Source organism: Moraxella sp. CTOTU48268 (assembly GCF_032069585.1).
Classification (GTDB): Bacteria; Pseudomonadota; Gammaproteobacteria; order Pseudomonadales; family Moraxellaceae; genus Faucicola; species Faucicola cinerea.
In genome coordinates this window covers 1-43,102 of sequence record NZ_DAMALV010000020.1, presented here as the reverse complement: position 1 = coordinate 43,102, position 43,102 = coordinate 1, and the positions used below count along the sequence as shown (strand labels likewise).

34 protein-coding genes are annotated in these 43,102 nt (G+C 42.8%); 21 read left to right on the top strand and 13 right to left on the bottom strand.

Annotation, left to right across the window (positions count from 1 at the left end; translation table 11 throughout):
* The 4 genes from RT143_RS08105 to leuA form a co-directional block, all read right to left on the bottom strand.
* On the bottom strand, positions 1-722 hold a 722-nt coding region (locus RT143_RS08105), incomplete at its 3' end, for an AAA family ATPase (protein WP_313092330.1).
* Positions 723-855: 133 nt separating this feature from the next.
* Positions 856-1,311 carry a resolvase gene (locus RT143_RS08100; RefSeq protein WP_313012850.1) on the bottom strand — a complete coding sequence of 152 codons (456 nt, stop codon included), beginning with the start codon at positions 1,309-1,311 and terminating at the stop codon, positions 856-858.
* A 66-nt stretch (positions 1,312-1,377) separates the two neighbouring features.
* A complete protein-coding gene (locus tag RT143_RS08095; RefSeq protein ID WP_099833788.1) occupies positions 1,378-1,698 on the bottom strand; it encodes a YcgL domain-containing protein in 321 nt (106 codons plus the stop codon).
* Positions 1,699-1,887: 189 nt separating this feature from the next.
* Positions 1,888-3,618 (bottom strand): 2-isopropylmalate synthase, encoded by a 1,731-nt coding sequence (gene leuA / locus RT143_RS08090; RefSeq protein WP_219298792.1) that lies wholly within the window; start codon positions 3,616-3,618, stop codon positions 1,888-1,890.
* Between the two features lie 164 nt (positions 3,619-3,782).
* Here leuA and RT143_RS08085 point away from each other — a divergent pair, with 164 nt between their 5' ends.
* Complete coding sequence (locus tag RT143_RS08085) at positions 3,783-4,241, top strand: Lrp/AsnC family transcriptional regulator (protein ID WP_313092329.1); 459 nt, start codon at positions 3,783-3,785, stop codon at positions 4,239-4,241.
* 124 nt (positions 4,242-4,365) lie between these two features.
* On the opposite strand, the gene RT143_RS08080 is transcribed toward RT143_RS08085, so the two are convergent.
* Positions 4,366-5,823, bottom strand: coding sequence for an alanine/glycine:cation symporter family protein (locus RT143_RS08080; RefSeq protein WP_313092333.1), 1,458 nt, complete (start codon positions 5,821-5,823; stop codon positions 4,366-4,368).
* Positions 5,824-5,984: 161 nt separating this feature from the next.
* Positions 5,985-6,794 carry a hypothetical protein gene (locus RT143_RS08075; RefSeq protein WP_313092327.1) on the bottom strand — a complete coding sequence of 270 codons (810 nt, stop codon included), beginning with the start codon at positions 6,792-6,794 and terminating at the stop codon, positions 5,985-5,987.
* A 476-nt stretch (positions 6,795-7,270) separates the two neighbouring features.
* On the opposite strand from RT143_RS08075, the gene ahcY reads away from it, so the two are divergent.
* Positions 7,271-8,659: an adenosylhomocysteinase gene (gene ahcY / locus RT143_RS08070; protein WP_309593007.1), complete on the top strand. Its 1,389-nt coding sequence runs from the start codon at positions 7,271-7,273 to the stop codon at positions 8,657-8,659.
* Between the two features lie 168 nt (positions 8,660-8,827).
* Positions 8,828-9,670, top strand: a complete 843-nt coding sequence (gene metF / locus RT143_RS08065; RefSeq protein WP_159676904.1) for a methylenetetrahydrofolate reductase [NAD(P)H] — start codon at positions 8,828-8,830, stop codon at positions 9,668-9,670.
* 225 nt (positions 9,671-9,895) lie between these two features.
* On the opposite strand, the gene dld is transcribed toward metF, so the two are convergent.
* From dld to mdh, 3 genes are all read right to left on the bottom strand, one after another.
* Positions 9,896-11,599: a D-lactate dehydrogenase gene (gene dld / locus RT143_RS08060; RefSeq protein WP_313092325.1), complete on the bottom strand. Its 1,704-nt coding sequence runs from the start codon at positions 11,597-11,599 to the stop codon at positions 9,896-9,898.
* 37 nt (positions 11,600-11,636) lie between these two features.
* On the bottom strand, positions 11,637-11,936 hold the full coding sequence (locus RT143_RS08055) for a hypothetical protein (RefSeq protein WP_313092324.1): 300 nt from the start codon (positions 11,934-11,936) through the stop codon (positions 11,637-11,639).
* A gap of 133 nt (positions 11,937-12,069) precedes the next feature.
* On the bottom strand, positions 12,070-13,242 hold the full coding sequence (gene mdh / locus RT143_RS08050; protein WP_099833782.1) for an iron-dependent methanol dehydrogenase: 1,173 nt from the start codon (positions 13,240-13,242) through the stop codon (positions 12,070-12,072).
* A gap of 538 nt (positions 13,243-13,780) precedes the next feature.
* Here mdh and lldP point away from each other — a divergent pair.
* From lldP to lldD, 3 genes are all read left to right on the top strand, one after another.
* The gene (gene lldP, locus RT143_RS08045; protein WP_313092321.1) at positions 13,781-15,487 is read left to right on the top strand and encodes an L-lactate permease; all 1,707 of its coding nucleotides are present in this window, start codon (positions 13,781-13,783) and stop codon (positions 15,485-15,487) included.
* A gap of 13 nt (positions 15,488-15,500) precedes the next feature.
* Positions 15,501-16,274, top strand: coding sequence for an FCD domain-containing protein (locus tag RT143_RS08040; protein WP_313092319.1), 774 nt, complete (start codon positions 15,501-15,503; stop codon positions 16,272-16,274).
* 110 nt (positions 16,275-16,384) lie between these two features.
* Entirely contained in the window at positions 16,385-17,533 is a 1,149-nt protein-coding gene (lldD, locus tag RT143_RS08035) for an FMN-dependent L-lactate dehydrogenase LldD (RefSeq protein ID WP_138019086.1), read from the top strand.
* 264 nt (positions 17,534-17,797) lie between these two features.
* Here lldD and exaC read toward each other — a convergent pair whose 3' ends face one another.
* The gene (gene exaC / locus RT143_RS08030) at positions 17,798-19,309 is read right to left on the bottom strand and encodes an acetaldehyde dehydrogenase ExaC (RefSeq protein ID WP_313092318.1); all 1,512 of its coding nucleotides are present in this window, start codon (positions 19,307-19,309) and stop codon (positions 17,798-17,800) included.
* A gap of 197 nt (positions 19,310-19,506) precedes the next feature.
* On the opposite strand from exaC, the gene RT143_RS08025 reads away from it, so the two are divergent.
* The 7 genes from RT143_RS08025 to RT143_RS07995 all read left to right on the top strand — a co-directional run bounded on the left by RT143_RS08025 (position 19,507) and on the right by RT143_RS07995 (position 31,085).
* Positions 19,507-20,682, top strand: a complete 1,176-nt coding sequence (locus tag RT143_RS08025; RefSeq protein WP_313092317.1) for a sigma-54-dependent transcriptional regulator family protein — start codon at positions 19,507-19,509, stop codon at positions 20,680-20,682.
* A 597-nt stretch (positions 20,683-21,279) separates the two neighbouring features.
* A complete protein-coding gene (locus tag RT143_RS08020; RefSeq protein ID WP_409519704.1) occupies positions 21,280-22,590 on the top strand; it encodes a CitMHS family transporter in 1,311 nt (436 codons plus the stop codon).
* A 222-nt stretch (positions 22,591-22,812) separates the two neighbouring features.
* Complete coding sequence (gene bioA, locus RT143_RS08015; protein ID WP_313092315.1) at positions 22,813-24,204, top strand: adenosylmethionine--8-amino-7-oxononanoate transaminase; 1,392 nt, start codon at positions 22,813-22,815, stop codon at positions 24,202-24,204.
* 275 nt (positions 24,205-24,479) lie between these two features.
* Positions 24,480-25,364, top strand: a complete 885-nt coding sequence (locus RT143_RS08010; protein ID WP_313092314.1) for a 16S rRNA (uracil(1498)-N(3))-methyltransferase — start codon at positions 24,480-24,482, stop codon at positions 25,362-25,364.
* Positions 25,365-25,366: 2 nt separating this feature from the next.
* Complete coding sequence (locus RT143_RS08005) at positions 25,367-27,211, top strand: putative bifunctional diguanylate cyclase/phosphodiesterase (RefSeq protein WP_313092313.1); 1,845 nt, start codon at positions 25,367-25,369, stop codon at positions 27,209-27,211.
* Between the two features lie 148 nt (positions 27,212-27,359).
* Positions 27,360-29,156: an acyl-CoA dehydrogenase C-terminal domain-containing protein gene (locus tag RT143_RS08000; protein WP_313092331.1), complete on the top strand. Its 1,797-nt coding sequence runs from the start codon at positions 27,360-27,362 to the stop codon at positions 29,154-29,156.
* 144 nt (positions 29,157-29,300) lie between these two features.
* Positions 29,301-31,085, top strand: coding sequence for an acyl-CoA dehydrogenase C-terminal domain-containing protein (locus RT143_RS07995; protein WP_313092312.1), 1,785 nt, complete (start codon positions 29,301-29,303; stop codon positions 31,083-31,085).
* A 59-nt stretch (positions 31,086-31,144) separates the two neighbouring features.
* Here the strand turns inward: RT143_RS07995 and RT143_RS07990 are convergent, their stop codons facing one another.
* From RT143_RS07990 to clpB, 3 genes are all read right to left on the bottom strand, one after another.
* Positions 31,145-31,387 (bottom strand): hypothetical protein, encoded by a 243-nt coding sequence (locus RT143_RS07990; RefSeq protein ID WP_313092311.1) that lies wholly within the window; start codon positions 31,385-31,387, stop codon positions 31,145-31,147.
* A gap of 200 nt (positions 31,388-31,587) precedes the next feature.
* A complete protein-coding gene (dcd, locus tag RT143_RS07985; RefSeq protein ID WP_007116249.1) occupies positions 31,588-32,163 on the bottom strand; it encodes a dCTP deaminase in 576 nt (191 codons plus the stop codon).
* Between the two features lie 107 nt (positions 32,164-32,270).
* A complete protein-coding gene (clpB, locus tag RT143_RS07980) occupies positions 32,271-34,868 on the bottom strand; it encodes an ATP-dependent chaperone ClpB (protein WP_313092310.1) in 2,598 nt (865 codons plus the stop codon).
* Positions 34,869-35,534: 666 nt separating this feature from the next.
* Between clpB and RT143_RS07975 the strand changes: the two genes are divergently transcribed.
* The 8 genes from RT143_RS07975 to RT143_RS07940 all read left to right on the top strand — a co-directional run bounded on the left by RT143_RS07975 (position 35,535) and on the right by RT143_RS07940 (position 42,854).
* Complete coding sequence (locus tag RT143_RS07975) at positions 35,535-36,698, top strand: zinc-dependent alcohol dehydrogenase (protein WP_312384567.1); 1,164 nt, start codon at positions 35,535-35,537, stop codon at positions 36,696-36,698.
* 58 nt (positions 36,699-36,756) lie between these two features.
* Positions 36,757-37,590: a trehalose-phosphatase gene (gene otsB / locus RT143_RS07970; protein ID WP_313092308.1), complete on the top strand. Its 834-nt coding sequence runs from the start codon at positions 36,757-36,759 to the stop codon at positions 37,588-37,590.
* Entirely contained in the window at positions 37,578-38,993 is a 1,416-nt protein-coding gene (locus RT143_RS07965; RefSeq protein WP_313092306.1) for an alpha,alpha-trehalose-phosphate synthase (UDP-forming), read from the top strand. Before otsB ends, RT143_RS07965 begins: the two co-directional genes overlap by 13 nt.
* A 90-nt stretch (positions 38,994-39,083) precedes the next feature.
* Positions 39,084-40,181: an acyl-CoA dehydrogenase gene (locus RT143_RS07960; protein WP_313092305.1), complete on the top strand. Its 1,098-nt coding sequence runs from the start codon at positions 39,084-39,086 to the stop codon at positions 40,179-40,181.
* Positions 40,169-40,990, top strand: coding sequence for a PIG-L deacetylase family protein (locus tag RT143_RS07955; RefSeq protein ID WP_313092303.1), 822 nt, complete (start codon positions 40,169-40,171; stop codon positions 40,988-40,990). Before RT143_RS07960 ends, RT143_RS07955 begins: the two co-directional genes overlap by 13 nt.
* Entirely contained in the window at positions 40,983-41,585 is a 603-nt protein-coding gene (locus RT143_RS07950; protein ID WP_313092302.1) for a class I SAM-dependent DNA methyltransferase, read from the top strand. Before RT143_RS07955 ends, RT143_RS07950 begins: the two co-directional genes overlap by 8 nt.
* A 14-nt stretch (positions 41,586-41,599) precedes the next feature.
* Positions 41,600-42,319 (top strand): glycosyltransferase family 2 protein, encoded by a 720-nt coding sequence (locus RT143_RS07945; RefSeq protein WP_313092300.1) that lies wholly within the window; start codon positions 41,600-41,602, stop codon positions 42,317-42,319.
* Positions 42,320-42,641: 322 nt separating this feature from the next.
* Positions 42,642-42,854: a cold-shock protein gene (locus RT143_RS07940; RefSeq protein WP_050324216.1), complete on the top strand. Its 213-nt coding sequence runs from the start codon at positions 42,642-42,644 to the stop codon at positions 42,852-42,854.
* The last annotated feature ends 248 nt before the right edge of the window (positions 42,855-43,102 follow it).

Sequence of the window (43,102 nt, the reverse complement as noted above, 5' to 3'; positions counted from 1 at the left end):
TCAGAGGTGGATGGCGGTTTTTTTAAGCCTTTGACTTCTCGCAGACCGTAGAACACCTTGAGCGCTTCATCCACCAATTCTGCTTGTAGATTGGGGAAATGCACATCCACAATTTCACGCATGGTTGCTTGGTCAGGAAAATCAATATAATGAAAAAAGCAACGACGCAAGAAGGCATCAGGCAGTTCTTTTTCATTGTTTGACGTGATAATAACGACAGGACGATGATCGGCGGTAATCGTTTCGCCGGTTTCATACACATAAAACGACATTTTATCAAGCTCATGCAGCAAGTCGTTGGGGAACTCAATATCCGCTTTGTCAATCTCATCAATGAGCAGTACCACGCGCTCAGGACTGGTAAATGCCTGCCATAGCTTGCCTGCCTTGATATAGTTGGCAATATCATACACGCGGTCATCGCCCAGTTGGCTATCCCGCAGGCGTGATACCGCATCGTACTCATACAAGCCCTGTTCGGCTTTGGTGGTAGATTTGATGTGCCAAGTTAACAGTGGCATACCTAAACTTTTTGCCACTTCTTCAGCCAGTAGCGTTTTACCCGTGCCAGGTTCCCCTTTGATGAGTAACGGTTTTTGCAATCGAATCGCAGCATTGACGGCAAGCTTTAGGTTGTCAGTGGCAATATAACTATCGGTGCTTGCAAAACTGCTTTGGGTGACGCTATCGTCGATAGCATTAGTTGGCTGATGTTCAGACATAAAAAAACCTATGATAATCGTCAAAAATGAGTTTCAGACTATCATAAGTTTTAGGGAAAGTTAAGCTATAAGTAAAAGGTTAAGCTGTAAAAGATTAAACCGTCATCGCTTGTTGGCTTATCACCATCATAGCTTAGCGGCTAGGCTGGCTGATATTGGCGTTATTTAACGCATGTTTTTTGTTGGTTTTATCGATACCCATTCGAATAATTTGCCAAATAAAACCCAAAATACAGCCCACTGTAATCACAACCATAATTGGTAGCAACCCATTAAAGATAATTGCTGGATCTTTGAGTAAAATCCCATACACCACTGAAATACTCGCCGGTGCGATATCAGGCGGGGTACCAAGGGAAGTGGTTGGCGTGAGCAAAATCGCAAATAGAATAATCCAACTCAAACCTGCAAGCGTTTTTGGCAAAATCCGTACCACTAAAATCCAAAGCAGTAACACGATAATGGAAAACCCCACATAGGCATATAGGGGTAATTTGTCTGGCGGCACACCTTGAACCAACTGCGCCCACCAAATGATGATTTCGCCTAGCACATTGCCGATTTGGTCGAGTGATAAAAATGCAAACATAATTTTGCCTTGCCAAAAATAGATAGCTTATTTTAGCATGATTCAACTCATTTGGTTAAAATTTTGCTACTGCCACTTGTTCTGCTGCGCTTCTGCCATATTCAATTTTGCTTGACGTAACAGTACGTCTTCAGGCGGCATCTGCACAAAATATCCTTGGCTTTGTAATTTTTCTAACACTTCTGCTTTATTGACTCGTGCAAGCTTTGGCGTATTCGCCAAATCCAAATGCATCACAAATGTTTCGCGTCCAATCGCTTGGCGAAAATCCTTGGGCAACACTGACAACCAGTCACGAATCTCGTCCGTGTCATTGGGATAATTTGGACGAGCAATGTACACATACAGGTCATCTTTTTTGCTAAATTTATAAATATCGCAATGCATCATACAACTCTATTATTACTGTAAATTTAAAGTGCCTCTATCATACCATAAAATAGTATGTCTGGAATTGCACCCCTTTTGCTATTAGCTTGGGTATGTTACATGTTAGCCCATAAAAAAAGAGCAACTAGGGCAATTGCTCTTTTGGTGGTAAAAGCTACTGATAAATTTGCGCTTTATAAAAGCTAATTAATGATGCTCAGTATCGGCAATCTGCGCTTGTGCCAACGCAGACAATGCGGCTTTTAACATCGCTGATACGGTACTTGAGCAAGTGCCGATACCTGAATAAATCTCACCTTCAATATTCAACTGTAAGTAAGCAACGGCATTGGCATCACTGTTATTTTGGGTGAGCGGGCTTTGACTTTCAACCGTTAATGCATGCTCTGCATAGTTGATAACGTGAATATTTTTGTTCAATTTGGCAGAGATGGCATTGATAAAGGCAGACAACGGACCATTGCCATTACCAACAACGTCTATGATGTCATCTCCCATGCGTACAGAGCCTGAAAAGCTCACTGAGCCAGCGGTGTTTTTGATTTCATAATCTTGCAACGCCAAAGTAGATTGGTTTAAATAGGTGTCTTCAAACACGCTAATGACATCATCTGATGTCAATTCTGTCTGACGGCTTTCGGCTTCTTGTTGAATGACGCGGCTAAAGTCAATTTGCGTCCAGCGCGGCAAATGAAAGCCAAAGTCACGTTGCAAGATATAAGCAACACCGCCTTTCCCTGACTGGCTATTGATACGTACAACATCCTGATAGCCGCGTCCGATATGAGCAGGGTCAATCGGCAAGTATGCCACATCCCATAAGCCTTGGGTAGCTTCGGCATTTTTCTCGTTATAATCTAGCGATTTTTTGATGGCATCTTGGTGCGAGCCACTAAAAGCGGTAAATACCAACTCGCCCACATAAGGATGGCGTGGATGAATCGGCAACTGATTGCACTCACTTACCACTTGGGCGATTTCGCTCATGTTACTAAAATCAAGCTGTGGGTCTACGCCTTGGCTGTACATATTCATCGCCATAACCATAATGTCCATGTTGCCTGTGCGCTCGCCATTGCCAAAAAGCGTGCCTTCAATCCGGTCAGCCCCTGCCATCAAACCTAACTCACTGGCAGCCACGGCACAGCCACGGTCATTGTGAGTGTGAAGGCTCACAATCACATGCTCACGCATGGGTAAGTTTTGGCAAAAATATTCAATCTGATCGGCATAAATATTGGGCGTTGAGCTCTCTACTGTCGATGGCAAGTTAAAGATTACCTTCTGACCTAAGTCAGGGCGCCAAACTTTACACACCTCATCACAGATTTTGACCGAAAAATCGACCTCGGTTTGTGAGAAACTTTCAGGGGAATATTCAAAAATCCATTCGGTTTCAGGGTATTCTTTCGCCAAATCACGCAACAATGTCGCGCCTTCAACCGCAATCGCAATAATGTCATCATAATCTTTTTGATACACTTTTTCGCGCTGCACTTTTGAGGTTGAGTTATACACGTGGACGATGGCACGTTTGGCACCCTTCAACGACTCAAAGGTACGGCGAATCAAATGTTCGCGTGCCTGCACCAATACTTGCAAGGTCACATCGTCGGGTACGTGTCCGCCTTCGATTAATTTGCGGGTAAAGTCATACTCAACTTGCGCCGCTGATGGAAAACCAATCTCAATTTCTTTAAACCCCACTTGCACCAACAAGTCAAAGAAGCGCATTTTTTGTTCAATGCTCATCGGCTCAATCAAGGCTTGGTTACCATCTCGCAAATCCACCGACGTCCATATGGGCGCTTTGGTGATGGTTTTATCGGGCCAAGTACGCTGGGTCATTTTTGGTGCAAACGCAAAGGGTTGGTATTTTTTATGATTAAAAGCCGTATTCTTGGGTTGTATTGACATGCTAATGCTCCACATTTAATTTTACTTAAAATTTTATGATAAAATTATACCCATTTTTTTGTAGTTGAAGTAACCAAATTTTGCTATAAAATACATAGAATTTGATATTTGTGGCTACTATAATTATATTATGTAGTTAAAATCACTAATATTAAGAATTTATCATGGCTTCATTAGATAAAATAGACAGACAAATTTTAGCGCTATTACGAGAAAATGCACGCATGAGTAACCTTGAATTGGCAGAAAGCGTAAACTTAAGCCCTACTCCCTGTACGCGCAGAGTCAAACAATTAGAGGATTCAGGTGTTATCACGGGTTATAGTGTCACCACTGACCCTAGAAAATTAGGTTATCAACTGTCAGTTTATATTGCCATTAGCATGGATAAACATACAGCAGAACGCTTTAGCAACTTTGAAAAAAAACTACGAGAATTTCCTGAAGTGGTCAGCTGTAGTATTGTGACAGGGCGCAGTGAAGACTATCTTATCAAAGCTTTGGTTAAAGATATGGCGCATTATGAGGAATTTTTATTACATCGTCTAAACCGTATTGAAGGTATCGCACAAGTGCATACCAGTTTTGAATTACGGCAAGTGTTTGAAAAGTCAATCATCTGATTGGGTGTTAAAGGCTGTTTTAAAAACCTATAAAGAAACGCATTATTTGTTGGTCTCGCTTATGTTACCCAGCCAAACAATAAAAAAGCCATTGATAACCAACGGCTTTTTTATTGTCTAATCGTTATTTTTCCCAAATTCCCGATGTGATTTTGGCTTTCATGGCGGGGTATTTATTGATGTTAAAAACAGGATGCTTAACACCTGATTTGATTTGAGCAGAATAATCTTTTGCCAAAATAAACACATATTTTGACAACAGGACGATACTGACAAGATTAATGTACGCCATAATCGCCATCATCAAATCACCCATATCCCACACCATAGGCACTTCAGCCACAGAACCAAAATACACAAAGGCAAGCACTAAAATACGAAATATATTTAAAATCATTGGATGATTCTTAAGATATTGCACATTGGTTTCGGCATAGGCGTAGTTGCCAATAATACTCGAAAAAGCGAACATGAACAGCACTACTGCTAGGAAAATTTGTGCCCATGAACCCACATGACTTTCTAACGCCGCTTGTGTCAATTGAATCCCTGTTAAATCAGCGGTGGGTAATTTTGATAATAAAATAATAAACGCAGTACAAGAGCAGACAATAATGGTATCCACAAAAACGCCCAAACTTTGAATAAGGCCTTGTGTGGCGGGATGAGGCACATCCGCAGCAGCAGCGGCATTGGGGGCAGAGCCTTGACCTGCTTCGTTAGAGTACAAACCCCGCTTAATCCCAAGCATCATCGACTGCGATACCAAACCGCCTAACGCCCCACCCGCTGCCGCATTAAAAGTAAAGGCATCGGTCAGAATCAAATTAAATACCTGCGGAATCATGGTGATATTGGTCACAATAATATACAACGCCATTAGCAGATACACCCCTGCCATCACAGGTACTAGCATTTCTGAAATGGTGGCAACCCGTTTTATCCCACCAAAAATAATCGGTGCAGAAATGATAACCAACAATAGCGCTACCACATGTTTACCAGTCCCCCATGAAGTACAGGTATTATCGCCCGTACAGCCAACCGCCGATTGTACGGCTTGGGCGATAGTATTGGCTTGAATGGCATTATATACCAAGCCAAAGCACAAAATCAGACTCACGGCAAACGCCACACCTAGCCAACCTTGCCCTAAACCCTGACGGATATAGTAAGCAGGTCCACCCCGAAAATGCCCATTGGCATCTCGCACCTTAAATAATTGTGCCAATGACGACTCAGCAAACGCCGATGCCATCCCAATCAAGGCAATAAACCACATCCAAAATACCGCACCCGGTCCACCAACACTTACTGCAATAGCAACCCCTGCGATATTCCCTGTACCGACACGACTCGCCAGTCCTGTCATAAACGCTTGAAACGATGAGATACTCTCACTATGCTCGTGATGTTCGGTGCTTCGGCTAGCCAGCAAATTCTTGACACTATGTCCAAATAAACGAAATTGAACAAACCCTGTCATGACGGTAAAAAACACACCAATACAAATCAAAATCCACACCAACCAATCCCACATTGGTGAACTAACAAGATTGACACTACAATGAATGCTATCCATCACGTTTGCTTGCGCCAAGCAAGCTAAATCTTTGTTATACATCAATAAATCTCGCCTCAAAAATTGATAGCGGATAGTATCAATAAAGCAAACTTTTGGCAATCATTAAACAAAAAAAACGACACCAAAAGTGTCGTTTTTCTAAAGCTTATGCTAACAAATTAGAAACGGTAAGTTGCACCGATTTTAGCGATTGGGTACCATTTTGAATAATTTGAATCATCCAAATCTTGTTGTAAGTCAGATTTTAAACGATCATTGTCAAATTTTGTAATTTCATCACCATTGGCATCTAGAACTCGTGTGTTAGCATCAGTTACTTTTAAGCCACCAGTATAAGCCGCACCGATTTCACCAAATACACCAAAGTTATTAGTGATATTAGGACGGAAACCAATAGTTAAGTATGGGTTCATGGTGTTTTTGTTTTCAGCTGACGCTTCAATGTTACCATAGTAAGAGTTACCATTGATTTTAACTTGTTTGGTTTCAGTCGCTTGTTTTTTCAAAGTGATTTCATTGTCACCAAAAATGGTACCAACACCCACAGTAAACCAATTTCCAGCTGGACGTAAATTCACACCAATATACGGATTGCTTGAATCTGTTTCTAAATCATATTCAACATCTTCAATTTCGATGGTGTCTTTTAAATCACCAATATCACCGCCAGCCCAACCAGCTACAAGCTCAGTCTTATCGTTTAGCGCCCAACCAAGATTGGCACCATAACCTAAAGTACCTACTTCGGCACTGATAGCGGCAGGATGTGTTACCGTATCAAAAAACGTTCTAGTACCAGTAACGACTTGAGTTGTCGTATTTTGTACCACACCTGCGTTTGGATCGTAGGTAGTAGTAGATACGGCAACAGGCTGTGCAACAACTTGTTGATCAACCACTACATTTTGAGCAAAAGCAGAAGTTGCAATTAAAGCAGCAGGAATAGCAGCTAATTTCAAAACTTTCATATAAATCTCCTAAGGACAGGATAAGGTAAATTTACCATTTCTCTTAAAAATCTAAAAGACTTTCAAGCGATGAATGACATATAAAGAAAAAGTAAATTAGTTGACATATTTTGTTACGTTTCTCTTAGGTATATTAAAACGTAATTTTTCAGCAATGTCTTTTAATTTTGTATAACTTTTCTATATATTTATGTAATTACATAGGATGAAGTGTAATATTTTATCAAAAATGTTGCTTTTTTAAAAGACTTAAGTTGATGTTGCAATTAAGAGAATGACTTTTATGTTAATTTTTTTTACAATACGCCTATCGAGAGATGCTGCAGCTTAAGGTTGGCTTAATTTATATTTGCTTGCCTGCGCTAGGCTCGTTTTTTGTATTTTAACCAAAATAAATCCAAAATAAATAACGGCATCTGCGTTTTTACTTTAACTTTTTTTACCGGTTTTAAGGAGTGGACGCAGTGTCCCTGTCTATCAATTCTACTGATTCAAATTTTTCTGATTATAAAGTTGCCGATATTAGCCTTGCCGACTACGGTCGCAAAGAAATCAAACTGGCTGAAACTGAAATGCCTGCTTTGATGGGCTTACGCCAACGCTACCAAGCCGAGCAGCCTTTAAAAGGTGCCAAGATTGTGGGCTGTATCCACATGACCATCCAAACAGCGGTATTGATTGAAACGCTCGTGGCGCTGGGTGCAGAAGTACGCTGGACTTCTTGTAATATTTTTTCAACCCAAGACCATGCCGCTGCCGCCATCGCAGCAGCCGGTATTCCTGTTTTTGCTTGGAAAGGTGAAACTGAGGAAGAATACGAATGGTGTCTTCGCCAGCAGATTTTTGAAGGCGGTGAAGCCACAGGCAAGCTGTGGGATGCCAATATTATTTTAGATGATGGCGGCGACTTGACGGCGCTGATTCATAACGACTACCCGCAAATGCTCGACAACATTCACGGTATCTCAGAAGAGACAACAACAGGGGTACATCGTCTAATTGAAATGTTAAATGCAGGCACCTTAAAAGTACCCGCGATTAATGTCAATGACGCAGTGACCAAATCAAAAAATGATAACAAATATGGCTGTCGTCATAGCCTAAACGATGCCATCAAACGTGGTACCGATATGCTGTTAGCGGGTCGTCGTGCACTTGTTATCGGTTATGGCGATGTGGGTAAAGGTTCTGCTCAAAGCTTACGTCAAGAAGGCATGGTAGTACGAGTGACGGAAGCCGATCCGATTTGTGGTATGCAAGCTTGTATGGATGGCTATGAATTGGTCTCGCCATTTGTGGAAGGTGACCCTGCCAAAGGCGTCAACAATACCCTCATGCAAGATACTGACTTGGTGGTCACTACCACTGGTAACTACCATGTCTGTAATAGCGATATGTTAAAAGCCTTAAAAGCCACGGCAGTGGTTTGTAATATTGGTCACTTTGATACCGAGATTGATACCCAGTTCATGCGTGACAACTGGAAATGGGTGGAAGTGAAGCCTCAAGTACACCAAGTCTATCGATCAGAAGATGAAAACGATTACTTGCTTTTATTGTCTGAAGGTCGTTTGGTCAATTTGGGCAATGCCACAGGTCACCCATCACGTATTATGGATGGCTCTTTTGCCAACCAAGTATTGGCACAAATGCATTTATTTAAAGAAAAATTTGCTGATTTGCCGGCGGACAAAAAAGCGGACAATTTATATGTCAAAGTATTGCCAAAAAAACTCGATGAAGAAGTGGCAGCAGCTATGGTCGCAGGCTTTAACGGGGTACTGACTAAATTGACGCAGCAGCAAGCCGATTATATCGGTGTGCCAGTTGAAGGTCCGTTCAAACCTGATAGCTATAAATACTAATAGCTAGAAATACTATTTGTTAAAGGTTCAATCAAAGTCATGCCTCGGTGCATGACTTTTTTTATGCCGTTTAACTCAATATTTATGCCAAAAAATTCAATTTTTTTACTGTTATACCCGTTATAATGGTGCTATTTTTTTAGCATTTTGGATACTTTCATGACCACCATGACAACGCCGTTTTCTTTTGAGTTTTTCCCCACCAAGACCGATGACGGTCAAACCAAATTATTGACAACCTTTGATGAATTAAATGCTTTAAAACCTCAATATTTTAGCGTCACGTATGGCGCAGGTGGGTCAACCCGTGAGCGCACCTTAGGCATTGTTAAGGCACTGAGTGAAAAAAGTGACACGCCCATTACCCCGCATTTATCCTGCATTGGCGATGATAAAGCCAAAATTGGCGAGTTATTGGATTATTATAAATCGTTAGGCATTAATCGCTTGGTGGCGTTGCGCGGTGATTTGCCATCAGGTATGGTAGGTCTTGGCGAGCTGCCGTTTGCTGTCGATTTGGTTAAATACATACGTGAGCATAGCGGTGATTATTTTCGTATCAAAGTCGCTGCTTATCCAGAAATGCACCCGCAAGCCAAAAGCTTTGATGCTGATATCCAAAACTTGCTCAATAAATACCACGCCGGCGCGACTGAAGCGATTACCCAGTTTTTCTACAACGCTGACAGCTATCTATATCTGCGTGATGCCCTTGCCAAAAAAGGGGTGACACAAGATGAGTTCCCGATTATCGCAGGCATTATGCCCATCACCAATGCGTCAAATTTGATTCGATTTGCCGATGGCTGTGGGGCAGATATTCCACGTTTCATCCGTAAACAGCTTGCTGACTATGGCGATGATAAAAAAGCCATTCGTCAATTTGGGTTTGAAGTGGTGGTCAACCTATGTGAGCGTTTGATTGCCGAAGGCGTACCGTCAATGCATTTTTACAGCATGAACCAAGTCAGCCCAAATAAACAACTGATTGAAGCGCTCGGTTTGGTTTAATTGCGTATAGAAATTACGCACTATCTGACAGCAAAAAAAATGAGCATGGCGATGTTAAACTGTCTGTTCAACATCGTAAAATTGGGGCATCGCAAAATAACGCTTATCTTAAAAAGCTTATCTGGAACAGTTTATCTTGAGCAGCTACTGTTCGGTAAAATTTTATGATGCGATTGCCCTGATGGTCGGATGCTTACCTAATTATGCTTGCCTAGTTAAATGTCGTCATACGTTAGGTTTGCGCCAATATTTTAACTTTGAAGTGTGACCAATCCCCACATTAAAGGTGTTGGTAGGATCTAGCTTTCGATAAAAATTGGCTAATGCTGGCTTAGCAACATATAAATGACCCACATTGTGTTCTGCGGGATATTCTGCTCTACGCTCGTCTAGCAGCTGCCACATCTGATGTTCAATATCCAGTGGATTAGTGCCTTTTTTGACAATGTAATCTTGGTGAAATACATGACAAAAAAAATGCCCATAATATAATTTATGTAACATATGTTGTTCGAGATCTGCGGGGATTTTTTCTACCCATTCTCTATCGTTACGTCGTAACGCAATATCCAATGCCACAATATCCTCAACCTCTGCTCGGTGGGTATCACGATATCGTATCGCCGCCCCGGCAACAGCAAAACGGTGTAAGAAAGCTTTGCGACCTTCTTCCTCCGTACAGGCAAAATACGAGCCAGTAGAATGAACGGCAAAATACTCATTTAAAAACTGCTGTGTCTGTTCTGCGCTTTGCTCATCTACTCGTAGAATCAAATGATGCTCAAAACGCTGATGAAACGCTAGCATGCGCCGCGGTAAATGACTGGGTAAGAAAAAGGTGATAGCTTGTAAAATTTGATCAGTCAGACCCCGTATTTTTATTTTCTCCAACCACCCGTCAATGCGATCTTTGAGGGCTAATGCTCTGGGTATATTCACCGTGCCAAAACGTTCAATAAACAAGAAGGTGTCTTTGCCATACTTTGCACCAATACTAAAAGCATCACGATGAATATATTCCCCAGCAATCGGCAAGCTGGGTAACGATGTCAGCAAATAACGACGTATCGCCGTTAAGTCATCATGGTCATTTGAGCCGATATAAAAAACCTTACTTTCAACTTTTTCAAAGGTGTCGAGTCGCACCGCAAACACACAGACTTTACCCGCTGAACCCGATGCTGCATATAATCGTGTCGGATCGGCATTGAATCTAGCAGGGCTGTCTGCATCGACTTGCTTAACGTCATGGGCATAACGATTGTCTGATGCCAGCTGAGTGGTTTGCGTGGTTATCTGACCGGTTTCATAGTCTTGTTTTTGCAGTCTGGTGAGTATCTCTTCGGCCGTGTTGCCTAAATCAATACCTAGATGATTAATCAATTCTAACTTACCCGATTCATTGACACGGGCATACAACGCCATTTCAGTATAAGCAGGTCCACGACGTACCAGTGCGCCACCTGAGTTGTTACACACCCCACCTAAAACTGAAGCGCCAATACATGATGACCCAATCACAGAATGCGGTTCACGATTATAAGGTTTTAAAGTACGTTCAAGATTATCCAAAGTTGCGCCTGGTAAACACACCACTTGTTTGCCATCTAAAATCACTTGGATGCCTTGTAGGCGCCGAGTACTCATAATGATGACTGGACGATCGTAGTCATCACCATAAGGAGTAGAGCCGCCTGTCAGTCCTGTATTGGCAGCTTGCATAATTACCACACAATCTGCCTCAATAATTGTTTGTAGTGCCTGCCACTGCTCAAGTAAAGTACCTGGACATACCACAGCCAACACTTTTCCCTCACCAAAACGTATGCCTTGTCGATAATGACGGGTATCTTGTTCATCGATGAGTACATAAGACTTCCCTACGATTTTCGTTAATTTATCGAGTGTTGGCTTATACTGTTTTAACATGATAAATATCCTTATTGATTAAATGAGTCATGAGGCTTTATTGGCGATTATATTGACTTGTTGATAGTTGAACCGGTCTGGTTTTATCAAAGGTAGGATTGTGTTCGATAGTATGGCTGCGCATGGCGTTAAGATGGTCAAGTGTGCGTTTACCATCGGTGGCTCGATTGTAGATGCGGTTATCGCTGATTTGTGCTATTAGATTTTTTATTAGGAGATTTTTTGCTACCAGATTTTGTGCTAGATGAGGCTTGGCATAGTGGCTAAGTATGTAGCTTTCTTGGGTTACCCGTAAACATTGGCAGTGGTCTAAGCGAGTGATGAGTTTTTGTTTCATCCCTTTATGCTACTATATTTTAATCAATTTACGCAAAAATTTATGCGCTTTGTATCAGCGCTCAATGTAAAAGGAGACTATTGAAGTCCCCTTTTTTACTGGTGTGAGTATGTTTTAGTTTGATGTTACATGGTTACATGGCAGCTGCGAAGATTGCTACGACTTGTTCATGATTTGCCTTGCGTGGGTTGGTGAGCATACAAGCATCGTTTTGGGCATTGGTTGCCATGATGGCAAGGTCTTCTTGTTTAACACCAAGCTCAGTGAGTCCTGTAGGAATACCTACCGATTGGGATAGCTCACGAATTGCATTGATGCCTGCTTTACCTGCTTCTGCTCGAGTCATGTCTTTGATGTCAATGCCCATAAATTGTGCAATATCTGCATAACGCTCAGGTGTTGAGATAAGGTTAAATTCACAGACGTGCGGTAACAAAATCGCATTACAAACACCATGTGGCAGATTGTAGAATCCACCTAACTGGTGCGCCATTGCATGTACATAACCTAGCGAGGCATTATTAAACGCCATGCCTGCTAAGTATTGAGCATAGCTCATAGCCTCACGCGCTTCAATGTTTTCGCCATTCGCTACAGCTTGACGCAGCCATTGTTGAATCATTCGAATGGCTTTTTCAGCACAAGCATCTGTAATCGGATTTGCAGCAGTCGATACATACGCCTCTACCGCATGGGTTAACGCATCCATACCTGTTGCCGCAGTTAAAGATGCAGGTTTAGCAGTCATCAGTCGAGGGTCATCAATAGCAATGAGTGGGGTACAACGCCAATCTACAATCGCCATTTTGACGTGGGTATCGGTATTGGTGATAATACAAAAACGTGTCATCTCTGATGCCGTGCCTGCCGTGGTATTGATAGCAATCAATGGCGTCATTGGCACTTTACTTTTATCAATACCTTCATAGTCACGGATATGACCACCGCCTGCGGTCACTAGACCAATCCCTTTTGCACAGTCATGTGACGAACCACCACCCAATGAGATGATAAAATCACAGCCGTTATCCTGATAAGCTGTGACGCCATCGTGGACATTTTTGTCAGTTGGATTTGGCTCTGCGCCTGCAAATACGTAGCTATCAATACCTTGTTCGCTTAAATGTTTAATGATAATGTCTGGAACACCTGCTTTGTTCAGCCCTTGGTCAGTTACAATAAGCGCTTTTTTAGCACCTAGGTCTTTGGCTTTTGAGCCTACTTCTTTGACACAGCCAGGTCCAAATAATGATACGCAGGGAATAAAAAAGCCACTGGTTTGATCGGAGATTTGCTTATAAGCCATGATTAAATTCCTTTTAATCTTTTATGGTTAAGGGTATATAGTAATTTTATTCGTACGCCTAGTTTTTTGTCATCATTACAACTAGATAAGATGTACTAATATATTTTTATAAAATATATTCTTATAAAATCACTATGACTTGATTTTAGTTCAGTCATCCAATGCGCTCTACCTACTATTAACCTACCTTAGTCAAAAAGTTACTCGAGTTGATGTTTTTTGAAAAAATAAAGCACGCTACTTGCCTCCCTCATGGCTTATGCTGTCAACCTTACAGCAAGACACTGCATAGCTTCCATCACGCAGCCTGACAGCAAAACCTTGAATCTCTACTGACTCCAATACGAAGCTTTCTTGTATCCGTTCACACAAAATTCATATTACTATTAAAATTGGTATTACCAATTTACAAAAAACCTGATAAATATCGCTGTTTTTTTGAAATTTAATTGAATTAAAGTGTAATATTCTTTATTATTTCACCAATTAATGACACTTCGACTATTTTGGTAATACCAATTATTTCACGGAGGAAATAATGATGCAACATTGGCAACAAATTTATGATCCCATGGGTAATATTTGGCTTTCAAGTGCCATTGCCCTTATCCCAATTATCTTCTTTTTTCTAGCCTTGGCGGTATTTCGTTTAAAAGGTAGTGTCGCAGGCACCATTACCGTTATTTTGGCGTTGCTTGTTGCTTTATTTTTATATCAAATGCCGGTGACATTAGCGCTATCATCCGCGATTTATGGATTCTTCTACGGACTTTGGCCCATCGCCTGGATTATTATCGGTGCGGTATTTTTATATAAAGTCACGGTAAAAACAGGGCAATTTGATATTATCCGCTCCAGTATTTTATCGCTGACCGAAGACCAACGCTTACAGATGTTATTGGTCGGGTTTGCCTTTGGTACTTTTTTGGAAGGCGCAGCAGGCTTTGGTGCGCCCGTGGCTATCACGGCGGCGTTATTGGTAGGATTAGGGTTTAAGCCTTTATATGCGGCTGGACTTTGCCTCATCGTCAATACTGCCCCTGTTGCCTTTGGTGCGATGGGAATTCCAATCATTGTGGCAGGACAAGTGTCTGGGGTAGAAACCCATGCCATCAGCCAAATGGTCGGACGTCAGTTGCCTTTTATTGTGCCGATTGTGTTAGTGTGGATTATGGCGATTATGGACGGGTGGCGCGGGGTTCGTGAAACCTTTCCAGCGATTGTGGTCGGTGGTGGGTCATTTGCCATTGCGCAGTTTTTGACCTCAAATTATATTGGACCTGAGTTGCCTGATATTACCGCTGCTATTGCCTCGTTAATTAGTTTGACGTTGCTATTTAAAGTGTGGCAGCCCAAGCATGTGTTCCGTTTTGAAAATCAAGTCGATAGCAAAAATCAGATGGGTGATACCACAAGCGTATCAGCACCGTTGCCAACTACCCATTACTCGCCCGCTCAAATCATCAAAGCTTGGATGCCGTTTGCCATTTTGACAGCGATGGTGTCGTTATGGAGTATTAAGCCGTTTAAAGATTTGTTTGTCAAAGGCAAAGATGGTCATCCTGATGGAGCGTTGGTCGATATGGTGATGAGTATCAATGTGCCGTATTTGCACAATACGGTACAAAAACTACCCCCAGTCGTCACCAAGATTACCGACTATGCGGCCATTTATAAATTTGATTGGTTCTCGGCAACAGGTACTGCGATCGTGCTCGCGGCGATTATCTCCATCGTGATGCTAAAAATGCGTCCTAAAGAAGCGTTATCGACGTTTGGCGAGACCGTTAAAGAACTACGCACCCCGATTTATTCTATTGGTATGGTGTTAGCGTTTGCGTTTATCGCCAATTATTCGGGGTTGTCTGCTACATTAGCGTTAGCATTGGCACACACGGGCAAAGCTTTTACCTTCTTTTCACCATTTTTGGGTTGGTTAGGGGTATTTTTGACAGGCTCAGACACGTCAGCCAATGCGTTATTTGCCGCCCTTCAAGCCACCACCGCTCAGCAAATTGGTGTGCCTGAGGTGTTGTTAGTGGCAGCCAATACTTCGGGTGGGGTGACCGGTAAAATGATTTCTCCCCAATCCATTGCCATTGCCTGTGCCGCCACAGGTTTGGTGGGTAAAGAGTCGGATTTGTTCAGATTTACCGTCAAACATAGTATTATTTTTACCATTATGATGGGCGCGCTCATTACGCTACAAGCGTATGTTGTGCCTTGGATGATTCCACACGGATAATGATGGGTAAGGTATGAAGGTCGCAACGCAGGTTATTGAACAATTAATTTCGCTAATAGACCGTGAAGGGCTAAAAAATGGCGATAGATTGCCTGCCGAGCGCCATTTGTGTGAGCGATTAGGCGTATCTCGTACCGCACTGCGTGAAGCGATACAGCAGATGAATAGTGTCGGTATTACCGAAAGTCGTATTGGGTCGGGAACGTTTGTCAAAGATGTGCAAAAAATTAAACAGAACCAACCCCTTGTGGCGCTGTCTGATAATCTGATATTACAGACCCTAACCCCCTTATTGGATGCTGATCCCCTGTATCGCCTAGATGTGCAAGAAGCAAGAATTGTACTAGAAGGCGGTACAGCCTGGTACGCTGCCCAAAGAGCCAGCAAACAAGACATTGAAAAAATCCGCTTTTACTACGAGCAGTTAGCAAACAGTCAGGCACATGGCGACACCGAACAAGCCGCTATTGCCGATGCCAATTTTCATTTAGCGATTGCTGAAGCTTCCCAAAATGCGGTATTGTTGCAGATGATGAAAAATGTTTTTCATCTACTGCGACATAACGTGGTATTAGCTCGGCGAAAAATTTACACGGAGCATTATGGCTTTGAAACCTTACATACGCAGCACATGGCGATGATGAATGCGATTATTGCGCGTGATAGTGAATTAGCTCGCAAAGCCGTGGGTGAGCATATTGAGTTTGTGATAAAACAGGTTGCCAAGATTGATGAGGCAACGGCTCGCAGACAGCGAGTTTCCCGGGTGGCCACTGATGCTTTTTAATACAGATGCCTGTTAATGCAGGCGCATTTTATAAACGTATTTTAGTGTAAACAGTTTTGAGTGCCAGTGGCTATTTTTACCATTAATAACATAGTTAAGATAGGGATATTATGATTATTTCTTCTGCCAATGATTACCGAGAAGCGGCTCGCCGCCGTCTTCCCCCCTTTTTATTCCACTACATTGATGGTGGGGCGTATGCAGAATACACCCTAAAACGTAATGTTGAAGACTTATCAAGTATTGCCTTACGTCAGCGGGTATTAAAAGACATGACGCAGCTTGATTTATCCACTGAGATTTTTGGTGAACAGCTGTCTTTGCCTGTGGCGCTCTCGCCGGTGGGTTTGACAGGGATGTATGCTCGCCGTGGTGAAGTCCAAGCAGCCATGGCTGCTGACAAAAAAGGTATTCCATTTACCATGTCAACGGTATCAGTCTGCCCTATCGAAGAAGTCACCCCAAAAATCAATCGCCCTATGTGGTTTCAGCTGTATGTGTTGCGTGACCGTAAGTTTATGCAAAATGTGCTGGAGCGTGCCAAAGCGGCAGGCTGCTCAACGCTGGTGTTTACCGTCGATATGCCTGTACCTGGGGCGAGATATCGCGATGCGCACTCTGGCATGAGTGGACCCAATGCCGCCATGCGTCGCTATCTACAAGCGTGCACCCATCCGCACTGGGCAATGAACGTGGGATTGCTAGGAAGACCCCATGACTTGGGTAATGTTTCTAAATATCTTGGTAAAGCGATTGGCTTAGAGGATTATATCGGTTGGCTCGGTAATAACTTTGATCCCTCGATTTCTTGGAAAGACTTAGAATGGATTCGTGATTTTTGGGATGGCGCTATGGTCATCAAAGGTATTCTTGACCCACAAGACGCCAAAGATGCAGTACGTTTTGGTGCTGATGGTATCGTGGTTTCCAATCATGGTGGGCGTCAGCTTGATGGGGTGATGTCAACCGCCACTGCCCTACCCAAAATTGCCGATGCTGTTAAAGGTGATATCAAAATCTTGGTCGATTCGGGTATCCGTAATGGCTTAGATGTGGTGAGAATGTTGGCATTGGGAGCGGATTTATGTATGTTAGGACGTGCATTTATCTATGCGTTAGCCGCCGATGGTGAGGCCGGGGTAACCAATTTACTCAACTTGATAGACAAAGAAATGCGCGTGGCAATGACATTGACCAGTGCAAACCGAATTCAAGATATCAATCGAGACTGTTTAGTAGATTTTAGTACTTTGACTTGATAGGCTGACAGTAAATAGTCAACTTTAGCGTCTTTTTGGGATTTTTTATTTTGGTAAATGCTAAGATTTTATGGCTAAACTACAAGTTTTTTAAACTAAGTACGCCACTAAGTACATTAAATTTATAAACTTCATGGCGCAATAACCGCTTATTGTGAGTGGTTGATTGAGCAAGTGTGAATTAATTAAATATTGACACTTTTTATTTTCGATAAAAAAACCGCTCTAGGAGAGCGGTTTTTGTTGTTTATGACCTATCAAATTCTAGAAGAAGCCCATCGGTTTTTCAGAATAGCTGACCAGTAAATTTTTGGTATTTTGGTAATGCTCTAGCATCATTTTGTGGTTTTCACGCCCAATGCCTGATTTCTTGTAACCACCAAATGCAGCATGGGCTGGATAAATGTGGTAACAGTTTGTCCATACTCGCCCAGCTTGAATAGCACGCCCTGCACGGTAAGCAGTATTGCCACTACGTGCCCACACGCCAGCACCTAAACCAAACATAGTATCATTGGCAATACGCATGGCATCATCAAAGTCCTTGAAGGTTGTCACAGATAATACTGGGCCAAAAATCTCTTCTTGAAAGATTTTCATATCATTATTGCCTTTAAAAATCGTCGGCTCGATATAATAACCTTCACCCACCTCATGTCTTGCATTACCACCGGTTAAAAGCTCGGCGCCTTCTTGTTTACCTGTAGCAATACAGCCTAAGATTTTGTCTTGTTGTTCCTGTGAGGCTTGCGCACCAATCATCGTTTCCGTATCCAATGGATGACCTGTTTTAATACGTTTTACCCGTTCTACGGCTTTGGCCAAAAAGGCATCGGCGATACTTTCATGCACTAAGGCTCTCGAAGGACAGGTACATATTTCACCTTGATTGAGCGCAAACATAGTAAAACCTTCAAGCGCTTTTTCTAGGTAATCATCCTCTTTATCCATAACATCGGCAAAGAAAATATTGGGTGATTTACCACCTAATTCTAAAGTAACTGGAATAATATTCTCTGTCGCATACTTCATAATAAGCTGACCGACAGGGGTTGAGCCAGTAAAGGCAATTTTTGAGATACGCGAGCTTCTAGCTAAATGGCTACCCACCTCTTCGCCATACCCATTCACGATATTTAAAATACCGGCTGGTAGCAAATCTTGAATCAATTCAACAAGCACCAATAAGCTCACAGGCGTCTGCTCGGCGGGTTTTAAGACAATGCAGTTACCCGCGGCTAGTGCAGGCGCTATTTTCCAGGTAGCCATTAAAATTGGAAAGTTCCAAGGAATGATTTGTCCAACCACACCTAAAGGCTCATGAAAGTGATAAGCGACAGTGTCATCATCAATGGGTGAAACACCACCTTCTTGCGCGCGGATTGCACCCGCAAAGTAGCGAAAATGGTCAATGGCAAGTGGTATATCCGCAGCTAAAGTTTCACGGATGGGTTTACCGTTTTCCCATGTTTCAGCTACCGCCAATAACTCAATATTTTGCTCAAGGCGATCTGCGATTTTTAATAATAGATTAGAGCGCTCTGTGGGTGAAGCCGCATTCCACTTAGTTTTAGCACTATGGGCAGCATCAAGTGCAAGTTCAATGTCTTCTGGACTTGATTTGGCGACTTTGGCGAAGGGCTTGCCGTTGACGGGTGAGATGTTATCAAAGTACTCACCTTTAACAGGCGCAACCCATTGGCCGCCAATAAAGTTGTCATACTTTTCTTTAAAATTGATTTTAGCACCGTCAGTATTAGGGTCAGCATAACGCATAATGACATTTCCTTTTGTCAGTTGGTAGATAAACTGCTTCATGCAGTTGGGGGTTTATAAATTCATATTATTACAGAAACGGTAGGTAAAAGGTAGGTGTTTAATTATTCTTTACAATACGCTAGGCACATTATACTATTGAGGATAGCTTATTTTAAAAACCAAGGATTGGTTAGTGAATTAGGATATTTTAAAATATGAATAAAAATAGACTGTTAGAGCAAAGGCATCGGATTGATAAGAGGCGTTTTAACATTACCTTTACCGATAATAATGCAGATCTTATCCAACAAAGTATTGTCCAGTCATGGCACCGCTCAGACAGTGCTAACATTCCAACTGAGCGCCAACAAGCACCCATTAACGCCACCAAAAGCGAGCAATCCTATTATCTAAAAAAAGCCTTAGGCTATTGTCAAAATCAATTACAACATATCACCTTGCAATCCTCCATGGTGATGGCTGTGGCTGATATCGGTAGTACGATTATCTGGACGACTGCCAGTAAGTCTATGCAAAAAGCGGCAGAAGCGGTTAACTTCATCGAAGGCGGATGCTGGGGGGAAAGCCAAGTTGGCACAAATGCGCTCGCTTTATCGCTAAAAACGCAGCAATCAACTTGTGTTTTTTCCAATGAACATTATATGCCTTCGGTTCATGAATGGGTCTGTTACGCCACGCCTATCATTGAACCGCATACCAAGCAGGTCATTGGCGTACTGGATTTATCGACCACTTGGCAGAATCACAATAATTTTGGCATATTTGCTGCTGAACGCTGTGCCAGTATTTTACAATCCGCTTTGAATGAGTGCCAAAGACACTATCTGTATATTCAAGGATTTAATGAACCCAGCGTCATATTCAATGGCAAAATCTTGCGGCTGACCCCTCGGCAAGTCGAGATATTGACAGTGTTAGCACTTTGTCCCCAAGGCATGAGCTTAGATGCCTTACACCAAGCGATCTATGGTGAGCGTAAAGTGTCACAAGGTACGCTGAAGACTGAAATGTCGCAGTTACGTGACACGCTTACTGGTTTATTGGGTTCTTGTCCGTACCGACTGTTAATGCCTATTGATGGTGATTTTTTACGGGTCGAACAATCATTAAATGCTGGTTATTTAGAAGCGGCCATCAAATTGTATACCGGCATATTTTTTAGCAAAACTGAAAGCCCTTTTTTATGCACTTGGCGCACCTGTTTAGAAGCTCGCTTGAGCCAAGCCATTTATCATTCAGATCAGGTTGACTTGTTACTCATGCATTTGTCAAATTGCCCCGATGCTAGCGATGCGATAGAAAGGTTGATTGAATTAATGCCAGATAACCTCTCGATTCACCAACATTTAGAGGTGCTGTCAAATCGGTAACTATCAATTTTTGCTTCACCATCAATTTTCCCCTAATCATGAATTTTTCGTTGAAAAAGCCGTTGTAAGACTTTTTCGATATGGGTGATACCCCTACCACACCGTTGGTTGTGTGTGTTCTTGATTTCTTATTACCCTGTCTAGCCGCTGTCCGTGCAAACATTGCTGCAATACCATCGACCTATCAAAATAAAAATAGATGATGCCTCTATGCACTTTTGGGTGGTAATGCTTGTGTATTTTTTAACGCTAGTTTTGATGAGCTAAAACCTATTTGTGCAACTGAGCATTCAAGACATCGTAGTGATGTTGGCTTGTTATATTACTATTTTTATATATTTTCCAATACGTTAGCTAATAACCTGCATCAAACTTGATTGGCTTCATTTTATGATAGATAGGTGGCTGTAGAGATTGGGGCATTTTAATAGTTGCGCGTATCGGGATATTTTGGTTTGTGTCATAAGCATAGAAATTATCGAAAAAACACAAAATATTATGATAATATTGCCCCCTTGTTAAATGACCATGTAAAGGATTACAACTATGTTAGCGCTGTTTGGATTATTAATTGTGATCGGGTTTATGATACTTATCATGACCCGCAAAGCGTCCCCTTTTACCTCTCTTATTTTAGTGCCTTTAATTATTGGTGTTATCGCTGGAGCAATAAACCAGTGGGGGTTTTCTGCACTTGATATTCCTAAATATGCTATTGCTGGGATGATTAGCGATGCCGATTTAAAAATTAAAGGTGTTGCAGGTACAGCACTTATGCTGTTATTTGCGATTTTATACTTTGGTTTAATGCTGAGTGCTGGATTGTTTCAGCCATTGGTCAATTTTATTGTCCGAGCAGTCAAGGGCGACCCTTTAAAAGTCTTGGTGGGCACAGCGATTCTTGCACTAGGTATTTCAGTTGATGGCGATGGATCGACGACGACCCTTGTTGTCTGTTCAGCCCTGCTACCTGTGTATCGCAAATTGAATATGAAAATGATGGATTTGGCAGTATTAATTGTCTTAGCAAACTCTATCATGAATTTATTACCTTGGGGAGGACCCACCGCACGTATCATCACAGCGCTGCATGTTGATGAGGGGGAGTTATTACGTGCAATCATGCCGGGGATGATTATCGCCGCCATATGGGTCATTGCTGTGGCTGTCATACGGGGGTTAGCAGAGAGAAAACGACTGGGTATCACCAATCTAAACACAGACGGTATGGTACATCTAATCGATACACCACACGAGGACGATGCTAAATTTACTAGACCCCATCTCATTTGGTTCAATTTTGGCTTGACGCTGCTAGTCATGATTGAACTTATTTTTGGTGGTATGTGGTTTCTACCAAAGGTAAATTCAGCATTGATTTTTGCGATTGCGTTGGCTGTTGCCTTAATGGCTAATTACCCGAAACAAGCCGATCAACGTGAAATTATTGAAAAATATGGCTCATCAGCTGTACAAGTAATTTTCATGGTACTGGCAGCGGGGGTGTTTATGGGGATTTTATCTGGCACAGGTATGAGTCACGCCATGGGTGAAGCCCTAGCGACTTGGATTCCAGAGCGATTTGGTAATCACTGGCCGTTGATTGTCGCCTTGATCTCTGTACCTGGTACGTTTTTGCTAAGTAATGATGCTTTTTATTTGGGCGTGTTGCCGGTATTAAACCAAGTTGGGATAAAATATGGTTTTAGCTCAATGGATATCGCGATTGCTTCAACCGCTGGTCAAGCATTTCATTTATTAAGTCCATTGGTTGGATTTATCTATCTATTGCTGCATATTACAGGCGTTGAGATGGGTAAATGGCAGATTCAATCAGCCAAATGGGCGATTGGGATTTTTGCAGCATTTTCCTTAGCGATATTCACAATCGGTGGTGTGCCACTTTAACACCCTATCATCAGGTATTTTAAGTATACGATTTTGGCAATCATTATAAATTTACGCTTTATACAAGCGTCTAAAAACGAAATTTTTTAGACGCTTTTTTATCGAAAATTTATAGTACGTAAATTCTGTGACAATTAACGTTCCTATTATTATCATTATCACTCATAGCATTAGAAGGCTTGCGATTTCAAGCCTTTTTTCTTGGGTCAAAAGTGCTACAATGTGACAAAAAATTTTGAGACCTTTATGAATAACGCGTTATGGCTTCCTTGCACACAGATGCAAGCCCTTGAAAACAATCCCCCACTCCACCTCGTCAAAGCTCAAGGCAATCAATTATATGATCAGCACGGTAACGCCTATTACGATATGATTAGCTCATGGTGGGTCAATTTACATGGACATTGCCATCCTTTTATTAACGAAAAAATAAAACAGCAGCTCGATACGCTTGAGCATACTTTAATCGCTAGTGTCACTCACCCGCCGATTTTGACGCTTGCAGAAAAATTGGTTGCCATCACGCCCAAATCATTCACCAAAGCTTTTTTTGCCGACAGTGGCTCAGGGGCGGTGGAAGTCGCGCTTAAAATGAGTTTGCAGTACTGGCAGCAATCAGGGCAAACGCAAAAAACCAAATTTATCTCATTGGAACACGGTTATCACGGTGAAACCGTTGGCAGTCTTGCGGTGACAGATATCCCGCTGTTTAGCGAGCAATACAAAGATTTGATTGTCAGTCAAATTCGTATTCCTTCCCCCGCGCATATTTTCAGCTCTGACGCTATCGCAGCGCAGCTTTATGAGCAAAAAAGCTTGAATGCACTAGAACGCATCTTGGCAGAAAAATCCCGCGATATCTGTGCGATTATCCTTGAACCTTTGGTACAAGGGGCGGCTGGCATGGCGATGTATTCTGCTAATTATTTGCTTGGCGTTGCCAAACTTGCGCACCATTATCACATCCACGTGATATATGATGAGATTGCCGTGGGTTTTGGTCGTACAGGTACTATGTTTGCGGTAGAGCAAATGCTGGCGTTGGCAGATGCGGATAAACAAGACGATTATTGCCCTGACTTTATCTGTCTGTCAAAAGGTCTAACGGCAGGCTATCTGCCAATGTCTTGCGTCATGACAACCGATGATGTTTATCAAGCATTTTATGATGACAAAGTGGAAAAAGGCTTTCTACATTCGCATAGTTTTACTGGCAACCCATTGGCTTGTAGCGCGGCTTTGGCATCGCTTGAACTGTTTGAACGCGATAATGTCTTGCTACACAACCAATCCCTTATCCAAGCGATGGCGCATGGCTTGCAGCAACTATCTGATGCCAATTTGCCCATAAAGTTTGTACGTCAAACCGGCATGATTGCGGCTTTTACCTTGGATTTTTCTCAAAATTTGGGCAAAGCTTTTGCCAATTTATGCCTTGATCGAGGCGTGATGATTCGTCCGATTGGCAACCATGTTTATCTTATTCCGCCTTATTGCACCACCCCAGCAGAAATTCAGCAAATCTTTGGTATATTAAATCATTGTTTGCAAAAGCTTTGTGATAATCTCTCAAAAATACCTAAAGACTCGTTGCAAGCCATTGATTTGCCTTAACGCCTTTACTAACGCCTCATGAAAGTTACTGACTAATTAACTAATTAATTATAAATAAATGTTTGTTATTATAATTCATCGTCAAAAGTCAGGATTTGTTACAAAGGTTCAATTCTTACGGTATTATAAAAAATTGTATTAGAATTCACAGCTTATGCCTACATGGCTAATATTTAACGTATAATTCATGAGATTATCGTCAAAAAATATTTAACTTTTGTAGGCATTTTAACCAACTTAGCTTAACTTAATCGTGAAACTTACTTAGATGATTTATGCGTAGATTTTTTTATAACCAACCAAATTCGCTAAAAGTTGGCAGCACTGTGCCTTTGACCGAAGAGATTTTTCATCATTGGTGTAAAGTGTTAAGAGCAAGTATGGGTGAACAAGCGTTGTTTTTTGATGGTCAAGGTGGTGAATATACCGTCACTTTAACGGATGTCACTAAAAAACAAGCGCTCGTTACCCTCAACGATTTTAATCCAATCAATCGAGCTTTACCATTTACTGTCAACATTGCCTTGGTTATGAGCCGTGGCGAGCGCATGGATTATGCCATTCAAAAAGCCACAGAACTTGGGGTGTCATCGATTCAACTGCTCACAAGCCAACATGGTGAAGTACGCCTAAAAGCAGACCAAGCCGATAAAAAGCTCGCCCACTGGCAGCAGGTTGCGGTATCGGCTTGTGAACAATGTGGGCTTAATATTGTGCCAACATTGCTGTCACCAAAAGCTTTTAGCGACTGGATTGATGAACCAGCAGGCGTGCCCACTTCTAGCGACGTGACCAAATTAATTTTAGCCGTGCCTCCTGATGACAGTGGCGTAGCGACACCTTGCAATCAAATTCAAGCTGATGACATTGAACATAACGACATTGAGCATAACGATATTGAACCCATCACGCCCTATACCCCATATCCCAACCCACTACCCCATATAACAAACCAGTTTAGACAGTGTTCTTTAGCCCAATTTTGGTTACTCATTGGCGCCGAAGGTGGATTTTCAGAGCAAGAAGTAACGCATGCTATCGAGCGAGGTTTTATGCCTTGGCAAATTGGCGAGCGTGTGCTACGAACTGAGACAGCCCCTGTCGTCGCATTGTCTTCATTGTTAACGCTACATCAAACTTTGACCCTTGCACAGGAATAATCATGCCACCGAATAACAAATCAGTCATGCCAATAGACCCTCGTGATTGCTGTGTGGGTGCTAATAAGCTGTGTCATGGTGATTTACGTGAGTATGGGTTTATTGTCGATAGCCATTTTTTTGATCAACAAATTTCGCTTGAACATCAAAATGCGATGTTTGCCTCGGTTTTTTCAAAAATCCATGATGGCATTTTTATGCTTGATGAACAGCTACGTTTTATCTGTGTCAATCAGCAATTTTTAAACATTACCGCCTTGCCACGCGATCAGGTGATAGGTAGCCCGTTTTATTTTTATGCGTATAAGACCTACGCCCCACACTTACAGCAAGCGATTGCCGCTATCATTACCAAACTGGATAATCGACAATCAATTTCGACCAATTTGGTGCTTTCTTATTACAATTCACCTGAAGTGGCGGTTTGGCTAGATATCTGCGTGTGTGAAGTCGATGATAATCGGGTGGTGTATGTCGGGTTACTCACCAATTTAACCAAAAAAGATGCGCAGCTTAGCCATACCTTACATCTATACAATTATGATGAATTAACGGGTCTACCCAATTACGATAGCTTTTATGAAAAATTAAAAAGCTGTATTGGCTATTACCAGGCAGCCGATAATCAGCGCGAGTGTATGGGGGTATTGCTACGCATCAATATTGACAAATTGCAGTCTTTTAACATCAGCCTTGGCATTGAAAATACCAATACGCTGATTCAAGGTTTTGTCAAACGGGTAAAATCCTTAAAAATTTCGGGTGCCAGTTTAGTCACTTTTTCGCGGTTTGGGGGTGATAGTTTTGCGGCGATGATTTCGGTACAACACCTTGATGCCGCGCATCACTACGTGGCAGCGCTCAAACAGTTATTTGACTTACCTTTTAGCATTGATGACCAATCAATTTATCTAAGGCTGTCGATTGGCGCATCGGTTTTCCCCACTCATACCAATGATGCTCAGACATTGCTATTACAAGCAGACACGGCGTTAAAACATGCGCGGCTCATCAGTGATGAAGATTGTGTTTGGTATGATGCCAACCAGCAAAAAGGCAATTTTAAGGACATTCATTTGCTCAGTGCCTTTAAAAATGCGTTATTAAAACAGCAAATTTTGCCCTATTTTCAGCCTAAGTTAGAGTTTGCACAGCCCGACTTGCCGATGTTTGAAGCACTGGTGCGCTGGGAGCACCCCACCCTTGGACTCCTCTATCCCAACGATTTTTTGGCGGAGGTGCTCGATAAGTCATCGCAGGCGCTATTTGAAAAAATTGTTTTAGCTTGTATTGAGCAGATTTTGACATGGCGTGAGATAGGCTATAACTGCCTCATCTGTATCAATATTGATACTCGTCAATTAATTAGTGAAAAATTTATTGCGTTTATTGAAGGGACGATACAGCAATATAGTTGGCTTGCCCAATTGATTAGCTTTGAAATCACGGAAGTCTGCAAAATTCATGATGAATTTAAAGCGCAAGCGATGCTAGCAAAACTGCGCCAGTATGGTTTTACCATATCGATTGATGACTTTGGTACAGGCTTTGCCGCGATGCAATATTTGATTAAATATCCGATTGATGTGCTTAAAATTGACCGCTTATTTATCACCAATATTTTACAAGACCCAAAAAAACAAGTGATTGTCAAATCAGTGATTGAGATGGCGCACTCGTTATCCATGCAAGCATTGGCTGAGGGCGTCTCAAACCGTGAAGAAATCGAATATCTGCATAGTCTTGGTTGTGATTCGATTCAAGGCTTTGGGTTTGGTAAACCCATGTCTAGTCAAGATACCACAGAGTGGCTCAAAGCCAACTATAAACCAAACTATTTGCTATAAGTTTTAATTTGACCAATTAGATTTTTTTATGACCCTATAGTCATGTTAGTACCTTGTCACCTTTGCCAAATTTTCCTATCTTAGGAATATAAAACCTTAATAATGGGGTAGGTTTTTTTGTCTTTTTAAAAACAGCAATCAAGGAAATATTATGCAATATAAAGCGCCGCTTCGTGATATGAAATTTGTCATGCATGAGTTGTTAAAATTTGAAGATCACTACAAATCCATTCCTAGCTATGCGCATACGGATAGGGAAACGATCGATAGTTTCATAGAAGCAGGTGCAAGCTTCTCAGAAGCAGAGTTGTCACCCCTCAACCGTTCAGGCGATGAAGAAGGCTGTCGTTTTGAAAATGGTAATGTGTATACCCCAAAAGGCTTTAAAGAAGCCTATAAACAATACTGTGAATTAGGCTTTCCTTCTTTATGTGCCGATGAAGAGTTTGGCGGTCAAGGCATGCCATTGTCATTAGGCTCAGCGGTCAACGAAATGGTAGGTACCGCTAACTGGTCTTTCTCAATGTACCCAGGTCTATCTGAAGGCGCCATCCGTACGCTTGAGCACCACGGTAGCGATGAACAAAAACAAAAATATTTGTTAAAACTCGTCAGTGGTGAGTGGACAGGTACCATGTGTCTAACCGAAGCGCATGCTGGTTCTGACCTAGGGATTATCCGCAGCAAAGCTGAACCTAATGAAGATGGTTCATACGCTATCACCGGTCAAAAAATCTTTATCTCAGCGGGCGAACACGACATGGCAGACAACATTGTCCATATCGTACTAGCGCGTTTACCGGGTGCGCCAGCAGGCACCAAAGGTATCTCATTATTCATCGTACCAAAATTCAATGTCAACGAAGATGGCTCTATCGGTGAGCGTAACACCGTTACCTGTGGTTCGATTGAACACAAAATGGGTATCAAAGCCTCTGCAACTGCGGTACTTAACTTTGATAAAGCCAAAGGCTACTTGATTGGACCTGAAAACAAAGGTCTAAACTGTATGTTTACCTTTATGAATACCGCCCGTATTGGTACCGCAATTCAAGGTCTAACTGCGGCTGAATTGGCTTTCCAAGGTGGCTTAAGCTACGCTAAAGAACGTCTTGCGATGCGTGCATTAAGCGGTGCAAAAGCGCCAGAACAAGCCGCTGACCCAATCATCGTCCATCCAGCAGTGCGCAACATGGTATTAACTTGTAAAGCGTTTGCTGAAGGTGGCCGTGCGCTAGTCTACTATCTATCACAATTCTCTGATGTGGTAACTAAAGGTGAAGGCGAATCACAAGCTTACGCTGACCAGATGTTGTCTTTTTTAACACCAATTGCCAAAGCCTTCTTAACTGAAACAGGTTATGAAGCAGCCAATCACGGTGTGCAAGTATATGGTGGTCACGGCTTTATCCGTGAATGGGGCATGGAACAAAACGTACGTGATACGCGTATTGCTTGTCTATACGAAGGCACCACTGAAATCCAATCACTTGACTTGTTAGGCCGTAAAGTATTGGGTTCACAAGGTAAAATGCTAGCTAACTTTAGCAAAGTCATTTATCAATTCTGTGAAGAAAACAAAGACAATGATGCGATGGGTGAATTCATTCGTCCACTAGCACGTTTGAATAAAGAATGGGGCGATTTGACCGCTCGCATTGGTATGCAAGCCAATGAAAACCCTGATGCAGTGGGTGCAGCGGCCGTTGACTACATGTACTATAGTGGCTACATCACCCTAGCTTACCTATGGGCGCGTATGGCGTTAGTCGCGCAACAAGCGCTCCAAGGCGACACCACTGAGACCAAATTCTATCAAGCCAAAATCAAAACCGCTCAGTTCTACTTTGCAAAACTATTGCCTCGCACCTTAACTTACGTCAAACGTATTGATACAGGTCTCGAGCCATACATGAACATGGACGTTGACGAATTCCAATTCTAATTTTTTACTAAGCTATCCAGTGTAGTAATAAAATTATGATAGAATCATTGATAGTTTAATTCTTTATTCAATCCTTAGGTAGCAAAAGCTGTCTAAGGATTTGTCTCATTTCGAAGTACGAGCTAACCCATAAAAGGAAATAATATGCCTATTTATAATGCGCCAATTCAAGACATGAAATTCATCTTAAATGATGTATTCAATGCAGCCGATTTTTGGCAAAAAAATGAACAGTTAGCCCATGTTGACAGTGACACGGTCAATATGATTTTAGAAGAAATGTCAAAATTTGCTAAAAACACGTTACTGCCCATCAACCGCTCGGGTGATGAAGAAGCGGCACAATATCTGGGTGAAGGCAAAGTAAAAACCCCAACTGGTTTTAAAGCAGCATTTGACGAATACGCACAAGGCGGCTGGATTGGTTTGGGCGGCGATCCAAATCATGGCGGTCAAGGCATGCCAAAAATGGTGACTATGCTCGCTGAAGAGATGGTATTTACCGCCAACCAATCATTTGCGCTCTATCCAAACCTATCGGGTGGTGCGTGCATGTGTATCTACAACGCAGGCTCTGAAGAACAAAAACAAACCTACCTAGAAAAAATCTACTCAGGTGAGTGGACAGGTACGATGTGTTTGACCGAACCCCACGCAGGTACGGATTTGGGTATCATCAAAACCAAAGCAGTGCCAAACGAAGACGGTAGCTACAATATTACAGGTACCAAAATCTTTATCACCGCAGGTGAACATGACTTAGCGGACAACATCATCCATTTGGTATTGGCAAAAACCCCCGATGCCCCAGCAGGCTCTAAAGGGATTTCATTGTTTATCGTACCCAAATTCCATGTGAATGCGGATGGCTCATTGGGCGAGCGTAACGCGGTAAGCTGCGGCTCTATCGAGCATAAAATGGGTATCAAAGCGTCGGCCACTTGCGTCATGAACTTTGATGGTGCCAAAGGCTTTATGGTAGGCGCAGAAAATACCGGTCTTGCGTCCATGTTTATCATGATGAACTATGAGCGTTTGACGATGGGGTTACAAGGTATCGGTGGCGCTGAGTTGGCTTATCAAAACGCCACAGCTTATACCCTTGACCGTATCCAAGGCCGCGCCGATAGCGGTATTCAAGAGCCAAACAAAGCCGCTGACCCAATCGTATTTCATGCCGACGTTCGCCGTATGCTGTTAAACGCTAAAACTATCAGTGAAGCCTCACGCTGCTTTGCGATGTATGTCGCCAAACAGCTTGATACCAACAAATATACCGATGATGCTGCAGCAAGAAAAGCGGCTGATGACCGCGTTGCTCTTTTGACGCCCGTTGCTAAAGCATTCTTAACCGACCGTGGTCTTGAAGCGTCAATTGATGCCCAGCAATGCTTTGGTGGTCATGGTTATATCCGTGAATGGGGAATGGAACAAATCGTACGTGATACCCGTATCTCGCAAATTTATGAAGGGACCAATGGTATCCAATCACTTGACTTGTTGGGTCGTAAAGTGGTGAAAAACGGCGGTGCGTTTGTGACAACGTATGTTCAAGAAATGCGTGATTTTGCCAATAACATGAAAGCAGACCATGCCATCAAACAAGCGATTTTAACATCAGCGGATAAACTTGAAGACTTAACTAAAGCGGTGGTAGCGGCGGCAGCGGTCAACAAAGACGAAATCAATGGCTGTGCGGTTGATTACTTACAAGCCTTTGGTTATGTCAGCTTTGCTTATATGTTTGGCCTGATGGTTGAAGCCGCAAATGGCAAAGAAGGCGATTTCTATGCCAACAAAGCAAAATTAGCAGACTACTATGTCGGTCGTATGTTGCCACGCTTAGATGCGCATATTGCGATGGTAAAAGCAACAAGCCAACCCATCACAGCGTTTGACCGCGATTATTTTGCGTCAACCATTGCTTAATCCCTACTTAAATACAAAAAAATCGGCGCTAGTAGCCGATTTTTTTATAGATTAACATGTTAGCGAAGCATATCGTCATCGTCATCTGCTAACGATTCATCTTCATCAAAATCAAAGTCTTCATATTCATAATCCGCTGAGTCGTTTTCTTCAACGACAGCAACGCACTCTTCATATAACTCAAAGATATATTCTTTGATATCACTTTCTTGCTGGTGTTTATTTGGCGTGAGTTTGGCTTCTTCTTCATAGACAAATTTTGCCAAATTTAGCGCGACATAGTTATTACTTAGTTCAATCATGGTGTTATCCTTCTTATGTGCGGTATTATTATGTTAAAACGATAGCGATAGTGCATCGTTAGTATGACATATTCAAAAATAGAAAGCTTAAAGCAGTTGTAAGCTCGTGTAAAATTCGAACTTTTAACAATTTGTCGCCATAAACTATAAAACCCACCGAAGTGGGTCTATATGACTGCTTACTGCTTATCGTTTGCCATTTACGCTTTGGGTAAAGTCACGCCCATTTGACCTTGGTACTTACCACCACGGTCTTTGTAGGAAGTTTCGCACACATCATCGGCATCACTTTGGAAAAATAGCATTTGCGCCACGCCCTCGCCGGCATAGATACGCGCCGGTAAGTTGGTGGTATTACTAAACTCTAAGGTCACATGCCCTTCCCATTCTGGCTCAAGCGGCGTGACATTGACGATAATACCGCAGCGCGCATAGGTAGATTTCCCCAAACAAATGGTCAATACATCACGGGGAATACGAAAATACTCGACAGTACGAGCCAAGGCAAATGAGTTGGGCGGGATGATACATTCATCGCCCACGATATCAATAAAGCTACGCTCATCAAAGTTTTTTGGGTCAACGATGGCAGAATGGACATTGGTAAATACTTTAAATTCGCGCGCACAGCGGACATCATAACCATAGCTTGAGGTGCCGTAGCTGACCAATTTTTGTCCTTGTTCGCCCACACGTACTTGACCTGCTTCAAATGGCTCAATCATGCCATGCTCTTGTGCCATTTGGCGTATCCAGCGGTCGGATTTGATCGACATTTTGTTTCCTCAAATTTCAAATTTAGGCAGAATTATACTGTAATTTGCTACACATAGGCGAAAAAAAACGGCTTTCGAGTGAGAGCCGTTTTTTTTTGGTGAGAAAATTAACTCATACGCAATTTATCAAAGGTCAATTTATCTTGGGCATCGACATCCACTTTGATGGTATCACCCGCCACAAACTCACCCGATAACAATTTGACTGATAGCGGATTTTCGATTTCTTGCTGGATGGCGCGTTTTAGCGGTCTTGCACCATACACAGGGTCATAACCCACAGCGACCAATTGACTCATGGCTTCATCTGACAATACAATATTCATGTCACGCTCTTGAAGACGTTTGCGTAAACGTGATAGTTGAATATCTGCAATACCCGCCATTTGTTCTTGTCCTAATGGATGGAACACCACGATTTCATCGATACGGTTGACAAACTCTGGGCGGAAATGCTGATTGACTGAATTCATCACTGCCGCTTTGATTTCTTCGTAGCTATCGCCTGCCATCTCTTGGATTTTATGCGAACCAAGGTTTGAGGTCATGATAATGACGGTGTTTTTAAAGTCCACAACGCGACCTTGGCTGTCGGTCAAGCGACCATCGTCTAGCACTTGCAGTAGGATGTTAAACACATCAGGATGCGCTTTTTCTACTTCATCAAACAATACCACGCTATAGGGTCGACGGCGTACTGCTTCGGTCAATACCCCACCTTCTTCATAACCCACGTAGCCTGGGGGTGCGCCGACAAGACGGCTGACACTGTGTTTTTCCATAAATTCAGACATATCAATACGAATCATGGCATTTTCATCATCAAACAAGAAACTTGCCAATGATTTGGTCAATTCAGTTTTACCCACGCCTGTCGGACCTAGGAACAAGAACGAACCGCTAGGACGATTGGGGTCAGACAGCCCTGCACGACTACGGCGCACCGCATTGGCGACTGCTTGTACCGCTTCATCTTGACCGACTACGCGCTCATGCAATTTTTCTTCCATGTGCAGCATTTTTTCACGTTCGCCTTGCATCATTTTGGTCACAGGGATGCCCGTTGCAGCGGCAACGACTTCAGCGATTTCGTTTTCGGTGACTTTATTACGTAGCAGTTTGACGCTTGGCGCTTCGCCTGCTTGCTCTTTTTGCTCAGCCAAGTCAGAGTCTTTAATACGTTTTTCCAGTTGTGGAATGGTCTCGTATTGCAGTTTTGACATGGTCTCGTAGTCACCTTCACGCTGGGCTTTTTCATAGGCGATACGCGCTTTATCAAGCTCGTCTTTGAGCTGTTGGCTACCTTTAACAAGGGCTTTTTCTGCTTGCCAAATTTCGTTTAAATCTGCGTATTCTTTTTCAAGCTCGCTGATTTGGGTGTCGAGCAGTTTTAGCTGTGATTTTGCGCCTTCGTCATCTTCATGCTTTAAGGTTTCACGTTGCATTTTGAGCTGAATCAAACGGCTGTCTAATTTGCCCAAGGCTTCTGGTTTACTATCAAGTTCCATTTTTAGACGGCTAGCCGCTTCATCCACCAAGTCAATGGCTTTGTCAGGTAGCATACGGTCAGTGATATAACGGTTACTCATCCGCGCCGCAGCAATAATTGCACTGTCTTGGATATCAACCCCATGATGCAGTTCATAGCGCTCTTTTAGACCGCGCAGAATAGCAATGGTATCTTCCACAGTAGGCTCATCAACCAATACTTTTTGAAAACGACGCTCAAGGGCGGCATCTTTTTCGATATATTGGCGGTATTCATCAAGGGTAGTCGCACCCACGCAGTGCAGCTCACCACGCGCTAACGCAGGTTTGAGCATATTACCCGCATCCATCGCGCCATCGGCTTTACCGGCACCGACCATGGTATGAATTTCATCAATAAATAAAATAACTTGCCCTTCGCTTTTTGCTAAGTCGTTAAGTACCGCTTTTAGGCGTTCTTCAAACTCACCACGGAATTTTGCCCCCGCAATCAGTGCCCCTAAATCAAGCGATAATACACGTTTGTTGCGCAAGCCTTCTGGCACGTCACCATTGACGATTTTTTGTGCCAATCCTTCGACAATGGCAGTTTTACCCACGCCCGGCTCACCAATGAGCACCGGGTTGTTTTTGGTACGGCGTGACAATACTTGAATGGTACGGCGGATTTCGTCATCGCGCCCAATGACGGGGTCAAGTTTGCCCGATTCGGCACGTGCGGTTAAATCGATGGTATATTTGTTTAAGGCATCACGTTGGTCTTCGCTATTTTGTGTATCCACTTTATCACCCCCACGAATAAAATTAATGACTTGTCTTAGTTTTGGCTCATTGACCCCTGCTTTTGCAAGCAGTTTTGCGGTGTCGCCCGTCTCTGCTAGGGCAACTAGCACCCAGTCAGTAGATAAGAACTGATCGCCCGCTTTTTGCGCGTGGCGCTCTGCTAGATTTAAAATCTTAGCCGTATTTGGGCTGAGATTGACATCACCTGTGGGTGTACCAATCACCGCTTGGTTGTTGAGCGATTGTTGCACGTCTGTTTTTAACTGATTTAAGTTTGCGCCTGCCTGTTCATACACATTGGCATTACTCGGTTCATTGAGTAGCACTGACAATAAGTGAATCGGCTCAATCGCGGTATGATCACGAGTGACAGCGAGCGTTTGTGCCTGCTGAACCGCGTTTTGTAAGGCATTGGTAAATTTATCAAATTGCATTATTATTTTTCCTTTTAGCTTTTAACTAATTAGCTTTGAACTAAAATTGATATGGTGTTTTGATAAATCGTTTCAATATCCACCTTTAAAATTTTTTAATTGTCAATGGTTATTTTCTTGATACTGGGATGTATGTTTGTTCTCAACCATCACTTGGTTCAATAGCTTTTAGAACTCATCATGTTACCTGTCAAAAATTGACAATAAAAATGTAGATAAAGTCATAAATCAACAAATTTTCGCTTATCGTATAACTTCCAAAGGGATACACCTAATCAGTTTTACTGAGTGAATTTAATGACTGAGTTTTTGTTGTTGGCTGATATTTATTTCCTTTAGTAGCGTTGTAGCGGCTTGATTTTTATTAGCCGCCTTGAGCATTATTTTTTAAAAAAATTACGCCAACTAAAGTTTAAGCCATAGCTAAAAATCGATACTAAAATTTTATGGACAATTATTAAAATTATATAATATTTTCAATGGGTTATTGTAAGGCAGCTTACATTACATTAACCTATCTACTACATGAATAGACAACAACCGTGCATGGCGCATGTTACTCTGCAAAACGTCAAATGATAACGCCACATAACATATCAGTTCAGTGGCGCTGCTTTATTTGGTCGAATAACAATAACAGCAAAACAACAACCAGGAGTAATACCCATGCGTGCATTAACCTATCACGGTGCTAAAGATGTTCGAGTCGACAATGTTCCCGACCCACAATTACAAGCCAAAGATGATATTATCTTAAAAGTTACCGCTACCGCCATTTGTGGCTCGGACTTACATTTATACCGTGGCAAAATCCCTGCGACCGAAGAAGGCGATATTTTTGGTCATGAATTTATGGGGGTTGTCGAAGAAGTGGGCGCTGACGTCACAGCGGTAAAAAAAGGCGATCGCGTGGTGATACCCTTTGTAATTGCCTGTGGTAGCTGCTTTTTTTGTCAAAATGATTTGATGGCAGCCTGTGAGACCACCAACGAGGGTCCAGGCGCGGCGATGAACAAAAAGCTTATTCCGCCACCTTCGGCGTTGTTCGGTTTTAGTCATTTATACGGCGGTGTGCCTGGTGGACAAGCAGAATATGTGCGCGTTCCAAAAGCCAATTTTGGTCCTTTTAAAGTTCCAGGTTCATTGCCTGATGAGAAAGTGTTATTCTTATCGGATATTTTGCCGACTGCTTGGCAAGCTGTGACGAATGCCAATGTTACCAAAGGTTCGACTTTGGCTATCTATGGTGCAGGACCTGTGGGCTTGCTATCAGCCGCCTGCGCCAAAATGTTAGGCGCTGCACAAATATTCATCGTTGATCACAATGACTATCGTCTGCAATACGCACAAGATACGTATGGCGCAATTCCTGTCAATTTTGATAAAGTTGATGCCGCAGAAGCTATTATTGAGCAAACTGCGGGGCATCGTGGTGTCGATGCGGTGATTGATGCTGTTGGTTTTGAATCAAAAGGCAGCGTGGTTGAAACCGTATTAACGACGCTTAAGCTTGAAGGCTCAAGTGGCGCGGCATTACGTCAGTGTATGGCAGCGGTACGCCGTGGTGGTACAGTCAGTATTCCTGGGGTTTATGCAGGTCCGATTCATGGTTTCTTGATGGGTGATGCGTTTGACAAAGGATTAACCTTTAAAATGGGTCAAACTCATGTACATAAATACTTGCCACAGTTGCTTGAACATATTGAAAATGGGGATTTATCGCCTGAAGCGATTATTACCCATCGTATGAATCTATCGGATGCGGCAAAAGGTTATGAAATCTTTGAAAAACGTGAAGAAGAGTGTCGAAAAGTGATTTTGACACCATAATTTAATCTCATAGATTTAGCATGGTTAATTTAGAATGATAAAATGGTAAAAATATAAGATGAGTGTTAGTCACCTTTATACCATGATTAATCATTCAGTCACTAGCCCCTCACAACTTTTGGTCGATAATGTAGCCAAAGTTGTGCAAGGGGTTTCTGATTTGTTGCTACTGTTAGATATTGATGGGACGCTTAGTGAATTTCACCCCGATCCTCAGCAAAGTTTTATCAGCAATGAGAATCTAGCAATTTTAGCGCAGTTACAAAATCATCTACCCGTTTGGCTGGTAACAGGGCGGTCAGTTGCTGATGCTAGACGTTTGACAGCGCCGTTAAAACTGCCGGTGATTGGTAGTCACGGTTTGCAATGCGATACTCTAATTGATAGCTATTCTTTGGTGGACATCGATTTAGCGCAGCTACAACAAATTAATCAAAGCGTCATTAACGCCACTGGTAATCATCCACACTGGCGCATTGAGCAAAAACCTTTTGGTGTGGCACTGCATTTTCGTGAGCATCCCGAACTTGCCGATAGCGCTTTAACCATCATGCAAGCTATTGGGCATGATTTTAATGATTGGCAACTTAAAGCGGGCAAATGTGTGTATGAGCTATTGCCGCAAGGGGTCGATAAAGGCAGTGCCATTAACCATGTTTTAAAACACTATCACCCTCATTGCCGTCCGATATTTATCGGCGATGACGTGACTGATGAAGCAGGATTTATTGCTGTACAAAGTTATGGTGATACACCAAATAAGAAAGGTAGTGATATCAAGGGAATTGGTGTCAAAGTTGGTTTTGAACCTACCCATGCCCATTATTATGTGAGCGACGTCTCAGCGGTTACCGCGTTACTTCAAGGATTATTGACCCTATGTCAAAGTTGATTGTATTATCGAATCGGGTTAATTTACCTAATAAACAGTCACCTAAAGCTGTGGCAGGGGGGTTGGCAGTAGCGCTTCAAGAAGCCCTTGCCAAAGATGGCGGTATTTGGGTCGGTTGGAACGGTCAAGTAGTGACAAATATCAGCGATATGCCCGATACCGTCAATCAATTTGCGACTGAGCAGCATGATAAAGTCACCTATGTCACGACGGCTTTTTCACCCATGCAATATGAAAAATATTACTGCGGTTACGCCAATAATCGACTTTGGGCGGGGATGCATGACCGCACGGATTTGATTGTATCAAGTAGTGAAGATTTTAGCGTGTATCAAGCTGTCAATCGTATGTTTGCCAAACAGCTGCAGCAAATCGCACAGCCTGACGATATGATTTGGATACAAGATTATCATTTTTTTGCGGTAGCAAGGCATTGCCGTGACTTAGGCATGAAACAGCGCATTGGCTTTTTTTTACATATTCCATTTCCCCAGTTATGGGTGTGGGATTTTTTGACTTATGGTCAAACTTTAATCCATCAATTACTCGATTATGATGTGGTAGGATTACAAACTCAACAAGACGCTCAAAATTGTGCCGCGGTGCTTGAGCAGCTACTCCCCCACGCCAACCAGATTACTCAAACAAATGGGCGTACACTCATTACCCATGGCAATCATACCACCTTAATACAAGCCTATCCGATTGGTATCAATCCTGTCTATATTCATAAGCTTGCCAGTCAACCGCTGTCTGACCAAGCTGTATTAAAAAATCTCAGTTCAACCATCACCACAATTTTAGCGGTGGAACGACTGGATTACACCAAAGGCATTCCCGAACGCTTACAAGCTTTTGCCGCCTTTTTGCAGCGTTATCCGCAATATCTTGAACGAATTCAGCTGTATCAAATTGCTTGCCCGTCCCGTCTTGATATCCAGACCTATCAACAGTTGCGACAACAAGTGCACACCCTCGTTGAGCAAATTAATAGCCAATTTGCTACTGCCAGTTGGCAACCGATTATCTATCAGGAAGACCCAGTCAGTCATGACAATTTAATGCCTTTATTTAGGCAATGCCAAATTTGTTGGGTTAATTCGCTAAAAGACGGCATGAATTTGGTGGCAAAAGAATATATTGCCGCACAGGATGAACAAAACGCAGGGATTTTGATTTTGTCTAAAAATGCGGGGGCAGCGCACCAACTTCAGCAAGCTATCTTGGTCGACCCTACGAACAACGACAGCATGATAGAGGGCTTATACCAAGCATTGACCATGACCAAACAACAACGGGAACAACGCCACCAATCGCTACTAAAGAGCATCTATGAGACCGATATTGACAGGTGGCGAGCGCATTTTTTGGCAGATTTAACCCACATGGACAAAACTCCATAACCCAATAAAAGAGACAATAAAATAAATAATGTAACAGACCATAAAACAGATAATAAAATAGACAACAGAACAGCCAATGAGAAATTCAAAATGACACCAGTATTGGATCATGCTTTACCTACCGACTACCACCAATCGGACTTGAGTAAATTAATCACCGCTATTTTGCAAGACTTTCGCAGAACGATTGATACATCACCTAAATTAAGCGATGCTGCTTATGTCACACAATTAAAGCAAACTTTGTCGCAGTTGGTGCTTTTATCCGCTCAAATTGCCTTGCCCGCAAACGGTCATACTTTACAGCGCTGGCAAGTATTGGCACAGGTTGCGGCTTGTGATTTGAACTTGGTCAAATTTTTTGAGTCGCATCTTGATGCATTGGCGATTTTGGCAGAATTGGGCGTGGACGATATCGCTGAAGGCCTATGGGCCGTATGGGCAGCAGAAGGCGGTGATGACCCACTGCGTTTTGATGGCGAAAAATGCACGGGACAAAAACTGTGGTGTTCGGGTGCGACCTTTGTCGATCATGGCTTGGTTAGTTTCCGAGATGCCCAAAATAACGCCCAATTACTGATGTTAGCCATGAAGCAACCGCAAATCACCATTGATGACAGCGGTTGGTATGCGGTCGGTATGCCCTACACGGCGACAGCCACGCTGCATCTAAAAGGCGCTAACGCCACCCAAGTTATGTCAAATGCGATTGCCAAAGATAGCAGCCCTTACCTCGACCGCCCAGGATTTTGGCATGGTGCAGCAGGGGTAGCGGCTTGTTGGTATGGCGCGGCAGCGCAGTTGGCACAGTTTTTAATGGACAGTTATCAGCAAAAACCCCAAGTCTTTAAAGCACTTTATCTTGGCGAAGTGTCGCAAGCACTCAGTGTCACCCAAGCGTACTTTCATCAAGTTGCCCAATTAATCGATAGTCATCCTAGCCAAAGTCATGCACTCCCCATCCGTATCTTAAGAGCGCAAGTGGAGACTACCGCCATGCTAGTGCTTGAAAAAGTTGGTAAAGCCTTGGGCGCAACGCCTTATTGCAAAAACGCCCATTTTGCACGGCTAGCGGCAGATTTATCGGTATTTATGCGTCAAACCCATGGCGCATTTGACAGTGAAGCGATTGGCAAATTGACTGCCGAACAGCTAGGCGATTCACAAGGGGGAGTATGGCAACTGTAGATTCCCAGCACGCCCCACTGCATCCGATTGTGGGTGACCGTTTAATTGCAGGCGACGGCACATCTGCACAAGACTGGCAAGCTTGGCAAGGGTTGCACAGTCTCACCAGACTCGATATATCGACCCATTTTCCCAAACATCGGCGCGTGTGTATTTTTGCGCCGCACCCAGATGATGAGATTTTGGGCTGCGGTGGGCTGCTGCAAGCGTTGGTGGCTCAAGGCAATCAAGTATTGATTGTTAGCGTCACCCAAGGCGAAAAAAGCCACCCCAACTCACCGCTGTATCCGACCGACAAACTGGCAAAAATCCGAGCAATTGAAAGCCAGCTTGCACTTGAAACGCTGGATAGCAGTTTGGATTCGCCCAATGTGTCGATGACTAATTTGAATTTTCCTGATGGCGAAATTTTTGGGCGACAAGTGGATTTTTTTGACAAGTTAACATCGCTGATTCAGCCCGCTGATATTTTAATCACCCCATTTGCGTACGATGGTCATCCCGACCATGAAGGCACTGGGCAAGTGGTACAGCGTTTTGCCCATGAATTTAAAAGTCGCTTAAATTTGACCTGCTATCACGTGCTGATTTGGGCATGGCATTGGGCAAAACCTGGCGATAGCCGTATTCCCTGGCACAAGGCATGGCGATTTGATTTAAGCGAATTGCAGGCGCAGCGAAAAAGTTATGCCATGCGCTGTTTTAGCAGTCAAATCTATGCTGACCCAACAACGGGAACAGCGCCTATTTTGTCAGACACCACATTAACCAGGCTTAGCCAACCGTTTGAGGTATATCTTCATGACTGATGTGTCAGCGTATTTTGCCCAAATTTATGCCGATAGTAGCGACCCTTGGCAATATGAAAAACGCTGGTATGAAGTGCGAAAACGCGCGATTTGCTTGTCATTGTTGCCCTACCCGCATTTTGCCAAGGCAATTGAACTTGGCTGTAGCAATGGCGTATTTAGTGAGCAGTTAGCCCAGCGCTGCGATTATTTGAGGTGTGTAGATGGGCAACTTGAGGCAGTCAAACTTGCCAGTGAGCGTCTGCACAACCAGGCACATGTACAAGTTATGCAAGGTTTGATACCGCAGGATTTGCCGAATGAGCGATTTGATTTGATTGTGGTTAGTGAGATTTTATATTACTTGGCGCCTGATGCACTAACCGAAGTCATCGCTTGGCTCAACACTGCATTGACAGACAATGGCGTGATTTTAGCCTGTCATTGGCGCTATCCGATTGACGGGTTTCAACTGACAGGCGAAACAGTCCACGACAGTTTGCAACAACAGCTGCACTACCGTCAGCAAAGCCATGTGATTGACCAAGATTTTTTGTTGACCATTTGGCAAGCCAATCACCAAAGCCTTGCCAAGCAGGAAAATCTAGTGGAATAACTGAGAAAAACATCATGGCAAATACTACCGCTCCACAGCGGCGACCCAAAAAAATTGGCATAGTCATCCCTGCCCATAATGAAGCCGATAGTATCAGTGCGTGTTTGGATGCAATAAAACAGGCGATTGCTCAGCTATCAAGCGACATAGCGGTACAAACGGTGGTCGTGCTAGATAGCTGTGATGATGATACCTTATCAAAAGTACAAAACGCCCACGTAGACTGGCTGTGCTGTGAGTTTCGCTGTGTGGGCAAAGTCAGGGATTTGGGCGTGCGTTACTTGATTGAGCAAGGGGCTGATTGGATTGCTTGCACTGATGCCGATAGTATGGTGGAAGCTGATTGGTTAATGGCACAAATCAAACACCTAAAAGCCAAATCCACAACTACGCCCACAGCTATGATATGTGGCGTAGTGAGTATCGATTGTTGGGATGCGTTGTCAGAGCGTACCAAACAGCAATACCTCGCCCATTATAAAGATTGTATGAATCATCGCCATATCCACGGTGCAAATTTGAGCTTTGCCAGTCAAGATTATTTGGCGGTGGGTGGTTTTGATGAATTAACTTGCCATGAAGATGTGGGTTTGGTCAAAAAATTTGAGCAAGCCAATTTACCCATTATTTGGAGTAATTTGGTACGTGTGGTGACTAGCAGTCGCCTTGACGCCCGCGCTGAAGAAGGGTTTGCCCATTTTTTAAGGGGTTTAGAGAATCAACCTTTGGTTTAAATAAAAATCCGTCTTTGGCTTAAATAAAGGTATAAAAGTTGGGTTTAACACAGTTCACTTACAAAACTATTGTGATATTCCTTGCTATCTGCCGTTATTACTATATACTGGACAACAGCTAGAAAGCAGTCAGAAGTTTCAATCGCATTACATTAAGTCTATTCTAAGTTCGTTTCCATTACGCTTGTGTCCTAGATTTTAAGTCAATCGTGTATCAAAACTGCCGCAATTCTTTCATACCGAATAGAATCGTGTTGTGGCTTAGTTCCAGCTTTAGGGTCAGATGACCACTTTTAAAATCTATCTAATCAAGGACAATCCTATGTCAAATACTGTAAACGGTACCGTAAAATGGTTTAACGAATCAAAAGGCTTTGGCTTTATCGAACAAGACAATGGCGGCAAAGACGTTTTCGCACATTATAGCCAAATCGCAAGCTCAGGTTTCAAAACCTTAGCGGAAGGTCAACGCGTATCTTTCGTTGTGACCCAAGGTCAAAAAGGCGACCAAGCTAGCAATATCGTTGCTATCTAAGGTTAGCTAAGCCTACTATCGTAAATGGTTTGATAACGCGTGGCGTGAATAACGCTGCATTGATTGATTAGCCATTTGCATAGATAGCAGAAAATAGATATCAAAAAAGCGCTTATTTATTATAAGCGCTTTTTTTGTGTCTTTTGCTCACCCAACTCTTTGGCTGACTCGGCCGATAATTTGTGGGCTGCTGTGTACGGTTAAAAAAGGTTATTGCGCATCCACTTTACGTTTTTTTTGTTGTTTGC

Coding starts and splice junctions, on each gene's coding strand:
- RT143_RS07995 (WP_313092312.1), top strand. CDS start 29,301: ATGCCTATTTATAATGCGCCAATTCAAGACATGAAATTCATCTTAAAT.
- RT143_RS07950 (WP_313092302.1), top strand. CDS start 40,983: ATGACTGATGTGTCAGCGTATTTTGCCCAAATTTATGCCGATAGTAGC.
- otsB (WP_313092308.1), top strand. CDS start 36,757: ATGAGTGTTAGTCACCTTTATACCATGATTAATCATTCAGTCACTAGC.
- clpB (WP_313092310.1), bottom strand. CDS start 34,868: ATGCAATTTGATAAATTTACCAATGCCTTACAAAACGCGGTTCAGCAG.
- RT143_RS08010 (WP_313092314.1), top strand. CDS start 24,480: ATGCGTAGATTTTTTTATAACCAACCAAATTCGCTAAAAGTTGGCAGC.
- RT143_RS07940 (WP_050324216.1), top strand. CDS start 42,642: ATGTCAAATACTGTAAACGGTACCGTAAAATGGTTTAACGAATCAAAA.
- dcd (WP_007116249.1), bottom strand. CDS start 32,163: ATGTCGATCAAATCCGACCGCTGGATACGCCAAATGGCACAAGAGCAT.
- mdh (WP_099833782.1), bottom strand. CDS start 13,242: ATGGCTTATAAGCAAATCTCCGATCAAACCAGTGGCTTTTTTATTCCC.
- RT143_RS08100 (WP_313012850.1), bottom strand. CDS start 1,311: ATGTTTGCATTTTTATCACTCGACCAAATCGGCAATGTGCTAGGCGAA.
- metF (WP_159676904.1), top strand. CDS start 8,828: ATGACAACGCCGTTTTCTTTTGAGTTTTTCCCCACCAAGACCGATGAC.
- RT143_RS08075 (WP_313092327.1), bottom strand. CDS start 6,794: ATGAAAGTTTTGAAATTAGCTGCTATTCCTGCTGCTTTAATTGCAACT.
- RT143_RS08055 (WP_313092324.1), bottom strand. CDS start 11,936: ATGAAACAAAAACTCATCACTCGCTTAGACCACTGCCAATGTTTACGG.
- RT143_RS07990 (WP_313092311.1), bottom strand. CDS start 31,387: ATGATTGAACTAAGTAATAACTATGTCGCGCTAAATTTGGCAAAATTT.
- RT143_RS08025 (WP_313092317.1), top strand. CDS start 19,507: ATGAATAAAAATAGACTGTTAGAGCAAAGGCATCGGATTGATAAGAGG.
- RT143_RS08095 (WP_099833788.1), bottom strand. CDS start 1,698: ATGCATTGCGATATTTATAAATTTAGCAAAAAAGATGACCTGTATGTG.
- lldD (WP_138019086.1), top strand. CDS start 16,385: ATGATTATTTCTTCTGCCAATGATTACCGAGAAGCGGCTCGCCGCCGT.
- lldP (WP_313092321.1), top strand. CDS start 13,781: ATGATGCAACATTGGCAACAAATTTATGATCCCATGGGTAATATTTGG.
- RT143_RS08005 (WP_313092313.1), top strand. CDS start 25,367: ATGCCACCGAATAACAAATCAGTCATGCCAATAGACCCTCGTGATTGC.
- leuA (WP_219298792.1), bottom strand. CDS start 3,618: ATGTCAATACAACCCAAGAATACGGCTTTTAATCATAAAAAATACCAA.
- RT143_RS08020 (WP_409519704.1), top strand. CDS start 21,280: ATGACCCGCAAAGCGTCCCCTTTTACCTCTCTTATTTTAGTGCCTTTA.
- RT143_RS07955 (WP_313092303.1), top strand. CDS start 40,169: ATGGCAACTGTAGATTCCCAGCACGCCCCACTGCATCCGATTGTGGGT.
- RT143_RS07965 (WP_313092306.1), top strand. CDS start 37,578: ATGTCAAAGTTGATTGTATTATCGAATCGGGTTAATTTACCTAATAAA.
- RT143_RS08085 (WP_313092329.1), top strand. CDS start 3,783: ATGGCTTCATTAGATAAAATAGACAGACAAATTTTAGCGCTATTACGA.
- exaC (WP_313092318.1), bottom strand. CDS start 19,309: ATGCGTTATGCTGACCCTAATACTGACGGTGCTAAAATCAATTTTAAA.
- dld (WP_313092325.1), bottom strand. CDS start 11,599: ATGTTAAAACAGTATAAGCCAACACTCGATAAATTAACGAAAATCGTA.
- RT143_RS08080 (WP_313092333.1), bottom strand. CDS start 5,823: ATGGATAGCATTCATTGTAGTGTCAATCTTGTTAGTTCACCAATGTGG.
- RT143_RS07975 (WP_312384567.1), top strand. CDS start 35,535: ATGCGTGCATTAACCTATCACGGTGCTAAAGATGTTCGAGTCGACAAT.
- RT143_RS07960 (WP_313092305.1), top strand. CDS start 39,084: ATGACACCAGTATTGGATCATGCTTTACCTACCGACTACCACCAATCG.
- RT143_RS07945 (WP_313092300.1), top strand. CDS start 41,600: ATGGCAAATACTACCGCTCCACAGCGGCGACCCAAAAAAATTGGCATA.
- RT143_RS08040 (WP_313092319.1), top strand. CDS start 15,501: ATGAAGGTCGCAACGCAGGTTATTGAACAATTAATTTCGCTAATAGAC.